The sequence below is a fragment of the Bifidobacterium rousetti genome, from assembly GCF_008698235.1.
GTDB lineage: Bacteria > Actinomycetota > Actinomycetes > Actinomycetales > Bifidobacteriaceae > Bifidobacterium > Bifidobacterium rousetti.
On the sequence record NZ_PEBH01000002.1, the window covers coordinates 173,014 to 230,516 of the forward strand.

Below are 57,503 nucleotides of genomic sequence, written 5' to 3' on the forward strand. Positions count from 1 at the left end.
ACGGCGCGCACGTAGGCGGCCACCGGCATCACGTCGCTCGTGACCGTCACGTAGAGGCCCTGCTGGTCGGGGGCCGCGGCGGACAGGTCCACCGTGGTCTCGCCGCCGGCGGCCACCGTGGCGGTGCCCGAGGTCGCGAGGCTCATCGGGCCGGCCGCGGAGGCGCCGGTCACCTGGATCGTGACGGTCGTGGCCTTGGACGAGGGGTTGGCGATCACCATGAGCAGGCTGGAGCCGGTGGCCGTGCCGGGCAGCAGGAACGAGCGGCTCATCGCGGTGGACGTGCAGGTGACGGCGGACAGACCCCGCAGATCGCCCTTCGAGGCGTGAGATGCGGTCACGCCGGCGTGGCCGGATCCGTCGGCGGCCTTGAGCAGGTTGGTGTCGAGCAGCCGCGCGGCGCCGCTCGTGTCGTTCGCGACCATCGCGTCGGTGGAGCGCGGGTTGTCCGGCGCGTTGAGCGTCAGGGCGTCGGCGCCGGAAGTGCCGGCGAACGGGCTGGCGCTCGAGGCGTACACGGAGCCGAACGCGGCGAACGACGACGACGTCTCCAGGTCGCCGTCGGAGGCGCGGTATTCGCTGTCACCCCAGTCGGTGGAGTCGGGCAGCTCCATGCGGGCCGGGCAGTACGATTCGATGAGCTGCTGGACGATGCGGTGCGAGGCGGTCGCCTTGCCGGAGGCGTGGTCGACGAACCAGTGCGGCATCGGGCCGATGGACAGCACGGCGAGCGCGGCGATGAGCGCGACGCTGGTGACGACGGCGAGCAGGACGCGCACGACGCGCGCCATCGTCGACGTCGACTTCGAGGAACGGGAACGGCTCATGACTCCTCCTCCTGACGCGCCTGCTGGCGCAGCGCCTCGTCGTGGCGGCGCGGCGCGGCCACCAGCAGGTAGAGCAGCGTGACGACGCCGAGGCTCATGAGCCATGCGGCGCGCCACGGGCTGCGGCGCATCGCGTCGAGACGCGTGGTGTCCACGCCGATCGTGTTGCCCTGGGCCGCGGTGAGACGGTAGTAGGTGCCGTCGGTGTCGGTCACGACGTTCTGGGTGCCGTCCGAGGCGGTGATGTTGGTGGCGAGCTGGTCGGAGCCGGCGCCGTCGGTGACGACGAACAGACCGCCGAAGCCCAGAGAGACGAGCTCGTCGATGGCCGCGGAGTCGCTGTTGGACAGGAGCCGGGCGGCGAGCGCGCCGATCCTCAGGTCGTTGGCGTCGCTCTGGCCGACGGCCGCGCGGGCGCGCCAGGCGGGCGAGGAGTCGACCAGATCGCCGCGCGAGGTGTGCATGACGGCGTAGCTGACGTCGGTGCGGGATTCGGCGTCGAGCGCGAGGATCCGCTGGTTCGGGACGCGTTCGAGCGCGTCCGTCGCGACCATCGGCAGTCCGGAGTCGCTCACGGAAACCGATCCGGCGGCGTGGCGTGTCGCCGCGAGCCCTCCCCAGGCGACGACGCCGCATGCGAGCACGAGGCACAGCAGCACGCGGCCGGCGACGATGAAGCCGTGGCGCACACGCTCGGCCGATTTGGTGCGCCGTTCGACGCGGGACGCCTCGGCGGCGTCGACTGAGGATTCGCGCAGCTCAACGAAGCGGGGCACGGCGCCGCCGGCCACCAGACACACGCAGGAGAGGGCGCCGAGCAGGGCCAGCACGAGGCCGGGCTCCACCGATCCGGCGACGGCTCCCTCGACGTCCACGGCGACGGCGACGCGCGCCGAGGCAAGGCTCAGCGCGGCGCCGGCGACGATCACCACCCACATCATGCGGGAGGCGCGCAGCGCGAAGGGCAGCATCAGGGCGACGAGGGACAGCAGGGCGACCACGGCGAGGACCGCGAGCGTCGCGGCCGCGAACAGGTCGGACGACAGACCCGTCAGACCGCTTCCCTCGGGAAGGGCGAAGGCGCGGCGGACCACGTCGACGAGGTTCAGCGCCGCCGGATGGCGGTTCGAGGCGGTCGTGGGCAGCGTCATGTCGCCGAAGAGCTGACGCCACTCCCCCGCGCCCATGTGGCGCACGGCGTTGACCAGCGTGGGGGCGACGAGCAGGGCCGCCGGCAACGGCATGAGCAGCAGCATCGGCCGGTGCCGGGGCACGAACACGAGGAAGACGAGGAACGTGGCCACCAGCGGCAGCAGCAGCTGCGGTTCGGCGGCGACGACCGGCATGTAGCACAGCGCGGCGGCGGCCGCGGCCTGGACCGAGCGGTGCGGGTGCATCCGGTCCTCGGTGTGGTACAGGCCGACGGCGCGGAACGTGAACGCGAACGCGGCCGGTAGGAAGACCATGACGGTGAGCATCGGCAGGTTCGCGTTCGAGTACAGGCCGAGCGCCAGCGCGAGCGCGACCCACATGAGCCCGGTGATGACGCGCACGGCGTCGGAGCGGGTGAACACGCCGGCCAGCGCCCAGAACGACAGGGCGGCCATCGGCGCGGACAGGAAGAAGACGAGGCTGGTGGCCGCGGCCACATGCCCGCCCGTGAAGACCGACGCGCCCAGCAGCACCCACAGCCAGGGCGCGGGGGGCGCGGCCACGCCGGTGCCGACGCCCCACACCCACTGGGTGGTGGCGGCCTCGGCGAGGCCGCCGAAGGAGATGCTCGTGGGCAGCCACTGCGCCGAACTGAGGGATCCGCCGCCGAACGCGGCACGCAGCAACGGCCAGTCGAGCGCCATCACGACGCCGCAGGCGACGGCGGCCATCGCGGCCGCGAGGCTCCAGCGCCGGGTCATGCGCATGCGCAGATGCGAGCGGACCAGGGGACTCAGCAATACGGTGTCGCGCTGTTCGCGCAATGCGCGCTCGCGTTCGCGCCAACGGGCGAGCTGGTCGCGCGAGACGGTCAGGACCGCGAGCCGTTTGCGCGCCACCACGCTCTGCACGGCGACGGCACGGCGCGCCCGCACCCCCGAGGCGAGGCCGATCAGGGCCCACCACGGCATGACGAGCTCGCACAGGGCCTCATAGGGTTGCTTGGCGGCGCAGCGGCGCAGCGCCAGCACGACGGCGGCGACGAGGGACCACACCCATGCGAGGGGCCACAGCGGCATCGCGATGTCGGTGTACCGGTAGCGCCGCCACGCGCCGATCACGCGCATGGACGGGTTGACGCCGTTGCCGTCGGCCGGCTCGCCGCTTCGGGTGCGCACGCCCTCGAAGCGCGCGCGGCGGTGGGCGATGCGGGCGCGTGGCGCGACCACGACGCGTCCGCCGGAACGGCAGATCCTGCGGCACAGGTCGGCGCCCTCGGCGTAGGTGGTGAACCAGCCGGTGATGCCGCGCGAGGAGCGGATCAGGTCCAGCGGCGCCAGCGCGCCGGCCAGCGAGACGCAGAAGACGTCGGTGCGGGTGTCGTACTGCTCCTGATCGGGTTCGCCGTCGACGACGAGCGTGTGGATGCCGTGTCCGCAGGCGTAGGCGCCGACGTTGTGGAGGTTGTCGCCGCTCCAGTCGAGCTGTTTGGCGCCGATGATCGAGGCGCCCGGGGTGTTGCGCCACGCCTCGACGAGCTGTTCGAGGCAGCGCGGGTCCGCGGGGCGCGAGTCGTCGTGCAGCAGCCACAGCATCTGCGTCGAGTAGTCGAGATGCGCGTAGTCGAGGGCGCGCGAGACGGCCTCGCCGAACGATCGGGCGCCCTGCGCGCGCACCAGCTGCACCGAGACCGACGTGGCCTCGGGGAAGCGGTCGAGCGGTTCGGAACCGGCAGAGACCACCTCGAAGGACAGGTCGACCGGCTGCGCGGTCCCCCCGCTGCAGTCGGCGATGACGATGGCGCCGGGCAGGACGCTTTGGCCGAGCACGGCGGTGAGGGTGTCCGGCAGGAAGCGCAGGTCCCTCTCCACGGTGATCACGGCGGCCACGGCGTTCTCGACGCTCTGGCTGTGCGAATACGGCCGCGAGGCCAGCGCGTCGGCGACGATGCGCCTGACGGTGGTGGGCTCGGCGGCCCCGACGGCCGCGTCATCGACGGCATCGGTGCCTGCGGTGCCGGTGTCCCCGGCGATTCCGGTGCTTGCGGTGATCTCAGCGCTCACGCCTGCTCCTTGTGCATCTTCTTGTACCGGCGGCGTTCCCGTTCGCTCATGCCGCCCCAGATGCCGAAACGCTCGTCATGGTCGATGGCCCATTTGAGGCATTGCTCGCGCACCTCGCATTGGGCGCACACCCGCTTGGCGTCGCGGGTGGAACCGCCCTTCTCGGGGAAGAACGCCTCGGGGTCCGTCTGCGAGCACAGGGCCTTGTGCTGCCAGGAGACGTCCTCGTCCGGCGAGAACAGCCCCCACAGCAACTCGCCCAATGGCTCGTCGGCGGAATCGTCGGCAATCCCCCACATGCGCATCATCCTCCTTGGCCTCGCCGGCCCTTTCACGCCACTAAATTACACACATGCGATTTCCCTTTTGTCAAGTGAGGCCGTGTTATTACGCGCTTTCGCGCCCTTGTGTGGTATAAGGACGAACGCCGGGATCGTCCGGTGCCTGTCCGGACCCTGTCCGGCGCGCGTTCGGTGCGGGTTCGGTGTGGGTTCCCGTGACCGTGGGCGCCCGCGACGCCCTTTTCACTCATCTGCCGTACAATCGAGAGGATTTGACCCCGATACCCGATCAGGAAGGTGCTCGTCCCGTGAGTTCGAAGCGATCCGGAGCAGGTGTTCCCAATATCAACGGCTGGGGAGCGGGAGCGCCGCGGCACAGCGACACGGCGTTCCGCGTGCAGCATCGTCTGCGCAACACCCTGATCTGCGCGCTCGTCGCGGCGCTCGTGTTCGTCGGGACGGCGGCGGCCGCCACATACGTGAACATCGACGGCATCATCAACGGCCAGAGCGTCGACCTGATCCCGCAGAACGGGCAGGCGACCGCCGCCTCGATCGTCGACCCGAACTCCGGCAAGCCGCTCGACGTGCTCATCCTCGGACAGGACACGCGCTCGGGCGACGACAACCTCGCGCTCGGCGGCAACGACACGGAGGCCGAGACCAACCACAATTCGGACACCGCGATGATCCTGCACATCTCCGCGGACCGCAAGTTCGCCGATCTGGTGTCGATCCCGCGCGACTCGATCGTCGACGCGCCCGCGTGCGAGACCACCAAGGGCACGATCAGGGCGAAGAACAACGTCATGTTCAACTCGATCTTCGCCGACGCCTATCAGACGGGCGGGGACCTGGCCTCGGCGGCGAGCTGCACGCTCAACGCGGTGAACTCGCTCACCGGACTCGAGATCAGCAACTTCGTCGTCGTCGACTTCGCGGGACTGAAGTCGATGATCGACGCGATCGGCGGCGTGGACCTGTGCCTGCCGACCTACGTCTTCGACGGCTACACCGGCATCAACCTCCAGGCCGGCTGGCAGCACCTCGACGGCACCACCGCCACCCAGTACGCCCGCCGCCGCCACGGCGCGGACACCGACGGCACCGACATGGAGCGCACCGCGCGCCAGCAGTACCTCGTCAAGCAGCTGCTCGCCCAGGCGCTCGACAAGAACCTCTTCACCCAGTCCGGGCAGCTCTACCAGCTGGCGAAGGCGGCGTTGAAGTCGCTCAACATCTCCTCCGGGCTCGCGAACACCACCACGCTCGCCGGGCTCGCGATGAGCATGAAGGACTTCAAGACCTCGAACCTGTACACCCGTACGGTGCCGGTGACCGATTGGGTGAGGGACGCGAACCGCGTGGTGTGGACCTCCGAGGCGGACACGCTGTGGGCGAAGATGCGCAACGACCGCCCGTTCGTCGACTCGTCGACCGGCACGGACACGGGGTCCTCCACCGGTTCCACCGATGCAAGCCAGCAGGGCTCGGGCTCCCAGGGCACCGACTCCACCGATCAGTCGCAGTCCACGCAATCCGGTTCCGGACAGTTGGGCCAGGGGCAGACGCAAGGCCAGACGCAGGGGCAGGACCAGTCCCAGCAGCAGGCCGAGAAGACCACGACGGTGGCCGAAGGCGTCGAGAAGAACGCCCAAGGCCAGTACATCGACACCGCCACCGGCGGGGTCATCGACCAGAAGACCGGCATCATCCACAACGCCACCACCAACGTGGTCATGGGCATCTCCGAGTCGTACCTCAACAACGTGGCATGCAAGGTCAAGTAGCCCGGCGCTTGTGCCGGAAATGAGAAAATACGCATCGGCCCGCCCTCCCCTGCGGTCCGATGTGCGACAGTGACAGAAGTTCGGATTCGTTACGGGAGGCATAGCGTGCAGCAAGGCGAAGGGGCGGGGTCCCAGATCCCGCCGAGTTTCATCCCCTCGGGTTCCCGTCGCCGCTCCCAGCCCACCGGTCCGATCATCGATTCCGGTTCCCTGCGCCCCTCCGCCGGACGGCATGCCGGCGCCGCCGAGGACGAGCCGGCGCCGATCACCTCCAATCCCCCGAGCTTCAACCCGTCGGGGCGCCGTTCCACCCCGCGGCACGAGGCGGCGCCGAGATCCTCCACGCCGTCGGCCCCGGCGGAATCACCGGACGGCGCGATGCCGGCGTCGTTCACCCCGAGACGGGCCTCGGGCTCGCGCCGGGCCGCCTCGCCGCGCGCGACCGCGCGCGCATCCGCCCCGGCGTCCTCTTCCGCATCCTCTTCAGCGGCAGGCGCACCGCGCCGGTTCGCCCCCTCGGCCCCCTCGCGCACACCGCGACGCACGTCGGGATCGACCTCGGCGGCCCCCGTCTCCCCCGCTTCCGGCAGGAGGGCAGGCCGGTCGGGGGGCGTCGCGTCCCCAGCCTCCCCGCGGCCGTCGTCATCGGCCGCGGGCGCGCGCGTCATGGCCTTCTCCGGCCGGCGATCGGGCGCCGGCGTCCGCGTACGCCCCGGCAGGGTCGTCGCGATCGCGATCGCCCTGCTCGCCGCGGCGCTGCTGCTGGCCGTCTTCGGCGCATGGAACTGGGTCGACTCCCGCCTCAACAAGCAGGAGGGATGGCTCACCACCTCGGCGGACACGTCGGCGCAGTCATGGCTCATCCTCGGCTCCGACGAACGCGACGGCACCGCCGGCGGCTCGGCCGACGACACGCCCGGATTCCGCACCGACACGATCCTCGTGCTCACCAAGCCCGGCCACGGGCCGAGCTCCCTGATCTCCATCCCCCGCGACTCGCTGACGCAGGTCGACGGCACCTACATGAAGATCAACGCCGTCGCCCAGATCAAAGGCAACAAGGCGCTGGTCGGCGAGGTCGAGCAGATCACCGGACAGCACATCGACCACATCGCCAAGATCAAGTTCGGCGGCCTCAAGAACGTCGTCGACGCGGTCGGCGGCGTCAGCCTGTGCTACGACCAGACCGTCAACGACCCCGATTCGGGACTCAACTGGCAGGCCGGATGCCATGAGGCGGACGGCGGCACCGCGCTTGCGTTCTCCCGCATGCGCTACGCCGACGCGAACGGCGACTTCGGCCGCGCGCAGCGCCAGCGTCAGGTCATCGCCGCGATCGTGAAGAAGGCGTCCTCCTCCGCGGTGCTCACCAACCCGGCCAAGGTCACGAAGATCGCCTCCGCCGGGCTCGAGGCGCTGACCGTGGACGACGGCTCCTCGCCGATGACGCTCGCGCAGATGGCGCTCGCGTTCAAGGGGGCGACCGGCGCGAACGGCGTGACCGGCAGCGTGTACTGGACGAACCCCGACTACCAGGTGTCGGGCGTCGGCTCCACGGTGCTGCTCGATTCGAGCCGCAACCTCGAGCTGTTCTCCGAGCTCGCCCACGGCGGTCACAAGGCCGGCACCGTCGGCACGCTGGCGGAGTCGACGTCCTCGACGTCCGCATCGTGACTCGCCCGACGAGACGGCATGGAATATCTCTTTTAAGGAAAAATCTTGAAAAAAGCATGCGAACGTGCTTAGGTAGTACGTACTGGATGCGAATTTTCAGGGCTCGGACAGGAAAGGAAACGACGATGAGCAGTGCTTACGATTGGCGTGCCAAGGCTGCGTGCCGTGACAAGGATCCGGAATTGTTCTTCCCGGTGGGCAACACCGGCGCGGCATACCAGCAGATCGAGGAGGCCAAGGCCGTGTGCCGTACCTGCAAGGTGATCGACGCGTGCCTCAAGTGCGCCTTGGACACCAATCAGGATTACGGCGTGTGGGGCGGCCTGAGTGAGGACGAGCGTCGCCAGCTCAAGCGCAAGGCGATGCGTCTGCGCCGCTCGCAGGCCATGCAGATGCAGATCTGACATCCGGCCATACGGCATTCACATTCGTACGACGAACGGCCGAGGGGCTTCGATCCGAAAAACGGGATCGAAGCCCCTCGGCTGTTTCGGCTGGGAGACTCGGCTACTCCCCCGCCCCTCCGGCTACTCGGCCTGCGCGGCCCTGAGGGTCATGTCGAGGACCACGCGCGTGCCTCCCCCGCGGCGCGGCTCCCACTTGACCGTACCGCCGAAGTCGTTGGTCACGAAGGTGTTGATGATCTGCGTGCCGAGGCCGGAGCCGGAGGACTTGGCCATGCCGCCCTGCGACTCGGAGCCCAGTCCGGTGCCGTCGTCCTCGACGACCACGTTGAGGTTGGAGCCGGAACGGCCCACCGAGATCGTGATGTGGCCCTGTGTGCGCCCCTCGAATCCATGCTCGACGGAGTTGGTGATGAGCTCGGTCAGGACCAGCGACAGGGGCGTCGCGTCCTGGGCGGGCATCATGCCGAACTTGCCGACGAAGTCGATGGAGATGTGCTGGTCGCGCATCGTGGCCACGTCGACGGCCATCTTGAGCAGTCCGGCGATGACCTTGTCGAAGTCCACGATCTCGTCGACGGTCTGGCTCAGCCCCTCGTGCACCATCGCGATGGTCTGCACACGGCGCTGCGCCTCCTTGAGCTCCTTGCGGACCTCCTCCGACTTGGTCTTGCGCGCCTGCAGCCGCAGCAGCGCGGAGACGGCCTGCAGGTTGTTCTTCACGCGGTGGTGGATCTCGGAGATCGCCGCGTTCTTGGTCTGCAGCTCCTGCTCGCGCCGGCGCAGCTCGGTGACGTCGCGGCACAGCACGATGCTGCCCACGCGCCCATTCATGTCGTACAGCGGCAGCGAGCGCACGGAGACGGCGGAGCGTTTCGTCGTGATCTCGGAGTCGACCGCCGCCTTGCCGCTCAGCACGAGCGGCAGCTGCTCGTCGACCTGCTCCTTCTGCTCCTCGAGCAGGTCGGTGCCGAGCTCGCTCAGGTAGTGGCCCTGCATCGTGATGAGCAGGCCCAGCCTGCGGAAGCAGCTGATAGCGTTGGGCGAGGCGTAGCGGACGACGCCGTCCATCGTCAGGACGATGAAGCCGTCGGCGACGCGCGCGACGTGGCGCTGGCTCATCACCGAGTCGGAGTACGGGAACTGGCCGCGCGGGATCATCTCGTAGAGCTGCTTGCCGGCGTTGATGCTTTCGGACTCGTAGCGGCCGTTGGATTCGCGCGTGGCCATGTTGGTCTCACGCACGACGAGCCCTAGGGTCTTGCCGTTGTGGCGCACGGGCGCGTAGACGTTGCACACGGTGGACTTGCCGACGGTCCTGAGCACGGTGGAGCGGAAGACGACCGCCGATTCCATCGCCGCGTCGAGCTCGCCGGTCATCGATTCGGGCATGACGTCACCGACCACGTCATCGGTGCGTAGGGTCATCACCGTGGACGGGCGGCACTGTTCGGCCACCACGTACCGGCCGTCGCCGTTCTGCATGATGAGCAGCAGGTCGGCGAAGCTCAGGTCGGCGATCACCTGCCAGTCGGCGACCAGCTGGTGCAGCCATTCGCGATCCCGGTCGTCGAGGTCAGGCCGCGTTGCGAGTATCTGTGAGAAATCTGCCATGCGTCCATCATACGCATGCCGTCCGCGCGGGGTCGCATCCCGGGCATCGACGCATGACGCTTGACTTTCCGATAACCTACGCTATCGTAGGTTACGGTGACGTAAGTTACAGGATCGTCAATATCGCGAGGCCGGTAATCGGCACCCCATATGATGGCGGCATCACGACGAGACCGGAGGCGACGGACACGATGCACACGATGATGACCGACGAGGAGATCCAGGCCCGGCGGCAGGCGGTGACCGAGGCACGCGAGCAGGCGCTCAAGGCCCGTGCGGACGCCGCTCGGCTCAAGGCGAAGCTCAAGGCCGAACGCATCCGCTCGAAGGCCGAGGCGAAGGCCAAGCACGTCATCGCCAAGGGCGAGGAGCGGGCCGCGCGGCTCGAGGGCATCGCCCCGGCCGAGGTCGAGCGCAAGATCCGCCTCGACGTGCACGGCCGTCCGAAGCCGGCGATGCGCGGCTGGATCCACGCGGTGGCGGCCCCCCTGTCGCTGGCGGCCGGCATCGTGCTCATCTGCCTCGCGCAGGGGGTTGGCCTCAAATGGGCGTGCGCGGTGTTCATGGTGGCCTCGCTGGTGCTGTTCACCAACTCGGCCTGCTACCATCTGGGCGACTGGAGCCCGCGCGTGACCGACGTGCTCAGGCGCATCGACCATGTGAACATCTTCCTGCTGATCGCCGGCACGTACACGCCGGTCTCGTTCGCCCTGCAGCCGTTCTGGCGCAATTTCATCATCATCTCGATGTGGGCGTGCACCGCCGTGGCGATCATCATCCACGTGATCTGGATCAACGCTCCGCGATGGCTGTATACGTTGGTGTACATCGTCTTCGGCATCTACGGGCTCGCGTTCATGGCCCTGTTCTGGACCTCCCCGTACGCGGGGCCGGCCGTGGTCGTCCTGCTGTGCGCGGGCGGCGCCTGCTACATCCTCGGCGCGATCGTCTACGCGCTGCGCCGGCCCGACCCGTGGCCGAAGGTGTTCGGCTTCCACGAGATCTTCCACTGCGGCACCGTCGCCGGGTACGCGTGCCACATGGTCGCGATCTACATGGTGATCGTGGCCCTGTGGGTGTGACGCAGCCCGGAGCGAGACGGACCGCACGAGACGAAAGGGCCCCCGCACCGCGGTTCATGCACGCAGTGCGGGGGCCCTTGCATGACCGTCGCCGGACGCTCAGACGAGCGGCTTGGCGGACTTGACGGTCACGGAGATCTCGCGGCCGTTCGGCGCCTTGTAGCTCACGGTGTCGCCGGCGTTGGCGCCGTTGATGGCGGCCCCGATCGGGGACTCCGGGCTGACGATGTCATAGTCGGTGGCGATCGACAGGTCGCGGGTGCCGAGCACGAAGACCTTCTCTCGGCCCATGACCTCGATCGTGACCAGCGATCCGTCGCCGACCTTGCCCTCCGGCGGGGCGGTCAGGATCTGGGCGTTGCGCAGCTTGACGGTGAGCTCGTCGATGCGGCCCTGGTTGACGCGCTGGGCCTCGCGTGCGGCCTGGTAGCCGCCGTTCTCGCTCAGATCGCCCTCGGCGCGCGCCGCGGAGACCTTGGCAAGGATCTCGTCGCGGTACTCGCCCTTGCGCCAGGCGAGCTCCTCCTGCATCTTGTCGTAGGCATCCTGCGTCAGCAGGATCGTCTTTTCCTCAGTCATGATGGTTGTCCTTCTGGTGTGATGTGCGTGAATATACGAGGAAGCGCCGGACTCGTCTCCGGCGCTTCCTTGAAAGGTTGTCGCGTTGCCGATGGGGCTCAGCGCGTGGAGATGATGTCGATGACGAACACGAGGGTGTCGCCGCCGCCGATGCCGGCCTGCGGGACGCCACGGGAGCCGTAGCCGTACTCCGGCGGGATCGAGACGATCAGACGGGAGCCGACGTTGTGGCCGGGCACGGTCTGGTCCCAGCCCTTGATGACCTGGCCGACGCCGATGCCGAAGCTGGCCGGCTGATGGCGGTCGAAGCTGGAATCGAACGGCTTGTCCTTGCCCCACACGACGCCGTGGTAGTTCACGGTGACGGTGTCGCCGCGACGGACCATCGGACCGTCGCCTTCGATGACCTCGACGGCCTTGAGGCCCGCCGGCGGCTCGGCCGCGGGGAACTCGATGACGGGCGTGGTGCCGAACTCGGCCTGCACGGAAGGCATATCAGCCATGGTTTCCTCCTTTACGGGTGGCGTCTCACGGCGGCGTCCCACTGGACCCAACCGGACACAATGCCGATCATATTAGCACCGAACCGCCGACCTCGCACCGGTCGGGGCCACGGTTTCGCGGCCGGCGTCCGCACCGGCCCGCGCGCTCAGCATTCGACGACGTTGACCGCGAGACCGCCCTTGGAGGTCTCCTTGTACTTGGCCATCATGTCCTCGCCGGTCTCGCGCATCGTCTCGATGGCCTGATCGAGCGTGACGATGTGCGATCCGTCGCCGAGCATCGCCATGCGCACCGCGTTGATGGCGGTGTTCGCGGCCATCGCGTTGCGTTCGATGCACGGGATCTGCACGAGGCCGCCGACCGGGTCGCAGGTCAGGCCCAGATTGTGCTCGATGCCGATCTCGGCGGCGTTCTCCACCTGCTCCGGGGTGCCGCCCAGCACCGCAGCGAGCCCGGCGGCGGCCATCGAACAGGCCGATCCGACCTCGCCCTGGCAGCCGACCTCGGCGCCGGAGATCGACGCGTTGCGCTTGAACAGGTAGCCGATCGCGCCGGCCGTCAGCAGGAACGTGACGACGCCCTCCTCGTTGGCGTCGTCCATGAAGTGCCAGTAATAGTGGAGCACCGCGGGGATGATGCCGGCCGACCCGTTGGTCGGCGCGGTCACGATCCGCCCTCCCCCGGCGTTCTCCTCGGAGACGGCGAGCGCGAACAGGTTCACCCACGCGGCGTCGGAGGATTCGAGGACGGCGTCGCGGCGGCTTCGCCCGCGCTTGAGCACGTCGGAGTTGGAGGCGAGGCGGCCGTACATGCGCGGGGCGCGCCTGGGCACGTCGAGCCCGCCGGGCAGCGTCGGCTCGTTCGACGTGCAGCCATGGTCGACGCATTCGCGCATGACCTTCCACACCCTGTCGATGTCGGCCCGCACCTGCACGGCCGAGCGCGTGGCGGTCTCGTTGGCCCAGACCAGTTCGGCGATGCTCAGATGGTGCTCGCGGCACAGGGCGACAAGTTCGGCGCCGGAGGCGAACGGGTAGGGCGCGTCCGGCCCGAAGTCGGTGGACGATCCCTCGTCGCGGTCAGCGAACGACGTGCCCTCCGACGGACGGTCGTGGATGCCGATCATCGGGTCGTCGGGGGCGCCGCGGCGGACGAAGCCGCCGCCGATCGAATACCAGACCTGCTCGTCGACGAGGTTGCCGTCGTCGTCGAACGCCTGGAATCGCATGCCGTTGGGGTGGGCGGCCATGCGGCGCCACCGGTCGAAGACCATGTCCCTGTCGTAGACGAAGCGGATGCGTTTGGCGCCGGCGAGGTTCAGGGTGTCGTCGAGCGCGCAGGTCTCGCGGATGCGCAGCATGTGCTGCGTGTCGACGGAGGCGGGGACGTTGCCCTCGAGCCCGGCCATGACGGCGCGGTCAGTGCCGTGACCGAGACCGGTGAGCGACAGGGAGCCGTAGAGGGTGACCTTCACGCGGCCGGCGCGTTCGATGAGGCCGGCGTCACGCATCGAGGAGACGAAGTCATGGGCCGCGACCATCGGGCCGACGGTGTGCGAGGAGCTGGGCCCCACGCCGATCTTGAACATGTCGAGGACGCTGAACATGGAACCTCCCGTTTCCTTAACGCTAGCGGGCGAGCGCGGAGAACATCATGACACCGACGACGAGCCCGAGCGCGGCCAGCACGACCTGCGCGACGAGCAGGCCGATCGCGAGGCCCTTCCTCGCGGCGAGGGCCTTGCCGTACGCCTGCGCGAGCAGGTAGGCGATGAAGCCGAAGACCGCGTAGTTGACGGTGAGCGCGGCGATGTCGCCGTTGGCGAGCACGACGCCGTTGAGCGGCTGGTCGAGCGAGTTCATCAGGCTGCTCATCACGAACATCCCCCACACGCCGTAGCCGATCGCGCCGACCACACCGTAGGCGATCGGCTTGAATTTCTCGCGCATGCGCAGCGTGAACGATTCGACGCACCACAGCAGGGCGAAGCCGACGACGTAGGTGAAGGCGACGGCGACGAGCGTGACCATGAGCGCCCACGGGACCAGCGAGGCCACGTTGCCGATCATCGACAGGTAGAAGCCGGAGCAGGCGAGCGCGCCGACGCTCAGCGCCGTGCCGGCGATGACGTTCTGCGCGAGCATGACCGGCAACCCGGTGGCGGTGTCCTTCTCGACGTCGGTCCAGTTGGCGGCCATGGCGGAACCCTCCTTGAGGTCGTGCATCATCAGCATCATCTGAAAATCTCGACACGAGGGTATCCGCCCTTTGTTTCGTCGAGATGCGCTGTCGCGATGCGTTTTGCGAAGGTGCCCCCGGCGGGACTCGAACCCGCAAGCCGAAGCGATCGATTTTAAGTCGACTGCGTATACCGATTTCGCCACGGGGGCGTCGGCCGCGAACGGCCAACCGTTATATTGTACGCTACGCCGTCGCGTACGCCGTCTACGCGGCGAGCAGACGACGGCCGTAGTCGAGGACGATGCCGTCGAGCAGACCGTGCTCGCTGGCGACGTACGAGTCGATCGTCTCGCCGTGGGCCGCCTTCGCGGCCTCAGAGACCTTGGCGAGCACGCGGTTCCACACGAGCGCGCCGCCGCCGACCACGTCGATGCGGCCCGGATGGATGGTCTTGTATTCGGCGCGTTCGGCGCGGGTCATGTTGAGGAATCGCTCGTCGACGGCGTAGGCGTCCTCGATCGCGAGGCGGTGGCCGTCGACGGCGGAGTGGTCGTACTCCTTCAGTCCCATGGCGAGCGCGGTCATCGTCGTGACCGTGCCGGACACGCCGATGATCGTGCGGGTCAGGCCGGCCGGGACGACACGGAACGCCTCGTCGATGTGCTCGTCGATGTCGGCGACGGCCTCGGCGATCTCGTCCGGCGTCGGCGGGTCGGTCTTGAGGTGGCGTTCGGTCATGCGCACCGAGCCGATGTTCATCGAGAACGCGGCCTGGACGCGCGTGGCGGGCTGGTCCACGCCGTCGCCGCCCAGCACCAGCTCGGTCGAGCCGCCGCCGAGGTCGACGACGAGGTATGGGGCGGGCAGTTCGCCGCGGTCGACCACCGACGTGGCGCCGAGGAAGCTCAGGTCGGCCTCCTCGGTGCCGGGGATCACCTCGGGGCGCACGCCGAGGATTCGCTCGATGCCGTCCTCGAACTCCTCGCGATTCTCGGCGTCGCGCGTGGCGGAAGTGGCGACGAAGCGGATGCCGTCGACGGGGTGATCGGCGAGGATCCCCGCGAACTCGCGGGCGGCCGCATAGGCGCGTTCGAGCGCCTCGTCGGCGAAGCGGTGGGTCTTGTCGACGTCCTGTCCGAGGCGGATGACGCGCAGCACGCGCGGCACGATCTCGGTGACGCCCCCATGCTCGTCGACGCGGACCACCTTGAGCCGGATGGAATTGGTGCCGCAGTCGACGCCCGCGACGGTTACCGACCTGACCATATGTCTCTCCTGTCCTTATGACTGTCTTGTCTGGCTGCCCTTGTCTGGCTGCCCTGTTCCCGGACCGTTCTTCCGGACTATTCGACGCTGCAGCGGCACACGGCCGGGTCGAACTCGTCGCGTACGCGCTCCAGGACCATGTCGCCGATCGGGTTGGCGCCGGGGCCCATCACGAGGGACTGGGCGATCAGCGCGTGCAGGCATTTGACGCGCACGGGCATGCCGCCCGCGGACGTGCCTTCGATGTGTTCCTCGCTGTCGCCGAGCTTGGCCGCGATCTCGTGGCGGAACGCGAGGTACAGCTCGTGGGCCTTGGCGTAGGCGGCCTTGACGTCCTCGTCATGCTCGACCAGTTCGGTGTACTCGCGCATCGCGCCGTCCGCCTCCACATGGGATGCGGCCTTGACCGCCTCGGGGCTGGTCAGGTAGCAGGTGGTCGGGAACGGCACGCCGCCGGGCAGCAGCGGGCGGGTAACGACGGCGAGCGGCCTGCCGCACACGCAGCGAGCACCCACGGCGACCATGCCGCGCGGGTAGCGTCCGAGCTGGCGTTCGACGATGGCGTAGTCCTCGTCGGTTGCGGGGTGTTCGAGGATGGCGTCCGCCAGTTGCGACGGTTCGGTCTGGGTCACTGCTCTACTGTTCCTTCGTGTTCGTCGTGTTCGTGTCTGTGTTCGTGGTCGTGTTTGTGCCGTTCTTCGCGTTCGCCGTGGTGTCGTCGGCGGGCTCGTCGGCCTTCTTGAACGCGTACGACAGTTCACTGTACCAAGGCAGCTGTTTCGAGGTGTCGCCCGACGCGGTCTTGTCGGTGGTCGATGTGTCGGCCCCCTCGTCGCCGGTCACGGCCTGCGGGTTCTGCACGAGAACCGACTGCTCGCCGGGGAAGACGAATCCCAGACGCTCGCGGGCCTGCGCCGCCACATAATTCTTGTCGTTCCAGCGGGAAATGTCGTTCTCAAGCTCCTGCTTCTGGGCGATGAGCGCCGCCTCCTGACGCTTGAGGCTGTTCAGGTGCGCCAGATCGGTGGCGTAGGTGTTGAACGTGGAGACCAGCTGGATGGCGCCGACCGCCACGATGAACAGCGAGACGAAGAAGGCGATGGGTCCGAAGTTGCCGGAACGCTGGCGTTTCTTGACATTCAGGGCCTTGTCCTTGGGATCCCGTTTGGCATCCTTCGGCGTGTTCCGGTTCCGTGTGCTCATGGATCACAAAAATACCCGCCGCGTTCGACGGAACGCGACGGGTATCACAAGCCTGTTTCAGCAGGCGTCAGCTGGCCGGGGTACGGCGCGGCGAGTCAGAGACTCACTTGGCGATGTACTTCTTGCAGGCCTTGAAGGCGCTGTAGCCGGCGTACTGAGCGGTGGAGCCGAGCTCCTCCTCGATCTCGAGCAGGCGGTTGTACTTGGCAACGCGCTCGCCACGGGCCGGGGCACCGGTCTTGATCTGGCGGGTGTTCTTGGCGACCGCGAGATCGGAGATGGTGGTGTCCGGGGTCTCGCCGGAACGGTGGGAGACCATGGAGGTGAAGCCGTTGGCCGTGGCCAGCTCGATGGCGTCGAGGGTCTCGGTGACGGAGCCGATCTGGTTGAGCTTGACCAGCAGGGAGTTGGCCGCGCCCATGTCGATGCCCTTCTGCAGGCGCTTCGGGTTGGTGACCAGCAGGTCGTCGCCGACGAACTGGAGGCGGTCGCCGAGCTTGGCGGTGATCTTCGCCCAGTCGTCCCAGCCCTCTTCCTGGTACGGGTCCTCGATGGAGACGATCGGGTACTCGTCGATGAGCTGCTCGTAGAAGTCGAGCATGTACTCGGCGTCACGGTCGTCGCCCTCGAAGTGGTACTTGCCGGTCTCCTTGTTGTAGAACTCGGAGGAGGCGACGTCGAGGCAGATGCCGATCTGCTTGCCCGGCTCGTAGCCGGCGGCGGAGATGGCGTCGACGATGTAGTTCAGGGAGTCCTTGTTGGACTTCAGCTTCGGGGCGAAGCCGCCCTCGTCGCCGAGGCCGGTGTTCAGGCCTTCCTTCTTCAGGACGTTCTTGAGGGTGTGGTAGACCTCGACGCCGGCGCGCAGGGCCTCGTGGAAGGAGTCGAAGCCGTACGGGGAGATCATGTACTCCTGGATGTCGGTCGCGAAGTCGGCGTGGGCGCCGCCGTTCATGATGTTCATGTTCGGAACCGGCAGGATGTGACCGTTGGTGCCGCCGATGTAGCGGTACAGCGGCAGGTCCGCGGACTCGGCGGAGGCGTACAGGGCGGCCAGGGAGACGCCGAGGATGGCGTTGGCGCCGAGACGGCCCTTGTTCGGGGTGCCGTCGAGCTCGATCATCAGGTCGTCGAGGGCGCGCTGATCGGAGGCGTCCAGGCCGATGACCTTCGGGGCGATCTCCTCGTTGACGGCCTTGACAGCGTTCAGAACGCCCTTGCCGCCGTAGACGGACTTGTCACCGTCACGACGCTCCCAGGCCTCGGCCTCGCCGGTGGAGGCACCGGACGGAACCAGGCCCAGACCACGGGCGCCATCCTCGGTGTCGAGGACGACCTCGACGGTCGGGTTGCCGCGGGAATCGAGAATCTGACGCGCGTACACGCTTTCAATTGCTGCCACAACTACTCCTTTAACGTTATGTTGTGATGACATCGTCAAGAATAGTGCGATTTGTGGACTACGCGCAAGATGCGGCACAAGCGTGTTGTGAGCGCTCACAGTCATTGGAAATACACCAAAACTACGCCTGAAGTTCCCTTTATGTTCGTCTGAAGGCGCTATGGGGAGGCGTCGGGACCAGCGTACCAAGGAACGCGCGCATCGCGTTCAGGCATTGTCCAGCATGTGAGTTCCAATGGGCCACACCAGACACGGGGTGCCCGGGCCGAACGCCTCAAACACGCTGGAATCCACGCGGGGACGAAAGCGGGCCGGCTGGGCTGAGATCATACTCGTCGAACCTGATGTAGCCAGCACTAACGAAGGGAATGTCAGATGCACGCCTCATCCGTGCGTCCCCACGACCGTCCGCCGGCGTCGAACCATCAGCGCAATGACCGGGGCGGAGCCGTATCCGCCGGCGAGGGACCCGCGAACGATGCGGGCCGCACCCCTCGCCGCACCCGCGCGCTGAAGGCGATGACACCGCTCGCCGGATGGCTGTCGACGCTCGCACTGCTTCTGTGGTGGTATCTCGCCACCCTCTCCCCCGCCGACACGCGCCCGCTGCCCTCGCCGGCCGAGGTCGTCGCCGCATGGAACGACCTCAACGCCGAAGACCTCCTGTGGCCGTCGATCGGCATGAGCCTCGTGCGCGTCCTGCTCGGACTCGCGCTCGGCATCGCGCTCGCGGTGCCCGCCGCCGTGCTCACCGGCGCGACCCGGCTCGGCTTCGCGATCATCGACAAGCCGGTGCACATGCTGCGCGCGATCCCGTTCCCCGCGCTCTCGCCGCTGCTGATCATCTGGCTCGGCATCGACGAGACGATGAAAGTGGCGCTGATCGCCGTGGGCGTGTTCGGGCTGATCTACGTGAACCTGCGCGACGGGATCCGCGGACTCGACCCCAAGCTCATCGAACTGGCCCGCGCCTACCACCTGCCGCGCGCGCTGGTGTTCCGCCGCATCCTGTTCCGCGGCGCGCTGCCGAGCTTCATGACGGGACTGAGGTTCGCGATCACGGTCGCATGGATCGCGCTCGTCACCTGCGAGACGGTGAACTCCACCGTCGGCATCGGCTACATCCTCTCGCGCGCCCAGCAGTTCTCGCGCACCGACCAGATGGTGCTGTGCGTCGTGCTGTACGCGATCCTCGGTCTCGGCTCCGAGGCGCTCGTCGGAGCGCTCGAACGGGCGCTCACGCCGTGGCGGGCGAAAACGGCGTAGGACCGCACACCCCGCCTGATCCGCCCGATGCCCGATCCGCCCGCCGGACGCGCCGAGTCCCCGCATCCCGCACCTCATCTTCCGCATCCCTTACATACCCCATCCATCAAAGGACCACGAACACCCATGACCATCCAGAACACCTCCCGCCGTCCGCTCCCCTCCCGCATGCGCGCCACGCTGCGCCGCGCGGCGGCCGCCGTGTGCGCGCTCGCCGCCGGCCTCGCGCTCGCCGCGTGCGGCACGGGCGCCCAGTCCACCGGTTCCGCATCCGGCTCCGGCGCCGCGGACGACACGATCCGCGTCGCCTACCTGTCGACCGCGAACTACCTGACGACGATCAAGGACGAGTCCTTCGTCAAGTCGACGATGGCGCCGTACAAGGCCGAGTTCTCCGGCCCGTTCAACCCGCCGGACGACGCCTACAAGGTGATCCTCGCCGGCAAGGCCGACACGTCGAGCACCGGCACCGGCTACTTCATCAACCTCGTCGACCAGAAGGCGCCGTGGGTCGCGTACGCGATCGAATACTACGACGGCGACTCGCAGGGCATCGTCGCGGCCCCCGGATCGGGCGTCACCACGCTGAAGGACCTGTACGGCAAGCGCGTCGGCATCGACAAGAAGGGCGCGACCGGCGACTACGTGCTCAAGGCCGCGTTCGAGCACGCCGGACTCGACTACTCCAAGGTCGAGGAGGTCGAGCTGAGCCAGACCGACTTCGCCGCCGCGTTCTCCTCCGGCAAGATCGATGCACTGGCCACGTACGACCAGAACCTCGCCTCCGCGATCGCCACCCCCGGCGCGAAGCTCATCACCACCGGCAAGGACTACGACTCGAAGAACGTGACCCTGCACATGGTGTCGCGCAAGTTCGCCACCGCCCACCCCGAGATCGTCAAGAAGCTCTACCGGGCGCTCGTCAAGGAGTCCGACCGCGCCGCCAAGGACCCCGAGTTCATCTACGACGCGTACAGGAAGTTCGGCGCGTCCGACAAGATCGTCGACCAGGTGCGCAAGTTCGACGTCCCCGAGATCCTGCCGGTCGACGCCAAGGGGCGGCAGATGCTCGACGACATCGCGCAGCAGTACGTCGACTTCGGGTTCATCACGTCGAAGCCGAACCTCGACGACTACGTGCTCGACTGCACGAAGTGACGCACCGCGGGAACTCGGGAATCGGAAGCAATGAACAACCGCATGGACGATCGGATGGACGACATGGACCGCATGAACCGTGACATGACGCAGGCCGAGGACCGGAGCTCGGACCGGACGCTGATCGAGGCCGAGCACGTCGCCCTGTCCTTCGCCGGCGGCGGCGAGGCGCGCCATGTGCTGCGCGACATCTCGTTCACGCTGCGGGCCGGCGAGTTCGTCTCGCTGATCGGCCGGTCGGGCTGCGGCAAGTCGACGCTGCTGCGCGTCGTCGCCGGCCTGCTCGCCCCCACCGGCGGCGCCGTGCGCGCGAGCGCGTCGCAGGCGATCGGCTTCCAGGACTCGCGGCTCGTGCCGTGGATCCGCCTGTGGGACAACGTGACGCTGGGCCTGCCCGGCTCGAAGGCGGAGCGCCGCGGGGTCGCCCGCCGGGCGCTCGAACAGGTGCAGCTCGCCGACCACATGGACTCGTGGCCGACGTCGCTGTCCGGCGGCCAGGCGCAGCGCGCGTCGCTGGCGCGCGCGCTCGTGCGCGACCCGGAACTGCTGCTGCTCGACGAGCCGTTCGGCGCGCTCGACTCGCTCACCCGCTACGACATGCAGGATCTGCTCGCCTCTCTCGAGACCGGTCACGGCTGGGGCGTGCTCATGGTCACGCACGACATCGCCGAGGCCGTGCGCCTGTCCGACCGCGTGCTGGTGATGTCCGACGGCGTCATCGCGGCCGACATCGCGATCGACCGGTCCTCGACCGACGCCGAGGGACGCCCCGCGGACCACACGGCGGTCGAGGACCGTCTGCGCGCCGCGTTGCGGTAGCGGGCGGCCGGGCGGCGCGGCGGACGCTGGCGAGTACACTGGCGCTCATGAACGAATCGCATATCCGCCGCGCGCAGGAGCGCGACATCCCCGAACTGCATCGGCTGCTGCGGCAGGTCGCCGACGTCCACCACAACGGGCGTCCCGACCTGTTCCGGCCGAACGCGACGAAGTACACGGACACGGAACTGGCCGAAATCGTCGCCGACGACGAGACGCCCGTGTTCGGCGTCTTCTCGGACACCGACGACGCGACGCTGCTCGGCTACGCGTTCTGCGTGTTCCAGCGTCCGCAGCACAACCACGTCCTGACGGACATCACGACGCTCTACATCGACGACATCTGCGTCGACGAGGCGGCGCGCGGGCGTGGCGTCGGCACAGCGGTCTACCGGCATGTGATCGATGTCGCCAAGGCGAACGGCTGCTACAACGTGACCCTCAACGTGTGGTCGTGCAACCCCGGCGCGCAGGCGTTCTACGAGGCCATGGGCCTGAAACCCTACAAGATCGGCATGGAGACGATCCTGTGATCATGGCCGTGAGACCACGGACCGTTGTGAAGGCGATCGGCGCGACGACGGCGGCCATCCTGTGCCTCGTCTCCCTGACGGGATGCGCCACGGCGCAAAGCGGAGTCCAGGTCGCCAGCATGCACTGCACCGGCCGGGAGTCGAACGCGCAGTACGACTGGCCGTGGTACAACTCCCTGGACGAACTGGAGGAGGCGTCGGACGTCGTCGTGTACGTGATAATCACCGGGTGCACCGCGCCGGACGGGGCTGGCGACGACGCCGACACCGCCGGCTACGACACGGCGATCGACGCCGTGGTGCTCGGCGGCGTTTCGGCGGGCGACGCGGATCGTGCCGATCGGGTCGACCCGCCGCACGCGGACGAGACCATCGTCATCCGGGGGTACACGGCCGAAGGCTCCGGCGCGGGCAAGCTCACGGTCGGCGAGCGGTACGTGTTCTTCCTCGATTCGGGCGATTCAGGCGATTCGGGCGACGGGGAATCGGGCGGATATTACGAGATGACGCCGGCGTTGAGCGTGTTCCCGGTGACCGACCGGACAGCGAACGAGCCGTCCGGCTCAAGGAACGCCGACGGCTCGTTCGCGCTCACCGACTCGCTGGCAGCCCGGCTCGGCATCGGTGACGGGAAAGGGTGACGTGAAAATCCCCGCACGCCGTCTCTCCCCCAGTCGGCTCCGCCGACAGCCCCCTCATCAGAGGGGGCCAAGAAGACGACCGCACTGACTGTTTCCTATTTCCGCATCCGGGGTGTCCATGCCAGGTCGTTGAGGAGGTCGCTCACCCAGTCCATGACCTGTTCGCCGGGCATGGGCTTGCCGCCGAGGGAGCCGGCGAACGGGGTCGGGACGATCATCTGGTGGGTGACCGGACGGTACTGGAACCCCTTGTAGATGCGCGACATGCGCATCAGGATTGACTCGGGCGGATCGACGCGGCCGATGCGCAGACGGTTCGACTGCGCGAGGATCTCCGAGATGCCGAGCTTGCGCGCCTTGAACTTGAGCCGCGCCACGCCGAAGAGCATCTCGAACTCCTCCGGCAGCGGTCCGTAACGGTCCGTGAGCTCCTCGGCGAGTTCCTTGAGATCCTGCTCGTCGCGGGCGGCGGCGAGCTTGCGGTACGCCTCGAGACGCAGCTTGTCCGAGTCGATGTACCCGACCGGGATCGACGCCTCGATGGGCAGGTCGATCGACACGTTGACCGGTTCGACCGCCTTGTCGGGCTCCTTGTACGCCTCGACCGCCTCGGAGACCATGCGCACATACAGGTCGAATCCGACGCCCTCGATGTGGCCGGACTGCTGGTCGCCGAGCAGGTTGCCGGTGCCGCGCAGCTCCAGATCCTTCATCGCCACGTCGAAGCCGGAGCCGAGCGCCGTGTTCTGCGCGATCGTGGCCAGACGGTCGTGCGACTGCTGGGTGAGCGTCTTGGTCGGATCGTACAGGAAATACGCGTACGCGCGCTCGCGGCCACGGCCGACGCGGCCTCGCAGCTGGTGCAGCTGGGAGAGGCCGAAGCGGTCCGCGTGGTCGACGATCAGCGTGTTCGCGTTGGAGATGTCAAGCCCGGTCTCGATGATCGTCGTGCACACGAGCACGTCGATGTCGCGGTGCCAGAAGTCGCGGATCACCTGGTCGAGCTGCTTCTCCCCCATCTTGCCGTGCGCGACGGCGACCCTCGCCTCGGGCACGAGCCCGTGGATCCTGTCGGCGACGTGCGCGATGTCCTCGACGCGGTTGTGCACGTAGAACACCTGTCCGCCGCGCAGCAGCTCGCGCCGGATCGCGGCCGTCACCTGCGCGTCCTCGTACGCGCCCACATAGGTGAGCACGGGCAGACGGTCCTCCGGCGGGGTGGCGAGCGTCGACATCTCGCGGATGCCGGTGACGGCCATCTCGAGCGTGCGCGGGATCGGCGTCGCGGAGAGCGAGAGCACGTCCACGTTGGTGCGCAAGGCCTTGAGCGTCTCCTTGTGCTCGACGCCGAACCGCTGCTCCTCATCGATGATGACGAGTCCCAGATCCTTGAACTTGATCTTCGGGTTCAGCAGCTTGTGCGTGCCGATGACCACGTCGACGCCGCCCGAGGCGAGCCCGTCGATCGTCTCCTGGATCTCCTTGGGCTTCTGGAAGCGGCTCATCGCCTTGACGGTGACGGGGAAGCCCTCGTAGCGTTCGGTGAACGTCTCGTAATGCTGCTGGACGAGCAGCGTGGTGGGCACGAGCACGGCCACCTGCTTGCCGTCCTGGATGGCCTTGAACGCGGCGCGCACCGCGATCTCGGTCTTGCCGAAGCCGACGTCGCCGCAGATCAGGCGGTCCATCGGGCGCGGCTTCTCCATGTCGGCCTTGACCTCGTCGATGGTGGTCAGCTGGTCCGGCGTCTCCTGGTACGGGAACGCGTCCTCCAGCTCCTTCTGCCACGGCGTGTCCGGGCTGAACGCGAATCCGGGCGTGCGCTGGCGGGCCGAATACAGCTTGACCAGGTCGTCGGCGATCTCCTGGACGTGCTTGCGCGCCTTCGCCTTGGTGGCGGCCCAGTCGGAGCCGCCCAGCTTGTTGAGCTTCGGGGTTTCGGCGCCGATGTACTTGCTGACCTGATCGAGCTGGTCGGTGGGGATGAACAGCTTGTCCGGCGGGGCGCCGCGTTTGCTCGGCGCGTATTCGATGACGAGGTACTCGCGCGTCGTCCGGTTCGCGCCGGTGCCGATCGTGCGCTGGCGCATCTCGATGAACCGGCCGATGCCGTGCTGCTCGTGCACGACGTAGTCGCCGGTCTTGAGCTCCATCAGGTCGATGGCCTTGCGGCGGCGCTTCGGCGTCTTCGCGACGCCTACGGCGGACGTGCGGCCGGTCAGGTCGCGTTCGGTGAGCAGCGCGACGCCCGCGGACCGGTCGACGAAGCCGTCGAGCGCCTGCGAGCGGATCGTCTCGAAGCGGGTGATGCCGGTCTCGTTGACGGCGCGCTTGAGGCGCGCGAGCGTGCCCTTCGCGCCGGCGGTGATGACGACCTCGAGACCCTCGTCGATCAGGCCCTCGATGCCGGCCGCGGCCTTCGACTCGTCGCCGCGGTATTCGGCCGGGTTCTTCGCGTCGATCTGCACATGCCCGGGACGCGTGTCGTCGACGGTGAAGCTGGTCAGGTCGATGACGTCGTGACCCGCACAGGCGAGCCCGCGCACGGTGCCCTCGAAGTCGAGGAAGCTCGCCTGATCGAAGCTGATCGGGGCGCCCGCGCCGTGGCCGGACGCGGCGACGTGCCAGCTGGCGGCGAGGAACTCGTTCGCGGTCTTCGTCAGGTCGTCGGCGGCGCGACGCAGCTTCTCCGGATCGGACAGGAGGATGACGGCATGCCCGTCGATCATCGTGGAGACCGGCTCCATGTCGTCGATCAGCGCGGGCATCAGCGATTCCATGCCCTCGACCGGAATCGCGTTGGCGATCGACTCGAGCATGTCTCCGGCGTTCGGGATCGAGCCGATCAGCGACTTGGCGCGGGCGCGCACCTTGTCGGTCAACTGCAGCTCGCGGCAGGGCGTCGCCCAGATGGTCTTGAGCCCCTCGCCGTACGTGCGCTGGTCGGAGGCGTGGAACTCCCTGATCTGGTCGATCTCGTCGCCGAAGAACTCGATGCGCACCGGATGCGGGGCGGTCGGCGGGAACACGTCGAGGATGCCGCCGCGCACCGCGAACTCGCCGCGGTCCATGACGAGGTCGACGCGCGTGTACGCGTTCTCGATGAGGCGTTTCGCCGCATCGTCGAGCGGCAGGTCCTGCCCCCGCGTGAAGACGAGCGGCTCGACGTCGGCGAGTCCCGAGACGACCGGCTGGATGAGCGAGCGCACCGGCATGACGAGGATGCGGATGGGGCCGAACATCGGGTTCGCGTCGCTCGGATGCCTCAGCCTGCGGAAGACGGCCATACGGCTCGCGACGGTGTCGGCGCGCGGGCTGAGCCGCTCGTGCGGCAGCGTCTCCCACGCCTCGAGCTGGGCGATGTCGTTCGGATCGCCGTCGTACCAGGAGCGCAGGGAGCCGACCATATCCTCGGCCTCGCGGCCGGAGGCGACGACGAGGACGACCGGACGGGGGCCAGTGCCGGCGTTCCCGCCGACGGTGCCGCGCGCGATGGCGGCGGCGATCGCCGGACGGACGCCTTCGGGCGCGCCGACGACGATCGACCCGTCGACGTCGTCGGTCTCGTCGATGCCGCCGGAGACGACCTTGCCGAAGACGGGGTCGCGGGTGAGAGATTCGAGGACGCCGGCGAGCGAGCCGTTGACGAGGGTCGACTCGGGGGCGGCGCCGGACTCAGCGGCCATTGAACTTCTCCTGGGTCTTGGCGAGTCCGTGGAAGATGATCTCCTCGGCGGCGTCGGCGCCGTCGGCGAGGAATTCGGGCAGCTGCTTGCGCTGGTCGGGGCCGAAGCCGCCGAGCACCCAGTTGACGGTGTTGTCGTGCGCGTTGGCGCCGCGCCTGGCGTGGCCGACGCCCATGCGCACGCGCGCGTACTTCGGCGTGCCAAGTGATCGGTCGATGGACTTGATGCCGTTGTGGCCGCCCGCGGAGCCGCCCGCCTTGACCTTGATGCGACCGAACTCCAGATCCATGTCGTCGTGGATGACGACGATGTGGTCGGGTTCGATCTGGTAGTAGGCGGCGATCGAGGAGACGGCGTTGCCGGACTCGTTCATGTAGGTCAGCGGCTTGGCGAGGAAGAACTTGACGCTGCGCCCGTCGAGGTTCATGACGGAGCGGCCGAGCATCGCCAGCCCCTTGTGGTCGGCGAAGTTGACCGACCAGCGTTCGGCCAGCACGTCCGCGGTCATGAAGCCCATGTTGTGGCGCGTGCCCTCATACTTCTTGCCGGGGTTGCCCAGTCCCGCGATCAGCCAGAAATCCGATGCCATGTCACTCCTTATGTTCCTTGAAAACCTTAAGGATTGTACCCATAGCGTCGGAAACCCTTGCAGCGAATCGTTCTCGATAGGAAAAGTGTGAGCCAAACGCACGTTTCCGAACAACCGCACACCGTCCGGAACCTTGGCACGAAGCCGATTCCGGGCGATTCATGTGCGATTGACGCACCGTCAACCCTCACACATCCGTTATCGAGAACGATTCGCTGTTAGAGATCGAGGTACCAATACGACATATCGTGCATCACACCTCTCGCGTCGCTCGCCGCGGCGGGCAGCGCGCCGAACCGGGTGAAGCCGAACCGTCGCATCAGGGCGATCGATCCGGCGTTGTCGGCGAAGATGACGCCGATCGCCTTGCGCATGCCGCGGTCCCGGGCCTCATCAAGCAGATTGCCCAAGAGGAACGTGCCCACTCCCCTGCCGCGCCACGCGGGGTCGATGTAATAGGCGAGGTCGGTGACGCCGTCGTACCCGGCGCGGTCGTAGAACACCGACAGCGCCCCGAAGGCGACGACGCCCCCATCCGCCGCCTCCACGGCGAACACGCCGTAGGGCGGCCGATGCGACTCGACCCATCGACGGCGCTGCTCCAAAGTGCGGGGCGTCAGGTCGGCGGTGGCGCCACCCTCGACGACCGAGGCGTTGTAGATGTCAGTGATGGCCGCGAGGTCCTCAGGCGTCGCGCCCCGGAAACGATACGGTGATGCGGGGCTCAGTGACGACGATGACATGGATGACATGGATGACATGAACATGCCCCGAGCCTATCAGCGGCGCAACAATTTCCGGAGGAAAAGGTCGGTTTCCCGAAATTGTCGCGCTGAGCCACCGTCAGCGCGACAATTTCGGGAAATCACCGGATCACCGGTCCAGTTCGATGGCCTTGTTGAGGGCCTCCTCGAGGCGCTTCTGGGCTTCGCCGTAGGCGGCCCAGTCGCCGTCCTTCATCGCGGCCTGCGAGTCCTTCATCGCCTGCGAGGCGTCGGTCAGGGCCTGCTGCAGCTCGGGGCTGCGGTCGGACGAGGAGCCGGAACCGGTGTCGGTCTTGCCTTCGGTCTGGCCAGACTGGTCGGACTGAGACTTATCGGACTGGCCGGACGAACCGGACGAGCCCTTGCCGCCCGACGTATCGGAGCCGCCGGTGTTCTCCGCGTCGCCCGCGGAGGCGCCGGAATCGCCGCCGAACACCTGGTCGAGCGCGCCGTCCAGCGTGTCGTCGAAGCCGACCTGATCGCCGAACGCGACGAGCACCTTCTTGAGCAGCGGGAACGACGTGGCGCCCGACGACTTGACGTACACCGGCTGCACGTAGACGAGGCCGCCGCCGAGCGGCAGGGTGAGCAGGTTGCCGCGCACCACGTCGGTCGAACCGGACTGCAGCAGGTTCAGCTCCTTGGACACGTCGGCGTCCGCGTTGAAGTTGTTCTGCGCCTGTCCGGGGCCGGGCACGTTGGAGTCCTTCGGCAGCTCCTGCAATCGCAGCGTGCCGTAGTTCGGCCCGATCTCGCCCTTCGTGTTCCCGGCGTCGGAGTCGACGGAGAGGAATCCGGTGAGGATCTCGCGCGTGGACGTGCCGGCGGGGATGTACGAGGAGGTCAGCGAGAACACCGGCTCCTTGGTGCCGCCGGTCTGCAGCGTCAGGTAGTAGGGCGGCTGGAGGATGTCCTGGTTCTGCTGGGACTGCGGTTCGGTCGGGTCGACCGGCGTCTGCCAGAAATCCTCGCCGGAGTAGTACTGGCTGGCGGAGGTCACATGGTACTTGGAGAGCAGCTCGCGCTGGACCTTGAACAGGTTCTCCGGGTAGCGCATGTGGCTCATCAGGTCGCCGGAGATCTCGCTCAGCTGGTGGTACTGGCCGGGGAAGACCTTCTCCCACGCCTTGATGACCGGGTCGTTCTGATCCCACACATACAGGTCCACCGAGCCGTCGTAGGCGTCGACGGTGGCCTTGACCGAGTTGCGGATGTAGTTGGCCTGCTGCGTGCCGAGGCCAGTGACCGTGTTCGAGGAGACCGTGGTGGAGTCCTGCGTGGCCGAGCCGAGGTCGGTCATCTGCGAGTACGGGTAGGCGTCGGAGGTGGTGTAGCCGTCGACGATCCACTTGACGCGCCCGTCGACCACCGCCGGGTAGACGCGGCCGTCGAGCGTCAGGTACGGGGCGACCTTGGCGACGCGCTCGCGCGGGGAGCGGTCGTAGAGGATCTGCGATTCACTCGTCACGCGGTCGGAAAACAGGATCTGGTCGGAGCCGAAGCGGATCGCGTACAGCAGTCGCGAGAACAGGTTGCCGACCGACGGGCCGCCGTCGCCGGAGAACGTGTTGGTGGCGCCCTTCGAACCGGTCGGGTAGTCGAACTCCCACGCGGCGGTGCCCTCCGGGGCGCCGACGATCGAGTATTCGCTCATGTTCGGCGAGAAGTAGATGCGCGGCTCGTACTTCTCCGATTCGGTGAGCTTGCCCTGGGTCGGGATGCCCGATTCGAAGAACTGCGGCTGGCCGTCGGCGGTCACCTTGTTGCCGTATGCGGCGACGACGCCGTAGCCGTGCGTGTACACGGTGTGGTCGTTGACCCAGTTGCGGTTGTCGTTGCCGGCGAGGTCGAGCTCGCGCGCGGCGATGACCGTGTCCTGGCTCTTGCCGTCGATCTCGTACTTGTCGACGGCGAGCGTGTCGGCGAAGGTGTAGTACTGCTTGGACTGCTGGAGCTGCTTGAACGTCGGGGAGACGACCTGCGGGTCGAGCAGTCGGATCTGCGCGGTGGTCTCGCCCTCCGAGCTCAGCGCACCCGACTCGCCCTTCGTGGTGGCCTTGTAGTTCTCGGTCTTGAGCTTGTCGAGGCCGTAGGCGGCGCGCGTGGCGTCGATGTTGCGCTGGATGTAGGTCGATTCCATCTCCTGCGCGTTCGGGTTGACGCGGAAGCGCTGGAGCAGGGTCGGCCAGACGACGGTGAGCGCCAGGGAGACGACGAGCACGACCGCGATGGCGACGACCGGGGTGCGCCACGCCTTGAGGGCAGCGGAGGCGCGCACGCCGATCGGCGCGCTGCCCTCGAGCGCATGCGAGCGCATCAGCCACACGCCGAGGACGACGCCGAGGATCGCGACGAGCGCGGCCATCACGAAGGTGACCGGGATCGTGGCGTGCACGGTGGTGTAGGTGGCGCCGGTGATGCGGCTGCCCTGCTGGGTGAGGCTGGAGAACACGCCGAGGACCATCTGCGCGGCGAAGCCGAACATGTTAAGCATGAGCCAGATCGCGATCTGGCGGCGGGCACGCTTGGTGATGGCGAACAGACCGCGGCCCTTGACAGGCATGGTCAGGCGGATGCCGCCGATCATCACATGGGTGACGACGGAGAAGACGATGCCGATGAGCAGCAGCATCGACACAGCGGACATCACCAGCCTGAGCCCCGGCAGGACGAAGACGTAGAAGCCGTTGTCGAGGCCGAACTGGGGGTCCTTCACGCCGAAGGACTGCGCGTTGAACATGAGCAGCACATCGGCCCAGTTCGCGTTGAACTGCGAGCCGAACACGACGCCGACGATCGCGGAGACGACGACGGCCACGCGGCGGGCGGTCTTCGAGCTGACCGACTGGCCGACCTCGACGACATCGCCGTCGACGCGCACGGTGGAGCCGTCGGAGGCGTCGGGGCGGGCGCGGATCGCGAGCCACGCGGACACGAAGCCGACGAGGGCCATCACGAGGGCGTAGGCCGCCCACAGGCCGATCTTGGTGCCCAGTTCGACCCACACGACCGACTGGAAGCCGAGCTGGCCGTACCACATGAGGTCGGTGATGAAGCGCGACAGGCCGAAGAACAGGCCGACGAGCACGACGAGCACGAGCACGACGCCGATGAGGATCTTCGATCCGCGGCTTGAACCGGCCCCGCCCGGACGGTTCGGACGGTTCGGTCGGCGTGTGATGCGCGGCGCTGCCGGGCCGCGGGGCGGTCGGGTGCCGGAACCGGAGCCGGCGTTCGGACGGCTGTCGTCGCCGTCCGTCTCCACGTTGATGATGATGGGGTCGTCGCCCGAGTCGCGACCGTCGCCGTCGCGGCCGCGCCCCCCGCGCGGCGCGCGGGAGCCCTGCGGGTTGCGCGGGTCGAAGTCGGGGTCGAACATGCCGAGGAAATCTGAGAAAGACATGAGACCAGCCTACAGAAAGGTAGGGAATGTCAATTCCGTGCGTTCGCCGGGGGCCAAGGTACGATAAGCTGTCTAATTTTTGGGACCGTTCCACCGAAACACCAGAGATACAGCGAGCAGAGGCCGGAGTATCGTCATTGGCACGAGCGGACGAGATGCGCAGACGAGATGCGCAGACGAGATGCGCAGACGAGATGAACGGGGGCCGAAGCATGGCGGGACGCAGGAGACGCGACGACAGTCACGCCGCAAACGGCAATGGCATGAGCGCGCTTGTCCTGACGCTGGTCGCGGCGCTCGTCGCGGTCGCGCTGGTGGTCGCGTTCCTCGTCTCGCCGGCCCTGCGCCGGTCGTTCGGTCTCGCCGATGCGGGTGATGCCGTCGGCGCCGCGGCCCGGTCATCCCAGTCGTCGGGCGCGGACGCGGGCACGGCGGACGCAGGCAACGGGGACATGGCGCGCGGCGCCGTGCCCTCCCCCACCGACCCCGCCCTGACGAAGGCGAGGAGGCTGGTCGCGGCGATGAGCCCCGAGGAACGGGTGGGCCAGCTGGTGATGGCGCCGCTGTTCGCCGGCAGCGACCCGTCGGCGCTGAAGACGGCGATCGCGGACCGTCATGTCGGTTCGGTGCTCATCATCGGCAACTGGAGATCCGGCGTCGCCGGCGTGCGCAAGGCCACCGACGCGCTGCAGTCGTACGCCCCGGAGGGCGACCGGCTCATCATGGCCACCGATCAGGAGGGCGGGCTGGTCCAGCACCTCAAGGGCGCGGGCTTCGACACGATGCCGAGCGCGGTCAGGCAGGGCGCGATGCCGGTTGACGAGCTGCGCCGTTCGGCCGCCGTCTGGGGCTCGCAGCTCAAGGACGCCGGCATCAACGTGGACTTGGCGCCGGTGCTCGGCACGGTGACGATCGAGAGGAAGTCGAACGCGCCGGTCGGTGCGCTGAACCGTGATTTCGGTCTCGACGCGGCCGGCAACGCGGCGCATGGCTCGGCGTTCGTCGAGGGGATGCGCGACGCCGGCGTCCAGTCGTCGATCAAGCACTATCCGGGGTTGGGCGCGGTGCAGGGCAACACCGACTTCACCGCGAACGGCATCACCGACGCGACCACCACCGTCGAAAGCGCCGAATTGCAGGCCTTCCACACGGTCATCGATCAGGCGAAACCGGCGATGGTAATGATGTCGCTCGCCACGTATCAAGGCATCGACCCGAACAGCCCGGCCGCGTTCTCCCCGACGATCGTCGACGGGCTGCTGCGCGGCACGCATGGCTTCGACGGGGTCGTCACCTCCGACTCCCTGTCCGCCGAGGCCGTGGCCCACGTCCCCACCGATCAGCTCGGCGTCAGATTCATCGAGGCCGGCGGCGACCTCGCCTGCATCGGCCAGAGCGCCGACATCGCGCCCATCCTCGACGGCCTCAACGCGAAGGCCAAAGCGGATCAAGCTTTCGCGCGGAAGGTCACCGAATCAGCCACCCGCGTCATGCGCCTCAAGGTGCAAATGGGACTGGCGTGACTACCCCTCAGACCCGCTCCCCTGACAAGGGGAGCCGAAGTTAACGCAACATCCGAGACCAACGCAAGTGGCGGTCGGGCGTTCATCTTGTTGAGACCGTAAAGACTTGGCCAGAGCGGCCCGGAGCGAGTCGCAATGAGATGAACGCCCGACCGCCACGTCCACGCACGAAACCGGACTACGCCACCGTCACGCCCGATACAGCCCGTGCTTGCCGATGTACTGGACGACGCCGTCCGGCACGAGGTACCACACCGGCTCGTCGTGCTCGGCGCGCCGTCGCACGTCGGTCGAACTGATCGCCAATGCCGGGATCTCGAGCGTGTCGACCTTGCCTTCGGGCAGTTTCACCCCTTCGGGCGAGGAGTAACCCGGCCGCGTGACCGCGACGAAGTGCGCGAGGTCCCACATCTTCTCCGCGTCCTTCCACAGCATGATCTCCGCGACCGCGTCCGCGCCGGTGATGAAGAACAGGTCGGCGTCCGGATGCTGCGCGCGGATGTCGCGCAGCGTGTCGATCGTGTAGGTGACGCCGGGCCGGTCGATGTCGACGCGGCTGACGGTGAACTTCGGATTGGAGGCGGTGGCGATGACCGTCATCAGGTAGCGGTCCTCGGCGTTGGTGACATGCTTGTCGAGCTTGAACACCGGGCGGCCGGTGGGTACGAAGATGACCTCGTCGAGGTCGTACACCCACGCGACCTCGGATGCGGCGACCAGGTGCCCGTTGTGGATCGGGTCGAAGGTGCCGCCCATGATGCCGATGCGCGGGGTGGCGTGCCAGTTGCCACGCGCGGAGCGGCGCATGCCGGCGCGGCCGGAGGCGGGCGCGTCGTCCGCCGCGCCGCCGGCGCCGGGCACGCCGACGTTGGACATGTTGGCCGAGGCGGATACGGAGTCGGCGGACAGGTCGGCCATGCGGCGTTCGTCGCTCACGCGCGCTCACCCCGCCCGTCCTGACCGTCACGGCCGTTACGTTCGTCAGCACGCTCATCGGCGCGTTCGGCGAGCTCGGTCTGCTCGGTCTCCTGCTCGATCTCCGCGGCGGTGGGATCGTCGTCCTTGGGATCGATCTTACCCATGTCCTCGTCCCACTCGTCCTGCACGACGCGGCGGATCTCCGCGAAGGTCGGCAGCGGGAAGTCGGGCTGGAACATGCGGCGCACCTCGGCCACGCGTTCGGTGACGCGGATGAGCGTGTCGGTCATGCCGTCCACGTCGCCGTCGCGTTCGAGCGCGGCGAACCGGGCGATGTACTCCTCCATCATCGCCATGTGGGCGCGCATGGACTTGAGCTGGGCGTCGTCGAGGTCGACGACGTCGGGCGCATCCTCGTCGGGCCAGCCGATGAGCACCGCGTCGGCGTATTCGAGCGACGCGCGCTGCGATGCGGAGGCGATGCCGTCCTCGATCTGCACGAGGAAGACGTATCGGACGATGCTCAGGCGTTCGGCGGCGATCTTGAGCCCGCAGCGCGGATTGTCCAGATCGAGGTCGGTGCGCAGTTCGGTGATCGGCACGCTCATGCCGTCGTTCGCCTCGTCGGTCGGGTCGGTTCCGTTCGTTCCGTCGATCGTGTCGTTGACGCTCATGCGCGCACCTGCCCCCGGCCGTAGCCGATCCATTTCGTCGTGGTCATCTCGGTCAGCCCCATCGGCCCGCGGGCGTGCATCTTCTGCGTGGAGATGCCGAGTTCGGCGCCGAAGCCGAACACGCCGCCGTCGGTGAATCGTGTGGACGCGTTGACCATGACGACCGCGGAGTCGATGCGGGAGGTGAATTCCTCGATGGCGGTGTAGTCCTCGGCGATGATCGATTCGGTGTGTCCGGTGGAGTGTGTGTTGATGTGGTCGATGGCCTCGTCGAGCGAATCGACGACCTTGACGCCGATCTTCAAGGCCAGATATTCGGTGTCCCAGTCCTCGTCGACGGCATGGACGAGCAGGCCTTCGGCGACGCCGGCCTTGGCCCCCTCCACGTCGGAGGAGTCGATGATCACGTAGGCGCGTTCGTCGGCGTGGATCTCGACGCCCTTCTCGAACATGGCGGCGGCCGCGTAGGGCAGGAACACGTCGGCGACGTCGGCGTGGACGAGCAGCTTCTCGGCGGCGTTGCACACGCCGACGCGCTGCGTCTTGGCGTTGATGAGGATCGGGATGGCCTTGGCCGGGTCTCCCGAGGAGTCGACGTAGATGTGCACGTTGCCGGCGCCGGTCTCGATGACGGGGACCTTGGAGTTGGCGACGACCGCCTGGATGAGGCCCTTGCCGCCCCTCGGCACGAGCAGGTCGATGTGGCCGCGCGCCTCCATCATCGCGGTGGCACCGTCGCGTCCGAAGTCGTCGACCGTGCCGACGAGCGCCGGATCGTAGCCGTGCGCGCGCAGCACGTCGCCGATGACGGCGAGCGTCGCGGCGTTGGTGCGTTCGGCCGCGTGCCCGCCGCGCAGGATCGCGGCGTTGCCGGATTTGAGGCACAGGGACGCGACGTCGACGGTGACGTTGGGGCGCGCCTCGTAGATCATGCCGATGACGCCGATCGGCACGCGCGTCTGGTTGAGGCGCAGGCCGTTGGGCAGGGTGTAGCCGCGCACGATCTCGCCGATCGGATCGGGCAGGGTGGCGACGTGGCGCACGCCGTCGGCCGCGGCCTTGACGCGCGCCTCGTCGAAGCGGAGACGGTCGAGCTTGCCCTCGTCCATGCCGGCCTCGCGCGAGGCGTCCATGTCGAGGGCGTTGGCCGCGGCGATCTCGCCGGCGCGGGCGTCGAGGGCGTCGGCGATGGCGTTGAGCAGCGTGTTCTTCGAGTCGGTGTCGGCCTGTGCGAGCGAGCGTTGCGCGCGGGCGGCGGCGTCGGCGCGGGCGCATACCGCGTCGAACACGGCAGACGGGATATTGGCTTCCTCACTGTTCGTCATAACCATTCACCTTAGCGCACATCGGGGTCAGATATGTTGCGGGGCTCCCCTTCCCGTGAGGTGGGATGGGGAGCCCCGTGATCGGCGGATCGGCGGCCCCGGCCGAGGAGCCGAGGAAGCCGAGGGATCAGTGGATCTGGTCGAGGTCCGGGTACAGCGGGAAGTCGGCGACCAACTTGTCGACGCGGGCCTTCAGCGCGTCGACATCGGCGGACGGGCCGGCGGCGAGCGCGGTGCCGATGATGTCGGCGACCTCCTCGTACTCCTTGGGCCCGAAGCCGCGGGTGGCGAGCGCGGAGGCGCCGATCCTCAGGCCCGAGGCGACGGACGCGGGACGCGGGTCGAACGGCACGGTGTTGCGGTTGATGGTGATGCCGCAGGCGGCGAGCAGGTCCTCGCCCTGCTTGCCATCCATCTCGCTGTTGCGCAGGTCGACCATGACGAGGTGCACGTCGGTGCCGCCGGTCAGGACGGTGATGCCGTTGGCCTTGACGTCGTCGGCGAGGAGTCGTTCGGCGATGATCTTGGCGCCGTCGAGGGTGCGCTGCATGCGGTCCTTGAACTCGGGGGTGCCGGCGACCTTGAAGCTGACTGCCTTGCCGGCGATGACGTGCATGAGCGGGCCGCCCTGCTGACCGGGGAACACGGAGGAGTTGAGCTTCTTGGCGTACTCCTGCTTGGCGAGGATGAAGCCGGAGCGCGGGCCGCCGAGGGTCTTGTGCGCGGTGGAGGAGACGACGTCGGCGTACGGCACGGGGCTCGGGTGGAGTCCCGCGGCGACGAGTCCGGCGAAGTGGGCCATGTCGACCCAGAACTTGGCGCCGACCTCGTCGGCGATCTCCTTCATCGCCTTGAAGTCCTCGATGCGCGGGTAGGCGGACCAGCCGCCGATGATCATGGCGGGGTGGGTCTCGAGGGCGCGCTGGCGGATGATCTCCGGGTCGATGCGGAAGGTCTCGGGGTTCACGCCGTAGGCCTCGGCGTGGTAGAAGCGGCCGGAGAAGTTGATCTTCATGCCGTGGGTCAAGTGGCCGCCGTGGTCGAGGGCGAGGCCGAGGACGGTGTCGCCGGGCTTGACGAGCGCCTGGTAGACGGCGGCGTTGGCCTGCGCGCCGGAATGCGGCTGCACGTTGGCGTATTCGGCGCCGAACAGCGCCTTGGCGCGTTCGCGGGCGATGGTCTCGATCTGGTCGACGTACTCGCAACCGCCGTAGTAGCGGCGTCCCGGATAGCCTTCGGCGTACTTGTTGGTGAGCACGGAGCCCTGCGCCTGAAGGACCGCGCGCGGCACGAAGTTCTCGGAGGCGATCATCTCGAGGCCGTCCTGCTGGCGGTGCAGCTCGGAGTCGAGCAGCTCGGCGATCTCGGGGTCGGCGGCGCTGATGGGCGCGTTGAAGGCGTCGGTGGCTTTCTGGGCGAGTGGTGAAGCGGTCATCTGTGCTCCTTTGTCGGTGTGGGCAACGACTGGCATGCCGTTTGGGCGTCGAGTGTACGGGATGTTTGTGGCCGTGCTGTTTCCTGATCGTGCCGAATCGGGCGAATTGTCCCGGCGATTGGCAGAAAACCACGGGACATGCCGTCTCGGCATATGGACTTGACCGCTCCTCGGCGCCGGTCGGCCATCCGGCCCGCCGGACGATCTGTCATGCGAGACGCCGCGCCGTCCACGCCTATGCCGCACGCTAGACTGGTGAGGATTCGATTCATCCCTTAATAAGGCTGTTCGTCATTCACAGATTAAGGATTTCAACCGTGGCTACCACCTTCCATTCCACCCGTTCCACCACCGACTCGCTGACCGCCAAGCAGGCGATCCGCAAGGGAATCGCCGATGACGGCGGCCTGTTCGTCTCGGACGAGCTGGGCAAGACGAAGGTGGACGTCGCCTCGCTTGCGGGCAAGCCGTACCAGCGAATCGCCGCCGAAGTGCTCGGCGCCCTGCTGCCCGACTTCACGGCCGAGGAGCTGGCCCAGTGCATCGCCGACGCGTACGGCGACCAGTGGTCGGACGATCGCATCACCCCGCTGAAGGAGCTGGGCGAGGACTACATCCTCGAGCTGTTCAACGGCCCGACCTCCGCGTTCAAGGACGTGGCGCTGCAGATCCTGCCGCGCTTCATGGCGCACACCACGCCTGCCGACGGCGACGCGGACGAGAGGATCATGATCCTGACCGCCACGTCGGGCGACACCGGCAAGGCGGCGCTGGCGGGCTTCGCCGACGCGCCGGGCACCGCGATCACCGTCTTCTACCCGGAAGGCAAGGTGAGCCAGGTGCAGGAGCTGCAGATTACCACGCAGGCGGGTTCCAACGTGAACGTCGCCGCGGTCGAGGGCAACTTCGACGACGCGCAGACGGCCGTCAAGAACATCTTCGGCGACCATGAGCTGGCCGCGCGCCTCGCCGGCGACTCGCACGTCGTGCTCTCCTCGGCGAACTCGATCAACGTGGGCCGTCTGGTGCCGCAGGTCGTCTACTACTTCTCCGCGTATGCGCAGCTGCTCGAGCGTCAGGTCATCAACGTGGGCGATGAGGTCGAGTTCGTCGTGCCGACCGGCAACTTCGGCGACATCCTCGCCGGCTACTACGCCAAGCTCCTCGGCCTGCCGGTCAAGCACCTCGTGGTCGCCTCCGACAAGAACAACGTGCTGTTCGACTTCCTGACGACCGGCACGTACAACCGCCAACGCCCGTTCTACCAGACGATCAGCCCCTCGATGGACATCCTCGTCTCCTCGAACCTCGAGCGCATGCTCTACTACTTCTCCGAAGGCGACACACGTCTGATCACGATGCTCATGAACGACCTCAAGAACTGGGGCACGTACGAGATCCCGGAGGATCTGCTGGCCAAGATCCGCCAGCTGTTCGGCTGCGGCTGGGCGAACGAGGACCAGGTGCGCGAGATGATCGCCGACTGCTGGACGAGGAACCGCTACGTCATCGACCCGCACACCGCGTGCGCGTACTTCGTGGCGCAGCAGATGCCGCGCGACCCGCTCACCCCGCGCGTGATCCTCGCGACCGCAAGCCCGTACAAGTTCCCGCGCGTGGTCAACGAGGCGCTCGGCTTCGACGCGACCGGCACCGACTTCGAGTGCATGGATGTGCTCGCCAGCGAGACCGGCACCACCGCCCCGGCCGCCCTGCGAGGCCTCGAGACCGCCGATGTGCGCTTCGACACGGTCGTCCCGATCGACGGCATGGAATCCTTCGTCGAGCAGTCCACCAAGGCCCTGTGATCGAATGATGGAATCGGCCTAACGCGACCGATTCCATCACAGCAAAGCGCTGAGGGCGAAGGGGAGGCCTATGACGACGAGCAGGAGGATGACGGCGCCGACCCAGACGACGGGACGGGCCATGTTGACCGTCCAGCCGACGCCGAAACGCTTGGGCACCCAGACTGCCGGGTCGTCACGGTTTACGTAGATGACGCCGCCGTACCAGTAACGGTCCTCGTCCAACGGCATCGTCTCGTCGTCTGCTCTGCCGCCGGCATCGGAGTCGTCCGCTCCCCCAGCGTCGACCCGCGAGCCGTTCTGTCCGTAGAACAGCACGACCACGATGCCGCCGACGAGCGCGAGCATGCCGGCGAACGTACCGGCCAGCCCGACCGTACCGAGATCGAGCACTCCGATCGTGCCGAGCTGCACGGTCATGCCAATCCCCGCGATCACGGCCACGCCGACGACCAGCACGTACACGCTCCACGCGCGCAGCATCGCCGCGTACCGCCGCGCCGAACGCACCGGCGAGTCCGCGTCGACCGGACGCCTCGCATACAGGACGGCCGCATGCGCGCCGGTCATCACGGCGGCGAGGATCAGCTCCATGAGCGGTGCGAACCAGATCACGAACGGGCTTTTGTCGGCCCATCCGTCGACGACCCCGGCGGCGTTTGTATGGATCGGCACACGCTGCGGCATGCCGCCGTACCCCGCATATCCGACGATGATCGTCGTCGCGATGATGACGACGTAGACGAGGTCCCACCACAGCGACAGCGGCCGCGCGAACGTGTCGTCAGCGACGACCGCCATGCGTTTCGCCCCCGTCGCCGTCCAGCCGCGTTCACGCTTCATCGTATTCCCCTTGATCGCTGACCGTTGACGTCAATCTACAGCTCCAGACTACAGCTCCTTGGCGAGATAGCAGCGGCAGGAGACTCGGAACGAGACCGCGAACGCGAGTACGGCCGTGGCGATGCCGATGACGGCGAGGATCGGGATCAGCATCATGTTGTCGGCCAACGCGACGACACCGTCGAGGGCGCGGTCGAGCACCGCTTTGGGAACCAGCGCCGCCACCGCGGTGAGACCGCCCACCGCCGCGAAGCAGAGCACCAGAACGACGACCATGAACCAGATCCCGACCTTCTGGATGGAGAACCGGTACATCAGCGGGCAGAGCAGGGACACCATGATCAGATACATCCACATCAGGGAGGCGGAGATCCCGCCGAAGTACCCCGCGCCCGCGGCGCCGACGACGGCCAGCCCAGCCCACGTGAGTAGACAGGAGACCAGCAGCAGGCCGGCGGAGGTCAGCAACAGCAGATACCGCCCCGCCACCTGATGACGGCGAGCCACCGGCATCAGACCGTTCAGCCAGCCGCCATGACCCTGCTGCTCGTACATGAACGGGTACATCAGGATGAGCACGTAGATGTATATGGCGGCGCCGAACACGCCGCCGGTCAGGGCTTCCATATGGGCCGCGGCGCCGGCCGTGACCAGCACCGGCACGGCGAGCACGGCGGCGGGGACCCACATCCACCCCTGGGAGGAGACCTTGTGCCAGTCCATGCGGTACGCCCGCAGAACCGATCGCATCATGGGGTTCATTGCTCCGATCCTCTCCCTGCGGCTTGCGCATCGCGCGTGTTGGTGAGTCTGATGATGTCGTCGATCGACGCGGGTTCGACGCCGAGATCGATCCGTCCGTGAAGCGCGCGGTCGACATCCTCGGCGCGCACGAGCGCATCGAACCCTGTCTCATAGGCGTGGACACCGGCGGCCGCGCCGCGCATCGCGTCGTCAAGATCGACGGGACCGCCCTTGACGATGCGGAACGACTCCTCGAACTCGTCCTTCGGGCCGGTGTAGTAGAGCCGCCCGCCGGTGATGTAGGTGATGAAGTCGGCCGCGCGTTCGAGGTCGGCGGTGATGTGCGTGGAGAACAGGACGCTGCGCTCGCCGTCGGCGACGAAGTCGCGCAGCAGGTCCATGAGGTCGTCGCGGGCGAGCACGTCGAGTCCGGCGGTCGGCTCGTCGAGGATGAGGAGTCTCGCGTCGTGGCTCAGGGCGATCGCGAGCATGAGCTTCATCTGCATGCCGCGGGAGAGCTCGCTGACGCGCTTGTTCGGGGCGAGACCGAATCGCTTCAGGTATCCATCGAACGCGGCGGCGTCCCACGTCAAGTACATATCCGCCATCGCGCGGCCGACTTTGCCGACACGCCACTGGTCGACGAGGTAGCTGGAGTCGAAGACGACGCCGAGCCGGTCCTTGACTCGCTCCTCGTCGGCGATGCCGTCGAGACCGAACACGTGGATCTCGCCGGCGTCGCGGCGGACCATGTTGAGGATGAGCTTGATGAGGGTCGACTTGCCGGCGCCGTTCGGGCCGATAAGCCCCATGATGTATCCGGCCGGCAGGTCGAAGGGCACGTCGTCGAGCGTGAACCCGGAATCATAGTGTTTCGTGACGCCGGTGACGGACAGGATCGGCGTCCCGCCGCCGCCCGGACCGCCGGACACGACGTTCACATTCGCGGTGTTCATCGCGCATCTCCTTTCATATGACTGTGTCCACCCCACACGACGCCAACGGCGCGCGCGGCGCGGTCACCGTTGCCTGCGATACTCCTCAACGAGCATCGACCCGACCTGTTCCAGCGGCAGGCCCGCGGCCTTGGCGGCCGAGACCGCCTCGGCGAGGCTCGCCCGCACCCGGGTTTCGAGCTGACGTCTCATCAGCTCGTTGCCCTTGTCCATGACGAACGTGCCCTTGCCTTGGATGTTCTGCACCACGCCCTCGTCGGCCAGTTCGTTGTACGCCCTGGTGACGGTGAGCACGGAGATGCGCAGCTCCTTGGCGAGCTTCCTCAGGGAGGGCAGCGCCTCCCCCGCCTTGAGCTCGCCGTCCAAGACGGCGGTGCGGATCTGGGTCTTGATCTGCTCGTAGATGGGTTCGCCGGACACGGATGAGATGATCAGCTTCATTCATGCCCTCTTTCCATAGGTGTGATTACCGTCCAGCTGTTTAGCTGTTATACATAACAGTATATCTATTATGGTCCACTGTCAAGGTCTGGAGCATAACAGTTGTTGCAGCGAACCGTTCTCATTAATGAAAGTGTGAGCCAACCGAACGATTCCGCACAATCGCACATCGGCCGAAATCGTTGAGATTCCGGCGCTTGACGACTGTTCGTGTGCGATTGACGAAATGTCAACCCTCACACTTTTGTTATTGAGAACGGTTCGCTGCAAGCCGCATGTGAATAGACGGTTAACGCCGTCGTGCCGGAGCCGTCACCCTGCATACAATGGCCGCACGAAGGGAGCTATCATGCCAGACAACGCCGTTACCTTGCGCAAGACAGAACCGAACGACTACCCGCTGCTAGAGCAGTGGTGGAACGACCAGAACGTCGCCAACGGAGCGCGCACCGACACCGCCCCGATCCCCGGTGACGCCGTCGACAAACTGTTCCACACCTTCAGCGACGAGGATTCCGACCACCGCTTCGGCCGGACGATCCTCGACCCGAACGGCAACCCGATCGGACACATCGCCGCGTGGGATTCCGTCGACCCGGACCGCAATCCCACGATGGCGATCCTCATCGGACCGTACTTCCAGGACCGCGGCTACGGCAGCCAGGCCATGAAGCTCGGCATCCGACTCGCCGCCGAACAGCTCGGGGCGAAGACCATCACCGTCAAGGTGTGGTCGTTCAACCTGCGCGCCCGCCACATGTACGAGTCGCTCGGTTTCAAGGAGGTCGACCGCAACCCGAACGCCGTGAACCGCGACGGACGCTCCTTCGACGAGGTGGCCTACAAGGCGCCGGTCAGCCGCCTGCTGGACCGCATCGCCGCCGAGGTCGTCGAACGCGAGGAGGGCGAGGAGCTGGAGCGCCGCCGCTACGAGGCCAAACGCCCCTCCGACCTGCTGCCGGTGCGGTAGACGCGCGACCGGCTCCTACGCGCGACGACGACTCGCCTTGATGACCGACCGCCGTCGCGCGCGGAGGTTCCGGGTGCGGGCGTTCTGCTCCCGCCCGCGACGCTCGTTGGCGACGACGCGCGCCGCCTCGGCCAGCTCCCGTTCGACCGAGGGCAATCCCGCGGCGGCGCGACGGGCGTTCTCACGCGCATGGTCGCGCGCCTCCTTGCGCTCGCCGGCGACGGAGCCGGGAGTCGGGAACCAGCGCAACTGCACGATCGTCTGCGCAAGGTTCCATAGGTTGTTCGTCATCCAGTAGAGCAGCACGCCGAACGGGAGCGCGAACCCGGAGATGACGTAGATCGCGGGAAACAGGAACGCGGCCATCCGCTGCGTGCGGAACTGCGGCGATTCCATCGTCTCGCGCGGCGTGTTGCGGTGGATGAGTATCCATTGCATCGCGAACATCGTCAGGCACATGATCGCGACGACCGTGACGATGACGGCGCGCGAGCCATCGCCCGACGCCGTGCCGAACGATTCGGACAGGCGTACGCCGGCGATTGACGACGATTCGACGTCGCCCGCGAGCGCCCGGTCGAGTCCGCCGAGCGACTCGGACGCGCCGGACGCGATGGCCGGCAGCGATTGCAGCACGTAGTAGAGGGAGCACAGGATCGGCGCCTGGATGAGCGCCGGCATGCACGAGCCGAGCGGGTTGGCGCCGGACTCCCGCTGCAACGCCATGATCTCGCGCTGCATCGCCTCCTTGGAACGCGGGTCGCTGCGCGAGGCGTACTTGCGTTGGATGTGTTGGATACTGGGCTGGATGGCCTGCATGGCGCGCATGCCGTGCATCTGACGGACGAACAGCGGGATCAGGCACACGCGGATGACGACGACGAGGCACATGACCGCAAGGCCCCATGCGCTGCCGGGGCCGTCGGGCATGCCGAGGGCGGTGAACAGGGTATGGATGAGGGTGAGCAGCTGGGCGATGACCCATTCGATGGGTCGCAGCGCCTGAAACAGGAAATTCATGGGATTCATGGGAATACGCTTCTTCGATGCAAAGGACAAAAGGATCTGAACCGTTGGCGGACCGACGAAATGGGTCCGCGGGAATATGGCCTGCACCGGCGCAAGCCATGCCGGGCAAGGCGAAAAATCACAGAGAAATGTTCAGATCCGAGGATCGGGAAGCGTGTAGCGCGCCCACCTGGGGACCCACTGCGGGCGCGACCATGAGCGCACGGCGTTCATCACGCGGGTGTCGAAGCGGAAATCACGCGGCAACGGCCGACGAGCGGCGATGGCGCCTGACGAAACGGACACGCACACGACGCGGCATACCGCAGCCGTGAGGACGGTGACGACGCACGAGACCACCAGCGCGGCGATCAGGGTCAGACCGGAGGCATGCGGCGCAATCATACGGAAGGCGATCTCGAAGGCGACGGCGGGCAGCAGGAACACCGCGAAAATGGCGAACAGCATCAGGTACGCGGCATAGCCCAGCCGCGTGCTCACCCTGATGTCGTCCATGCCCGTCGTGCCTTCCGTCCGATTGCCCGATTGTCCGATCACCCGATTCAATCGACGCCGCCCAGTATACGCCTACAGATCGCGCGGGGCGTTGCGGAAGTCGAAGAGGACGCCGTCGGCGAGCTCGCAGATCTCGGGCCAATCGGCGTCGGAGGAGTCGTCATGCATGGCCCAGACCGTCATGCCGACGGACTTGGCGGAGCGGATGGCGACGAGCAGATCCTCGAAGACCGTGCAGTCTTCCGGTTCGGCGCCGAGACGGCGTGCGGCGAGCAGGTAGACGTCCGGACGGTCCTTGCCGACGTCGTTGGCGTCGTCGACGGAGACGATCTCGTCGAACAGGTCGAGCATGCCGACGTGGCCCAGCGCCGGCTCGCGCAGGCGCGGCGGCAGGGAGGTCGCGACGCCGAGGCGCACGCCGCGTGCCCTGAGCTCCCTCAGGTAGTCGAGCGCGCCGGGTTTGGCCTCGACCTGCGTGGCGTAGGCGACGCGCGCCATCTCGTCCCACTCGTCCATGAGCTGTTCGGGCGTGTCGACAAGGCCGAAGCGCGCGATCGTGTATTCGGCGATCTGCCTGAACTGCATCGGCGCGACCGTGGCCATGTAGTCGTCCGGCACGGGGATGCCGCGGCGGGCGAGGAAGTCGATGTCGACCTGATCCCATACGCCCATCGAGTCGAGCAGCGTGCCGTCCAGATCGAAGATCGCGGCCTTGCGCGATCCCGCCTCGTTCACAGTGGTCATAGGTCGCTCTCCTTGAGCAGTTCGCGGGCATGGTCGAGGGATGCCTCGGATTCGGAGCCGGAGAGCATGCGGGCGATCTCGCGCACGCGGGCGTCGTCGCGCACCTCGGCGACGGTGGTGACGACGCCGACCGCGTCGTCGTCGGCGTCCGGCGGCTCCTTGGTGACGACGAACTGCGCGTCCGCCCAGGAGGCGACCTGCGCCAGATGCGTCACGACGATGACCTGCGAGCTTGCGGCGAGACGGGCGAGGCGGCGACCCAGCTCGACGGCCGTCTTGCCGCCGACGCCGGCGTCGACCTCGTCGAAGATGAACGTCATGTCGGCGTTCGCGCCGGCGTCACGCCCGGCGCGCATGTCCGCGGCGGACAGCTCCATCGCGAGCATCAGACGGCTCAGCTCGCCGCCGGACGCGCTCTTGCCCATCGGCATCTCGGGCGCGCCCTCGTACGCGGTGAACAGGAACGCGATGTCGTCGCCGCCGTTCGCGTCGAGCGGGTCGTCGCCGGGGCGCGGGGTGACGGCGATGCGCAGCGACGCGCCGTCCATCGCGAGCGAGGCGAGTTCGCCGGTGACGCGCTCGGCGAGTTCGCCGGCGGCCGCCTGCCGCGCCCGTCCGAGTTCGCCGGCGGCCTCGAGCGCGGCCTTGTAGAGCCGCGCGCGCTCGCCTTCCAGTTCGGCGAGCTTCTCCGGGGATGCGTCGAGGTCCTCGATGTCGAAGGCGGCCTTGTCGCGCCATGCGATGACGTCCTCGACGGTCGGCCCCCAGCGGCGGGTGAGGTCGTCGAGGTCGTGGATGCGGGCGTTCAGCGTGTCGAGGTCGACGTCGCCGAGATCCTCGTCCAAGTGCCCGGACAGGGAGAACACGACGTCCGCGAGGTCGGCGTTGAGCGATTCGAGCCGGTCGGCGAGTTCGGTGAAATCGCCCGAGGCGTGGATGGCGCGCAGCGCCTGCGCGGCCTGCAGCAGCTGTTCGGAGGCGCCGACCGTCTCGGGGTCGCCGTCATAGCCGACCTGTCCGGGGTCGAGCGCGGCGAGCGCGCGGGAGACCCCTTCGGCGATGTCGGCGGCGTTCTCGATCCGGTCGCGCTTGGCCTTGAGCTCCTCGATCTCGCCGGGATGCGGGTCGATCTCGTTGATGCGCGCGATGGACTCACGCAGGTAGTCGGCCTGCTGGCGGGCCGACGACTCCTGCGAGCGCAGCCGCTCGAGCCGCCCGTCCATGTCCGTCAGGGCCCCGAACGCCGCATGGTAGGCCGCGAGCTCCGTCTCGTCGCCGGCGACGTGGTCGAGGAACTCGCGCTGGCGCGCAGGCGAGGCGATCCTCAGCTGTTCGGCCTGCCCGTGGATGGTGACGAGGCGGCCGGCGACCTTCGCCAGCACGGAGCGCGGCACGGTCTTGCCGCCGAGCACGGCGCGGGAGCGGCCGTGGACCGGCACGGTGCGTGCGAGGAAAAGTTCGTCGTCCTCCGGTTCGACGCCGGCCTGACGGGCGATCGCCGCGGCGTCGAGCAAGTCGTCATCGGCGCCTTCGTCGCGCGCGGACGTGCCGGACACAGCCATCCCGCCGTCCGATTCCCCGTCGGACAGCGCGAAGATGCCCTGCGCCCACGCCTTGTCGGCGCCGGGCGAGACGCGTTTGGCGTCGGCCGGGCCGCCGGAGATCAGCGAGAGTGCCGACAGCAGCATCGACTTGCCGGCGCCGGTCTCGCCGGTGATCGCGGTCATGCCCGCGGCGGGCGCGATGATGGCCGAGCGGATCGGGCCGAGCGAGCGGATGGAGAGTTCCTCAAGCATCGGGCGTCGCCTTTCGATCGGTCTGATCGGTCTGATCGGACCGATCGGACCGATCAGACCGATCGGACCGTCCGAGTCGATCGGCGTGGTTCTGGCCGTGCGCGGCCTGCTCGCGCCAGCCGACGACCGGCAGGTCGAACTTGGTGACGAGCCGGTCGGTGAACGGCGCGCCGGAGAGCCGCGCGAGACGCAGCGTCCCGCGCGAGGCGCGCACGTCGACGCGCGTGCCCTTCGGCAGGGCCCGCTGGCGGCGGCCGTCGCAGCAGATCCAGCCGTCGGACATCGAATCGTCGAGGATGGTCATCGTGAACGTGGAGTCGGCGCCGATGATCAGCGGGCGGGCGAACAGGGCGTGCGCGGCGAGCGGCACGAGCTGCAGCGCCTTCACGTTCGGCCACATGATCGGGCCTCCCGCGGAGAAGGCGTACGCGGTGGAGCCGGTGGGCGTTGAGACGATGACGCCGTCGGCGCCGAACGAGCTCATCTCCACGCCGTCGACGCTGATGGACAGTTCGACCATCTTGCCGCGGTCGGCGCGTTCGAGCGTGATGTCGTTCAGGGCCCAGTTCTCGATCGGCCTGTCGGCGCCGGGCAGCCACACGTCGACGTGGGCGATCATGCGCTCGTCGATCGAATAGTCGCGTTCGGCGATGCGCCGGATCGCCTCGTCCATCTGGAAGCTCTCGAATTCGGCGAGGAAGCCGACGTGCCCCATATTGACGCCGATGATGGGCGTGCGCGTGCAGCGTACGAGCTCGGCGGCGCGCAGGATCGTGCCGTCGCCGCCGAGCACGACGACGATCTCGGTGTCCTCCCCCACGACCGGCGGCTGCACATCGAACGCGGGCGGCTCGAGGTTGTCGACGATCGAGACCTCGAATCCGGCGGCTCGCAGCTGGCCGACCACCTCGGCCACCACCGTGCCGCTCCGGCGCAATCTGGTGTGGGTCACCACCACCGCATGACGGACACCGACCATCGCATCCCCTTCTCCCGAGCCCCGAACCATCAGGCCCATTCGGACAAATGTTTCAATACGACTCAATCCTAACCGACGCGCGCGGACAGCGGAACACGCTGGCCGGGATGTTTTTCGCCTGTCACTGACCAAGCAGACGCAGCCAACGCACGGTGGAGCCAATGCACGGTGGGGAGCATGGGGCATACAATGCGAGGCGTAAGGAATCCGTTAGCAAGGAGTATCGCGCACGCCGCGCGAGAGGGAGACGAATGGCGAACCCCGTCTTTGACGAATCCTCCTCGAACCGCGAGTCCTCGCACGGCCTCGCGTGGTGGTTCTCCGGCAACGCCTTCGCGAAGGCCGCCGACGACGACCGCACGTCCCGCGGCCGCGGGTTCGTCCAGCGCATGGTCACCCATCCCGGGCGCCTGACCATCCTCTATTTCCTCGTGCTGGCGAGCGTGTCGACCACCCTGCTCATGCTCCCGCAGTCCACGCCGAAGGGCGAGACGACGACGTTCTCGACCGCCCTGTTCACCGCGGTGTCGGCCCTGTCGACCTGCGGCATCTCGATCGTCAACTCGACGACGCACTGGACCCTGTTCGGCCAGGCGGTGCTGCTCGTCTCCGTTCAGCTCGGCGGCGTGGGCGTGATGACGTTCGCCTCGCTGATCACGCTCGCGATCAACCGGCATATGAAGGCGGCGCAGCGGCTGCTGACCGCCACGGAGCTCGGCACCACGAAGCTGGGCGAGATCCGCGGCGTGCTGAGCGTGGTCCTCACCGTCTCCCTGATGATCGAGGCGATCACGTTCGTCGCCCTGTTCCCCGGCCTGCTCAACGTCAATTCGGGCGACTGGCGCAAGTCCCTGTGGGAGTCGCTGTTCTTCGCGGTCATGTCGTACAACAACGCGGGCTTCACGCCGGACAACGCGGGCCTGCACGTCAACAGCTGGGGCGTGGGCCTGCCGATCATGGTGTCCGCGTTCTGCGGCACGCTCGGTTTCCCGGTGATCCTCAACCTGATCCGCTGCGCCCGCAAGCACCAGCCGCCGCGCAAGTGGAGCCTGCACACGAAGATCACGCTCATGGGCACGTTCGTGATCGTGGCCCTGTCCCTGACGTGGTTCCTGCTGGTCGAATGGGACAACCCGTTCCTGTTCCGAGACGCGGACGTCAACACACGCATGCGCTACGCGATGGTCGCGGCGGTCATGCCCCGCTCCTCCGGATTCGACCTGACGTGGGTGCCGCAGGTGAGCGAGCCGACGAAGGTGTTCATGAGCGCGATCATGTTCGTCGGCGGCGGCAGCACGTCGACCGCCGGCGGCATCCGCGTCACCACGTTCGCGATCATCCTGCTCGTATGCCGTGCGTCGTTCACCGGGCGGCGGGACGTCAACGCGTTCCGCCGGCGCATCCACACGCGCGTGGCGATGACGGCGGTGAGCATCACCACGACATGCCTGATGCTGGTGTTCGTCTGCTCGCTGGCGCTGATGCTCGTCTCCGGCGCCTCGCTGACCGACGCGCTGTTCGACTCCTGTTCGGCGTTCGGGCTGGGCGGTTACACTGTGGGCGTGGCACGGGAGGACAATCCGGCCGCGTTGGCCATCCTCGCCACCGCGATGGTCGTCGGGCGTCTCGGCCCGATGACGATCGCCTACTCGATCAGCCGGCCGCGCGCGCCCGAGGCGCTGCGCTACCCGACGGAAACGGTGGTGGTCGGATGAGTGGTCGGATGATCTCGCTGGTGGAACGCATACTGGGGACGGGCCGCGCGGAAGACCGTGGAACAACCCGTGAAACACTCCGTGGAACAACCCGTGGAAAGGGGCGGACGATGGCGAAGACAGGCAAGAGCGTGCTGGTCGTGGGGCTGGGCCGTTTCGGCGCCGCGGTGGCGACGACGCTCGACGCGATGGGTCAGGACGTGCTCGCCGTGGACAAGGACCCGGAGCTGGTGGCGCGCTGGTCGGCCACGCTGCCGGTCGTCCAGGCGGACATGACCGACGTGCAGGCGATCGAGCAGATCGACGCCTCGCAGTTCGACACGGCGGTCGTCGCGATCGGCGACAGCGTCGAGGCGTCGGTGATCACCACCGGCAACCTGCTTGACGCGGGGGTGATCGACCTGTGGGCGAAATCGGTGTCCGTGCAGCACGCGCGCATCCTGCAGCGCATCGGCGCGAGGCACATCATCAACGCGGAGACCGACGCCGGCAAGCGCGTGGGGCATCTGGTCTCCGGCAACTACCTCGACTACATCGAGATCGAGGGCGCGCATACGGTCGTCAAGATCCACACGCCCTCGCATGTGGCGGGCAAGTCGATCGAGGACGCGAAGGTGCACGAGCGCTACGGCATCACCGTGGTCGGCATCAAGTCGCCGGGCAAGGAGTTCCAGTACGGCTCCCGCGAGCTCGTCATGCACCGCAACGACGAACTGGTGCTCATGGGCAAGGAGGACCAGATCAACCGCTTCATCCAGGGGTGAGGGCCAATTCCTAGGTCAGCCGACGGAGACGGCCTCCTGCGGGTAGTGGACGACGGTGTCGTCGGCGGAGCGGGTCTTGTTGATCGCGTAGGCGATGGTCATCGGCCCGATGCGTCCGAACGCCATCACCGCGGCGAGGATGTACAGCGACGCCGTGTTGTCGATGTCGGTGACGCCCAGCGTGTACCCGCCGAGGCTGAACGCGGAGCACGTCTCGAACAGCGTGTCGGTCAGCGATCGCCCGGTCACCTGCATCAGGGCGATCGACGCGACGAACACCACCGTCGCGCAGGACATCGTCACGCTCACCGCCGTCCTGAGCACACGGTCCGGGATACGCCGACGGAACGCGTTCACCTCGCCGCGCCCGCGGAACGTGGCGACCGTCGTGAGCAGGAGCAGCGCGAACGTGGTCACGCGGATGCCGCCGGCGGTCGACGAGCTGCCTCCGCCGATGAACATGATCAGGCACATGAACACCTTCGTGGTCTCGCTCACCTGCGGCACCCACGACAGGTCGAACCCGGAGGTGCGCGGGGCCACGGCCACGGACAAGGCGCCCTGCAGACGGGTGGAGACGTCGGCGTTGCCGAACAGGAACGGGTTGTTCCACTCGTCGAGCAGGAACCACACCAGCGAGACGCCGACGATGGCGAACGTCGTCACCAGCGTGAGCTTCGTGTTGAGCGTCCAGTTCCGGGGACGGACGCGGTAGCGCATCGAACGCAGCAGGTCGAGGATCACGGGGAAGCCGAGCGTGCCGCAGAAGGCGCTGATCAGGATCGGCATCCCCACGCTCCAATGGTTGACGTGCAGGCCGGCCGCGTCCGGCGTGAACCCCGTGTTGTTGAACGCCGCCACCGCGTAGAACAGCGACTCCCAGGCCGTGTGCCGCCATTGGAACCCGTTGAGCCTGAGCAACGGCGGAAACAGGACGAGGAACGTGACGACCTCCATGATGACCGTGGTGCCGAGCACGATGGACAGCACGCCGCGCGTCTCGGCGATCTTCGAGGTGCCGAGCTCGTGCGCGGTCACCAGCTGCTGGGAGACGCGCAGCCGCCGGCTGGTGACGATCATGATGAGCGAGGCGAACGTCATCACGCCGATGCCGCCCATCTGGATGGCCACGAGGATGACGGCCTGACCGAACAGCGTCCAGTGCGTGGTCATGTCCACCACCGGTATGCCGCAGGTCGACAGCGCCGAGACGGCGGTGAACAGCGCCACATGGAACGAGGTCGAGCCCTCCTCGCGCGAGGCGACGGGCAGGAGCAGCATCATCGTGACGGTGAACGTCAGCAGGCCGAAATAGACGATGGTGAACGTGCCGGGACGCGCCAGCATGCGGTCACGCAGCGGCTCCCTGTGGGATCGGCGGCGTCCGGGGTCGCCGCCTTCCGCAGGCGGCGTGGAGAACCACCATGACAGCCCCCTCGATGCGTCGCCGTTTTCGCCGCTTTCATCGAAATCATGGTCGGACATGGCTCCATCGTGACTCAAGGCGTGGATGAAGGGAAGCCGGGAGGCTGATCAGGTCAGGAGCGGCACACGGCGTACAGCAGCCATTCGGCGTTGCCGTGGGTGCCTTCGATGGGGCTCGGCGCCGTCGCGACGACCTCGAGCCCGTGCTCTCGCGCGCAGGCGACGATGTCGTCGAGCGCCTGCGCGCGCAAGGTCTCGCTGACGACGATGCCGTGCCGGTCGAGGCCTTCGCGGCCCACCTCGAACTGGGGTTTGACGAGGAGCACGACGCGCGCGCCCGGAGCGGCGATGCGGGCGACGACCGGGATCACGTAGGTCAGGGAGATGAAGGAGACGTCGGAGACGATCATCGCCGGACGATAGGGCAGATCGTCGGCCTCGACGTCACGGATGTTGACGCCGCTCATCTCGATGACGCGGGGATCGTCCGCGACGCGCGGGTCGAGCTGGCCGTGGCCGACGTCGAGGGCGATGACGTGGGTGGCGCCGCGGCGCAGCAGCACCTGCGTGAATCCGCCGGTGGAGGCGCCGATGTCGAGGCAGTCGAGGCCCTTGGGGTCGGCGAGCCCGTCGGCGGCGAACCGCTCGAACGCGCCGACGAGCTTGTAGGCGCCGCGCGAGACGTAGTCGTCGCCCTTGTCGACGACGATGCGCGTGTGCGCGGCGTCGCCGATCGCGAACGCCGGCTTGGTGACGACCGTCCCGTTGACGGTGACCTTGCCGGCCTTGATGAGGCGCTGGGCCTTGGAGCGCGAGTCGACCACTCCCCCGGCGACGAGCCACAGGTCGAGCCGGTCGGGCATGTCGATGGCGTCCGCGGTATCGAAGTCGTTCATGGGCGCCTCACTTGCCGATGTCGTCGAGCTCACGCCGCAGCCCGTCCAGCACGTCGCGGAACGCCGCGATGCGCTGCTCGTCGTCCAGACGGTCGATGTCGGCGAGCCGCGGGAACCGCTTGGTCAGCGGCTCCCGGTCGGGCTCCGTCGGCTGTTCGTTATCGATCACAGCGTGAACTCCGGCAGAGTGGCCCCGCTCATGTCCACGCCGTTGTCGGCGGCCTGCCATGCGGCGCAGATCGCGGCGCGCATCGCGTCGACCGACGTCACATCGGAGACGGAAAGCTCGTTCGACATACTGTCGAACGATGCACTGGCATCGCCGCACGTCCAGCGGCCGTCGCCATGGTCGACGGGCTCGGGCATGGTCTCGGCAAGCGCGCGCAGGTCCGGCGCCACGTAGGTGGGGCGCAGGTGGGCGGGCGCGAGCATGAGCTCGTGCGGGTTGGTGACGCCGGTGAGGACCGCGAGCGAATCGTATCCGCCGCGGTTGCCCGCCTCGATGTCGGTGTCGAGGCGGTCGCCGATCGCGATCGAATGTTCCTTGGGCACGAGGTCGAAGCCTTCGGAGGCGTTGAGTTCGCGTGCCTCGTCGTACATGTACGCCTCGGGCTTGCCGGCGGAGGCCACCGGTTCGACGCCGGTGGCGGCGATCACGGCGCGAATCATCGACCCGCATCCGGGGGCGATGCCGAGCTCGCGCGGGATGGTCAGGTCGCGGTTGGTCACGAAGTACGTGGCGCCGGCCTCGACCGCGAACGCGGCGTTGGCCATCATCTGCCACGTCATCTGCGGGAACCATCCCTGGATCACGGCGACGGGACGTGCCTCGGGATCGTCGGTGACGACGAGTCCGGCGCGGGTGACCTCCTCGCGCAGGTGCTCGGCGCCGACGACCAGCACGGTGGAGCCGGCGGGCACGGCCTTGGCGACCATGCGCGCAGCCACCACGGACGAGGTGATGACCTGCCACGGTTCGACGTCGAGGTCGAAGCCCCGCAGCTGCTCGGCGACGACGCTCTGGAAGCGCGACGAGTTGTTCGTCGTGTACTCGATGGTCATGCCGGCCTTCTCGGCCGCGCGGATCGAGTCGGCGGCGTGCTCGACCGGGTTCTTGCCGCGGTAGACCACGCCGTCAAGGTCGAGCAGCGCGAGCTGGTAGGCCTCGGCGAGCGGCTTCGTGGTGCCCTTGAGGAATCGCGTCATGCCGGGCCCGCTCACGCCTGCTCGTCGGCGGTCTTGGCCTCGGCCTCAGCCTCGGGTTCGGCCTCAGCCTCCTCGGCCTCGGCGTGCTCCTCGACGGCCTCGGTCTCTGCGCCCTCGGGTTCCGCGTCCGCCTCGGCGCCGTCGACCGCCTCCTCGGACGGGGCCTGCGTCTCGTCCTCGTCGGCCGGCTCGCCGTCGACGCTCTCGGCGGACTCGTCGCCGTGGTTCACGCCCTCGTCGGACTCCTCGTCCTCCGGCGCGTACTGCGCGTCGTCGTCGGTGATGCCGAGCTTCTCGAGGACCTCCGGGTCCTCCAGATGCTCGAGATCGTGGTCGATGACCACGTCGTCGCTCTCCTCGTCCTCGTCGAAGTCGGCGTACTGGTCCTCGAGCTTCTCGATCACCTGATCCAGCTCGATGGCCTCGTCGTTGCGTCCGGCCTCCTCGAGGAACAGCTGCTCGGCCTGCAGCGCGCGCATGCGGTAGGCGCCCGGCAGACCCTTGGAACGACCGAGCGTGTGCACGATCTCGATGGCCTTGTCCCACAGCTCCAGGTCGGCGAGCGCGCCGGCGTAGACGAGGAACATCTCGGCCTTGGACTCGCCGCGCAGCGCCTTGGCGTCGTCGGAGGAGACGATCTCGATGGCCTTCTTCGGGTTGCCGAGACCACGCTCGCAGTCGGCGATGAACGGCAGGTAGTCGGCGTATCGGTTCATGCGGTACGCGGTGCGGAACTCGCGCAGGGCGAGCTTGTAGTCGCCCTTGCGGTAGGCGATGAAGGCGAGCGTCTCGCGCGCGAAGTCGATGCGCGACGCCTGCTTGGCGGCCCACTGGGCGTGCTCGAGCGCGGCGTCGGGATCGTCCTCGATGAGCGTGTACGCGGCGAGGATGTGCAGGCCGATGTTCTCGGCGTGCTCCTTGGACAGGCCGCGCAGACGCTCGCGCTCGTCCTTGGAGAGCATGGCCCACACGAGGCCCTTCGGCATCTTCGGCTCGTTCGGTCGACGGTCGGTGTACGGGTTCTGCGAGGGGAAGCTCATCGTGCCGTCGGAGTTGCGACGCGGACGGCTCATGTACTCGCTGCGCTTGTGCTCGCGGTACTCGCGCTTCTCCTCGTCGCTGAAGGAGCGACGCTCGGCCTGCTGATCGTCACGGCGGTCGTCGCGCTGGTAGCGCGGGTTGGCGTCGCGACGCGGACCCTTGTCGTCCCTGTGGAAGTCGCGACGCTCGCCGCCCTTGCGGAAGCCGCCGTCCTTATGGAAGTCCTTATGGAAGCCGCCCTCCTTGCGCGGGCCGCGGTGGAAGTCGCGACGCTCGCCGCCCTCACCGGCGCCCTCACGACGGTCGTCACGACGGAAATCGCGATCACCGTCACGGCGGAAACCGCCCTTGCCGCCGTCACGACGCGGACCCTTGTGGAAGTCCTTGCGGAAGCCGCCCTCCTTGCGGAAGCCGCCCTCCTGACGCGGGCCGCGATGGAAGTCGCGACGCTCCTCGCCCTCGCCGGCGCCCTGACGGTCGTCACGACGGAAATCGCGATCGCCGTCCTTGCGGAAGCCGCCGCGCGGGCCGCCGAACGACTTGCCGCCGTCACGGCGGAAGCCGCCCTTGCCGGAGCCGTAGCCGCCACGGCCGTTGCCGCGGAAGCCGCCGTCCTGACGCGGGCCGCGGTGGAACTCGCGGCGCTCGCCGCCCTCGCCGGCGCCCTCACGACGATCATCACGACGGAAATCGCGATCGCCGTCCTTGCGGAAGCCGTCCTTATGGAAGCCGCCGGACTTGCCGTATCCGCCGCGAGAGCCTCCGAACGACTTGCCGCCGTTGCCGCGCGGCTTGAATCCCCTGCCGCCGCGGCCGGACGGACGGCCCGAACCGGAGCCCCCGTGGCCGTAGCCGCCCTTGCGTCCGCCGAACGACTTGCCGGAACGCTCGTTGCCTTCTGCCATGTGTATGCCTTTCCTGAAATTTCCTGGAATACGGATCAGTGCTTCTCGACGGCGCCGAGGGCCTTCTTGCCACGGCGGATCAGCGCGAAGCGGCCCTGGAGGAAGTCGCCCTCGCCGAGCGTGGCCTCCTCGTCCTCGACGCGCCCGTTGTTGAGGTACACGCCTCCGGCCTTGATCGCGCGGCGAGCCTCGGACGCGGTCTTGAACAGGCCCGCGGCCTGCGCGGCGTCGATCACGCGGTCGCCCGCGGACGCGGCCGGGAAGACGTGCTCGCCGTTCTCGTCGACGACCTTGAAGCCGTCGAGCACGGACTCGAGCGTCGCCTCGTCGATCTCGTCGAGGCTGCCGCCGCGGCCGAACAGCGCGGCGGAGGCGTCGATCGCGGCCTGCGTCGCGGCCTCGCCGTGCACGAAGCTGGTGACCTCCCACGCGAGTGCCTTCTGCGCCTCGCGCTTGCCCGGATTGGTCTTCGACTCCTCGACCAGACGTTCGATCTCGGCCTTCGGCAGGAAGGTGAACGCCTTGAGCAGGCTCTCCATCTCCACGTCCGGACGGTTGATCCAGAACTGGTAGAACTTGTACGGCGAGAGCATCGTCGGATCGATCCACACGGCGTTGCCCTCGGACTTGCCGAACTTCTTGCCCTGCGCGTCGGTGATGATCGGGCTGGTGAACACGTTGACGTCCACGCCGCGCACCTTGTGGATCAGGTCCAGGCCGGAGGTGAGGTTGCCCCACTGGTCGGAGCCGCCCAGCTCGAGCGTGCAGTGGTACTCGTCGTACAGGTGGAGGAAGTCGTTGCCCTGCAGCACCTGGTAGCTGAACTCGGTGAAGGAGATGCCCTCCTCCGAGTTGAGGCGGCGGGCCACGGTGTCCTTGGCGAGCATCGTGCCGAGTCGGAAGTTCTTGCCGACGTCGCGCAGGAAGTCGATGACATTCATCTGCGCGGTCCAGTCGTAGTTGGACACGAAGCGTACCGGGTTGTCGCCGTCGGCGACGAGGATGCCGCCGATCTGCTTCTTCAGACGCTCGGCCCAGCCGGCCACAACGTCCTTCGGGTTGAGCGTGCGCTCGCCCGACTGACGCGGATCGCCGATCAGACCGGTGGCGCCGCCGACCAGCGCGATCGGGTGGTGACCCGCCGCCTGCAGGTGACGCATGTTGATGAGCTGGACAAGGTTGCCGATGTGCAGGGACGCGGCCGTCGGGTCGAACCCGCAATAATAGGTGATCGGCTCTCCGTTCAATGCCTTCGCGAGTCGATCCCGGTCCGTGGACTGGGAAATCAACCCGCGCCATTCCAGTTCATCGAGCAGGGTGTCGAATCCCGCCTCTTTGAAATCGATGACGTGAGCCATAACCATTGTCTCCCTATCGAATTGTGGGCATAATGCGTCTAATAGTCTCGCAGGACAGGCCGACAGTGCATGTGCGGGAAAGATGACCGGGCATCATTACGAAGCAGTGGTTTATCTCTCCCCCAGTCAGCCTGCGGCTGCCAGCCCCCTCATCAGAGGGGGCCTGCTGCGGAATGATACGGAATTACTACTTGCGGCTGTCGCCCCGGCGCAGCTGGTTCAACGCCTCACGCAGCTGCTGGAGGGCCTCGTTGTTGCGGCTGGCGCGCAGCTTCGGGAAGGAGGCGATCATACGGCGTTGCTGGCGGTTGAACGCGGAATCGGCCGTCTCGCGCAGACGCATCATGAATTCGGTCGACATCTCGCGGCCGGAACGCAGGCCGGAACGCAGGCCGGAATACAGCGATTCGCCGACCTTTCCGCCGACGCCGCCGGCCATGCCGGTTGCGCCGTCCACCACGTCGCCGACCTTCTCGCGCATCACGTCGCCGTACCTGGCCGCCTTGGCGATCGCGTCCTTGAACCGTTCGAGGCTCTTGTCGAAGTCGATGATGCCGACCACGGTGACGATCGTGTCCGCCACGGTCAGGGCGAACAGCGTGACGAACAGCCAGTGGACCGCCGCAAGCGGG

51 protein-coding genes and 1 tRNA gene (2 of these 52 only partly in view) are annotated in these 57,503 nt (G+C 67.6%); 14 read left to right on the top strand and 38 right to left on the bottom strand.

All coding sequences use genetic code 11. From position 1 onward, the window contains the following. The 3 genes from CSQ85_RS03235 to CSQ85_RS03245 all read right to left on the bottom strand — a co-directional run. On the bottom strand, window positions 1–827 hold the 5' portion of the coding sequence (locus CSQ85_RS03235) for a DUF5719 family protein (protein WP_150382836.1). Its footprint begins 700 nt before the window's first position; only the first 827 of its 1,527 coding nucleotides appear in the window; it begins with the start codon at window positions 825–827; its stop codon lies off the left edge, out of view. After that, window positions 824–3,928 (bottom strand): glycosyltransferase family 2 protein, encoded by a 3,105-nt coding sequence (locus tag CSQ85_RS03240; RefSeq protein ID WP_150383027.1) that lies wholly within the window; start codon window positions 3,926–3,928, stop codon window positions 824–826. The genes CSQ85_RS03235 and CSQ85_RS03240 overlap by 4 nt, the downstream gene beginning before the upstream one ends. Before the next feature lie 110 nt (window positions 3,929–4,038). Beyond that, window positions 4,039–4,341: a WhiB family transcriptional regulator gene (locus CSQ85_RS03245; protein ID WP_107041142.1), complete on the bottom strand. Its 303-nt coding sequence runs from the start codon at window positions 4,339–4,341 to the stop codon at window positions 4,039–4,041. 290 nt (window positions 4,342–4,631) lie between these two features. On the opposite strand from CSQ85_RS03245, the gene CSQ85_RS03250 reads away from it, so the two are divergent. Next, on the top strand, window positions 4,632–6,113 hold the full coding sequence (locus CSQ85_RS03250; protein WP_150382837.1) for an LCP family protein: 1,482 nt from the start codon (window positions 4,632–4,634) through the stop codon (window positions 6,111–6,113). Between the two features lie 89 nt (window positions 6,114–6,202). Here the strand turns inward: CSQ85_RS03250 and CSQ85_RS13685 are convergent, their stop codons facing one another. Continuing rightward, complete coding sequence (locus CSQ85_RS13685; protein ID WP_150382838.1) at window positions 6,203–6,781, bottom strand: hypothetical protein; 579 nt, start codon at window positions 6,779–6,781, stop codon at window positions 6,203–6,205. On the opposite strand from CSQ85_RS13685, the gene CSQ85_RS03260 reads away from it, so the two are divergent. Both CSQ85_RS03260 and CSQ85_RS03265 read left to right on the top strand, forming a co-directional pair. Further along, window positions 6,780–7,787: an LCP family protein gene (locus CSQ85_RS03260; protein WP_223846802.1), complete on the top strand. Its 1,008-nt coding sequence runs from the start codon at window positions 6,780–6,782 to the stop codon at window positions 7,785–7,787. The two genes, CSQ85_RS13685 and CSQ85_RS03260, sit on opposite strands and share 2 nt — an antisense overlap. Window positions 7,788–7,912: 125 nt before the next feature. Next, the gene (locus CSQ85_RS03265) at window positions 7,913–8,191 is read left to right on the top strand and encodes a WhiB family transcriptional regulator (protein ID WP_034526413.1); all 279 of its coding nucleotides are present in this window, start codon (window positions 7,913–7,915) and stop codon (window positions 8,189–8,191) included. 123 nt (window positions 8,192–8,314) lie between these two features. On the opposite strand, the gene CSQ85_RS03270 is transcribed toward CSQ85_RS03265, so the two are convergent. After that, complete coding sequence (locus CSQ85_RS03270) at window positions 8,315–9,805, bottom strand: sensor histidine kinase (RefSeq protein WP_107041104.1); 1,491 nt, start codon at window positions 9,803–9,805, stop codon at window positions 8,315–8,317. A 191-nt stretch (window positions 9,806–9,996) separates the two neighbouring features. On the opposite strand from CSQ85_RS03270, the gene trhA reads away from it, so the two are divergent. Further along, window positions 9,997–10,887, top strand: coding sequence for a PAQR family membrane homeostasis protein TrhA (gene trhA, locus CSQ85_RS03275; RefSeq protein ID WP_395956188.1), 891 nt, complete (start codon window positions 9,997–9,999; stop codon window positions 10,885–10,887). Window positions 10,888–10,986: 99 nt separating this feature from the next. Here the strand turns inward: trhA and CSQ85_RS03280 are convergent, their stop codons facing one another. From CSQ85_RS03280 to eno, 9 genes are all read right to left on the bottom strand, one after another. Beyond that, the gene (locus tag CSQ85_RS03280; RefSeq protein WP_150382839.1) at window positions 10,987–11,466 is read right to left on the bottom strand and encodes a GreA/GreB family elongation factor; all 480 of its coding nucleotides are present in this window, start codon (window positions 11,464–11,466) and stop codon (window positions 10,987–10,989) included. Between the two features lie 98 nt (window positions 11,467–11,564). Further along, window positions 11,565–11,969, bottom strand: coding sequence for an FKBP-type peptidyl-prolyl cis-trans isomerase (locus CSQ85_RS03285; RefSeq protein WP_107041102.1), 405 nt, complete (start codon window positions 11,967–11,969; stop codon window positions 11,565–11,567). A gap of 146 nt (window positions 11,970–12,115) precedes the next feature. Further along, complete coding sequence (locus CSQ85_RS03290; RefSeq protein WP_150382840.1) at window positions 12,116–13,576, bottom strand: L-serine ammonia-lyase; 1,461 nt, start codon at window positions 13,574–13,576, stop codon at window positions 12,116–12,118. A gap of 22 nt (window positions 13,577–13,598) precedes the next feature. Next, complete coding sequence (locus CSQ85_RS03295; protein ID WP_150383030.1) at window positions 13,599–14,168, bottom strand: cadmium transporter; 570 nt, start codon at window positions 14,166–14,168, stop codon at window positions 13,599–13,601. Window positions 14,169–14,280: 112 nt separating this feature from the next. Next, a tRNA-Leu gene (locus CSQ85_RS03300) sits at window positions 14,281–14,360 on the bottom strand. A 55-nt stretch (window positions 14,361–14,415) separates the two neighbouring features. Then, entirely contained in the window at window positions 14,416–15,417 is a 1,002-nt protein-coding gene (locus CSQ85_RS03305) for a Ppx/GppA phosphatase family protein (RefSeq protein WP_150382841.1), read from the bottom strand. A 77-nt stretch (window positions 15,418–15,494) separates the two neighbouring features. Further along, a complete protein-coding gene (locus CSQ85_RS03310) occupies window positions 15,495–16,049 on the bottom strand; it encodes a DUF501 domain-containing protein (protein ID WP_190972869.1) in 555 nt (184 codons plus the stop codon). A 4-nt stretch (window positions 16,050–16,053) separates the two neighbouring features. Further along, a complete protein-coding gene (locus tag CSQ85_RS03315; protein WP_150382842.1) occupies window positions 16,054–16,620 on the bottom strand; it encodes an FtsB family cell division protein in 567 nt (188 codons plus the stop codon). A gap of 103 nt (window positions 16,621–16,723) precedes the next feature. Continuing rightward, on the bottom strand, window positions 16,724–18,022 hold the full coding sequence (gene eno / locus CSQ85_RS03320; protein ID WP_150382843.1) for a phosphopyruvate hydratase: 1,299 nt from the start codon (window positions 18,020–18,022) through the stop codon (window positions 16,724–16,726). Between the two features lie 519 nt (window positions 18,023–18,541). Here eno and CSQ85_RS03325 point away from each other — a divergent pair. The 5 genes from CSQ85_RS03325 (at window position 18,542) to CSQ85_RS03345 (ending at window position 22,439) form a co-directional block, all read left to right on the top strand. After that, window positions 18,542–19,288, top strand: a complete 747-nt coding sequence (locus tag CSQ85_RS03325) for an ABC transporter permease (protein ID WP_190972888.1) — start codon at window positions 18,542–18,544, stop codon at window positions 19,286–19,288. Between the two features lie 126 nt (window positions 19,289–19,414). Then, on the top strand, window positions 19,415–20,446 hold the full coding sequence (locus tag CSQ85_RS03330) for an ABC transporter substrate-binding protein (protein ID WP_223846804.1): 1,032 nt from the start codon (window positions 19,415–19,417) through the stop codon (window positions 20,444–20,446). 72 nt (window positions 20,447–20,518) lie between these two features. Further along, window positions 20,519–21,265 carry an ABC transporter ATP-binding protein gene (locus CSQ85_RS03335; protein ID WP_150383033.1) on the top strand — a complete coding sequence of 249 codons (747 nt, stop codon included), beginning with the start codon at window positions 20,519–20,521 and terminating at the stop codon, window positions 21,263–21,265. Window positions 21,266–21,312: 47 nt separating this feature from the next. Further along, a complete protein-coding gene (locus CSQ85_RS03340; protein ID WP_150382845.1) occupies window positions 21,313–21,798 on the top strand; it encodes a GNAT family N-acetyltransferase in 486 nt (161 codons plus the stop codon). A 2-nt stretch (window positions 21,799–21,800) separates the two neighbouring features. Continuing rightward, entirely contained in the window at window positions 21,801–22,439 is a 639-nt protein-coding gene (locus CSQ85_RS03345; protein ID WP_150382846.1) for a hypothetical protein, read from the top strand. A 95-nt stretch (window positions 22,440–22,534) separates the two neighbouring features. On the opposite strand, the gene mfd is transcribed toward CSQ85_RS03345, so the two are convergent. The 4 genes from mfd to CSQ85_RS03365 all read right to left on the bottom strand — a co-directional run bounded on the left by mfd (window position 22,535) and on the right by CSQ85_RS03365 (window position 30,881). Next, window positions 22,535–26,125, bottom strand: a complete 3,591-nt coding sequence (gene mfd / locus CSQ85_RS03350; protein ID WP_150382847.1) for a transcription-repair coupling factor — start codon at window positions 26,123–26,125, stop codon at window positions 22,535–22,537. After that, window positions 26,115–26,714 (bottom strand): aminoacyl-tRNA hydrolase, encoded by a 600-nt coding sequence (gene pth, locus CSQ85_RS03355; RefSeq protein ID WP_107041093.1) that lies wholly within the window; start codon window positions 26,712–26,714, stop codon window positions 26,115–26,117. The genes mfd and pth overlap by 11 nt, the downstream gene beginning before the upstream one ends. A 218-nt stretch (window positions 26,715–26,932) precedes the next feature. Then, a complete protein-coding gene (locus CSQ85_RS03360; RefSeq protein WP_150382848.1) occupies window positions 26,933–27,457 on the bottom strand; it encodes a GNAT family N-acetyltransferase in 525 nt (174 codons plus the stop codon). A gap of 130 nt (window positions 27,458–27,587) precedes the next feature. After that, entirely contained in the window at window positions 27,588–30,881 is a 3,294-nt protein-coding gene (locus tag CSQ85_RS03365; protein WP_150382849.1) for a UPF0182 family membrane protein, read from the bottom strand. Window positions 30,882–31,144: 263 nt separating this feature from the next. Between CSQ85_RS03365 and CSQ85_RS03370 the strand changes: the two genes are divergently transcribed. Then, the gene (locus CSQ85_RS03370) at window positions 31,145–32,404 is read left to right on the top strand and encodes a glycoside hydrolase family 3 N-terminal domain-containing protein (RefSeq protein ID WP_150383034.1); all 1,260 of its coding nucleotides are present in this window, start codon (window positions 31,145–31,147) and stop codon (window positions 32,402–32,404) included. Between the two features lie 189 nt (window positions 32,405–32,593). Here the strand turns inward: CSQ85_RS03370 and nadD are convergent, their stop codons facing one another. The 4 genes from nadD to glyA all read right to left on the bottom strand — a co-directional run bounded on the left by nadD (window position 32,594) and on the right by glyA (window position 36,756). After that, a complete protein-coding gene (gene nadD / locus CSQ85_RS03375) occupies window positions 32,594–33,322 on the bottom strand; it encodes a nicotinate-nucleotide adenylyltransferase (RefSeq protein ID WP_395956284.1) in 729 nt (242 codons plus the stop codon). Window positions 33,323–33,336: 14 nt separating this feature from the next. Further along, window positions 33,337–33,930, bottom strand: a complete 594-nt coding sequence (locus CSQ85_RS03380; RefSeq protein WP_150383035.1) for a phosphoribosylglycinamide synthetase — start codon at window positions 33,928–33,930, stop codon at window positions 33,337–33,339. A 62-nt stretch (window positions 33,931–33,992) separates the two neighbouring features. Then, window positions 33,993–35,321, bottom strand: a complete 1,329-nt coding sequence (locus CSQ85_RS03385) for a glutamate-5-semialdehyde dehydrogenase (protein WP_150382850.1) — start codon at window positions 35,319–35,321, stop codon at window positions 33,993–33,995. Window positions 35,322–35,448: 127 nt separating this feature from the next. Next, window positions 35,449–36,756 (bottom strand): serine hydroxymethyltransferase, encoded by a 1,308-nt coding sequence (glyA, locus tag CSQ85_RS03390; protein ID WP_150382851.1) that lies wholly within the window; start codon window positions 36,754–36,756, stop codon window positions 35,449–35,451. Between the two features lie 317 nt (window positions 36,757–37,073). Here glyA and thrC point away from each other — a divergent pair, with 317 nt between their 5' ends. Continuing rightward, window positions 37,074–38,564, top strand: a complete 1,491-nt coding sequence (gene thrC, locus CSQ85_RS03395) for a threonine synthase (RefSeq protein WP_150382852.1) — start codon at window positions 37,074–37,076, stop codon at window positions 38,562–38,564. Window positions 38,565–38,600: 36 nt separating this feature from the next. Here thrC and CSQ85_RS03400 read toward each other — a convergent pair whose 3' ends face one another. The 4 genes from CSQ85_RS03400 to CSQ85_RS03415 form a co-directional block, all read right to left on the bottom strand. Beyond that, complete coding sequence (locus CSQ85_RS03400; RefSeq protein ID WP_150382853.1) at window positions 38,601–39,407, bottom strand: DUF1648 domain-containing protein; 807 nt, start codon at window positions 39,405–39,407, stop codon at window positions 38,601–38,603. Between the two features lie 48 nt (window positions 39,408–39,455). Further along, window positions 39,456–40,160 carry an ABC-2 transporter permease gene (locus CSQ85_RS03405; protein ID WP_190972870.1) on the bottom strand — a complete coding sequence of 235 codons (705 nt, stop codon included), beginning with the start codon at window positions 40,158–40,160 and terminating at the stop codon, window positions 39,456–39,458. 5 nt (window positions 40,161–40,165) lie between these two features. Continuing rightward, complete coding sequence (locus CSQ85_RS03410) at window positions 40,166–41,107, bottom strand: ABC transporter ATP-binding protein (RefSeq protein ID WP_150382855.1); 942 nt, start codon at window positions 41,105–41,107, stop codon at window positions 40,166–40,168. 63 nt (window positions 41,108–41,170) lie between these two features. Next, window positions 41,171–41,548 (bottom strand): GntR family transcriptional regulator, encoded by a 378-nt coding sequence (locus tag CSQ85_RS03415; protein ID WP_107041084.1) that lies wholly within the window; start codon window positions 41,546–41,548, stop codon window positions 41,171–41,173. Window positions 41,549–41,897: 349 nt separating this feature from the next. Between CSQ85_RS03415 and CSQ85_RS03420 the strand changes: the two genes are divergently transcribed. Next, window positions 41,898–42,518: a GNAT family N-acetyltransferase gene (locus tag CSQ85_RS03420; RefSeq protein WP_150382856.1), complete on the top strand. Its 621-nt coding sequence runs from the start codon at window positions 41,898–41,900 to the stop codon at window positions 42,516–42,518. 15 nt (window positions 42,519–42,533) lie between these two features. Here CSQ85_RS03420 and yidC read toward each other — a convergent pair whose 3' ends face one another. The 5 genes from yidC to CSQ85_RS03445 form a co-directional block, all read right to left on the bottom strand. Beyond that, complete coding sequence (gene yidC, locus CSQ85_RS03425) at window positions 42,534–43,538, bottom strand: membrane protein insertase YidC (protein WP_223846807.1); 1,005 nt, start codon at window positions 43,536–43,538, stop codon at window positions 42,534–42,536. 141 nt (window positions 43,539–43,679) lie between these two features. Next, complete coding sequence (locus CSQ85_RS03430; RefSeq protein WP_150382858.1) at window positions 43,680–44,042, bottom strand: hypothetical protein; 363 nt, start codon at window positions 44,040–44,042, stop codon at window positions 43,680–43,682. Between the two features lie 72 nt (window positions 44,043–44,114). After that, window positions 44,115–44,786 carry an HAD family hydrolase gene (locus tag CSQ85_RS03435; protein WP_150382859.1) on the bottom strand — a complete coding sequence of 224 codons (672 nt, stop codon included), beginning with the start codon at window positions 44,784–44,786 and terminating at the stop codon, window positions 44,115–44,117. Then, a complete protein-coding gene (recN, locus tag CSQ85_RS03440; RefSeq protein WP_150382860.1) occupies window positions 44,783–46,582 on the bottom strand; it encodes a DNA repair protein RecN in 1,800 nt (599 codons plus the stop codon). Before recN ends, CSQ85_RS03435 begins: the two co-directional genes overlap by 4 nt. Further along, window positions 46,575–47,561 carry an NAD kinase gene (locus tag CSQ85_RS03445; RefSeq protein WP_150382861.1) on the bottom strand — a complete coding sequence of 329 codons (987 nt, stop codon included), beginning with the start codon at window positions 47,559–47,561 and terminating at the stop codon, window positions 46,575–46,577. The genes recN and CSQ85_RS03445 overlap by 8 nt, the downstream gene beginning before the upstream one ends. 251 nt (window positions 47,562–47,812) lie before the next feature. Here CSQ85_RS03445 and CSQ85_RS03450 point away from each other — a divergent pair, with 251 nt between their 5' ends. Both CSQ85_RS03450 and CSQ85_RS03455 read left to right on the top strand, forming a co-directional pair. Beyond that, window positions 47,813–49,276, top strand: coding sequence for a TrkH family potassium uptake protein (locus CSQ85_RS03450; RefSeq protein WP_150382862.1), 1,464 nt, complete (start codon window positions 47,813–47,815; stop codon window positions 49,274–49,276). 110 nt (window positions 49,277–49,386) lie between these two features. After that, entirely contained in the window at window positions 49,387–50,040 is a 654-nt protein-coding gene (locus CSQ85_RS03455; protein WP_150382863.1) for a potassium channel family protein, read from the top strand. A gap of 15 nt (window positions 50,041–50,055) precedes the next feature. Here CSQ85_RS03455 and CSQ85_RS03460 read toward each other — a convergent pair whose 3' ends face one another. From CSQ85_RS03460 to CSQ85_RS03485, 7 genes are all read right to left on the bottom strand, one after another. Continuing rightward, a complete protein-coding gene (locus CSQ85_RS03460; RefSeq protein WP_150382864.1) occupies window positions 50,056–51,525 on the bottom strand; it encodes a potassium transporter TrkG in 1,470 nt (489 codons plus the stop codon). Window positions 51,526–51,578: 53 nt separating this feature from the next. Further along, window positions 51,579–52,361 (bottom strand): TlyA family RNA methyltransferase, encoded by a 783-nt coding sequence (locus CSQ85_RS03465; RefSeq protein WP_223846808.1) that lies wholly within the window; start codon window positions 52,359–52,361, stop codon window positions 51,579–51,581. A gap of 7 nt (window positions 52,362–52,368) precedes the next feature. Beyond that, window positions 52,369–52,530: a hypothetical protein gene (locus tag CSQ85_RS13010; RefSeq protein WP_190972893.1), complete on the bottom strand. Its 162-nt coding sequence runs from the start codon at window positions 52,528–52,530 to the stop codon at window positions 52,369–52,371. Continuing rightward, complete coding sequence (locus CSQ85_RS03470) at window positions 52,527–53,567, bottom strand: HAD-IIA family hydrolase (protein WP_150383037.1); 1,041 nt, start codon at window positions 53,565–53,567, stop codon at window positions 52,527–52,529. Before CSQ85_RS03470 ends, CSQ85_RS13010 begins: the two co-directional genes overlap by 4 nt. An 11-nt stretch (window positions 53,568–53,578) precedes the next feature. Continuing rightward, on the bottom strand, window positions 53,579–55,513 hold the full coding sequence (locus tag CSQ85_RS03475; protein ID WP_150382865.1) for a tetratricopeptide repeat protein: 1,935 nt from the start codon (window positions 55,511–55,513) through the stop codon (window positions 53,579–53,581). 35 nt (window positions 55,514–55,548) lie between these two features. Further along, a complete protein-coding gene (gene tyrS / locus CSQ85_RS03480; RefSeq protein ID WP_150382866.1) occupies window positions 55,549–56,871 on the bottom strand; it encodes a tyrosine--tRNA ligase in 1,323 nt (440 codons plus the stop codon). Between the two features lie 187 nt (window positions 56,872–57,058). Beyond that, window positions 57,059–57,503: the 3' portion of a putative ABC transporter permease gene (locus CSQ85_RS03485; protein ID WP_150382867.1), read on the bottom strand. 416 nt of this gene lie beyond the right edge of the window; 445 of the gene's 861 nt are visible here — the last part of the coding sequence; the start codon falls outside the window, past its right edge — the gene reads right to left on this strand; it ends in the stop codon at window positions 57,059–57,061.

Coding starts and splice junctions, on each gene's coding strand:
- CSQ85_RS03245 (WP_107041142.1), bottom strand. CDS start 4,341: ATGTGGGGGATTGCCGACGATTCCGCCGACGAGCCATTGGGCGAGTTG.
- CSQ85_RS03260 (WP_223846802.1), top strand. CDS start 6,780: ATGGCCTTCTCCGGCCGGCGATCGGGCGCCGGCGTCCGCGTACGCCCC.
- CSQ85_RS13685 (WP_150382838.1), bottom strand. CDS start 6,781: ATGACGCGCGCGCCCGCGGCCGATGACGACGGCCGCGGGGAGGCTGGG.
- CSQ85_RS03265 (WP_034526413.1), top strand. CDS start 7,913: ATGAGCAGTGCTTACGATTGGCGTGCCAAGGCTGCGTGCCGTGACAAG.
- CSQ85_RS03270 (WP_107041104.1), bottom strand. CDS start 9,805: ATGGCAGATTTCTCACAGATACTCGCAACGCGGCCTGACCTCGACGAC.
- trhA (WP_395956188.1), top strand. CDS start 9,997: ATGCACACGATGATGACCGACGAGGAGATCCAGGCCCGGCGGCAGGCG.
- CSQ85_RS03280 (WP_150382839.1), bottom strand. CDS start 11,466: ATGACTGAGGAAAAGACGATCCTGCTGACGCAGGATGCCTACGACAAG.
- CSQ85_RS03285 (WP_107041102.1), bottom strand. CDS start 11,969: ATGGCTGATATGCCTTCCGTGCAGGCCGAGTTCGGCACCACGCCCGTC.
- CSQ85_RS03290 (WP_150382840.1), bottom strand. CDS start 13,576: ATGTTCAGCGTCCTCGACATGTTCAAGATCGGCGTGGGGCCCAGCTCC.
- CSQ85_RS03295 (WP_150383030.1), bottom strand. CDS start 14,168: ATGGCCGCCAACTGGACCGACGTCGAGAAGGACACCGCCACCGGGTTG.
- CSQ85_RS03305 (WP_150382841.1), bottom strand. CDS start 15,417: ATGGTCAGGTCGGTAACCGTCGCGGGCGTCGACTGCGGCACCAATTCC.
- CSQ85_RS03315 (WP_150382842.1), bottom strand. CDS start 16,620: ATGAGCACACGGAACCGGAACACGCCGAAGGATGCCAAACGGGATCCC.
- CSQ85_RS03325 (WP_190972888.1), top strand. CDS start 18,542: ATGACACCGCTCGCCGGATGGCTGTCGACGCTCGCACTGCTTCTGTGG.
- CSQ85_RS03330 (WP_223846804.1), top strand. CDS start 19,415: ATGACCATCCAGAACACCTCCCGCCGTCCGCTCCCCTCCCGCATGCGC.
- CSQ85_RS03335 (WP_150383033.1), top strand. CDS start 20,519: ATGAACCGTGACATGACGCAGGCCGAGGACCGGAGCTCGGACCGGACG.
- CSQ85_RS03340 (WP_150382845.1), top strand. CDS start 21,313: ATGAACGAATCGCATATCCGCCGCGCGCAGGAGCGCGACATCCCCGAA.
- CSQ85_RS03345 (WP_150382846.1), top strand. CDS start 21,801: ATGGCCGTGAGACCACGGACCGTTGTGAAGGCGATCGGCGCGACGACG.
- mfd (WP_150382847.1), bottom strand. CDS start 26,125: ATGGCCGCTGAGTCCGGCGCCGCCCCCGAGTCGACCCTCGTCAACGGC.
- pth (WP_107041093.1), bottom strand. CDS start 26,714: ATGGCATCGGATTTCTGGCTGATCGCGGGACTGGGCAACCCCGGCAAG.
- CSQ85_RS03360 (WP_150382848.1), bottom strand. CDS start 27,457: ATGTCATCGTCGTCACTGAGCCCCGCATCACCGTATCGTTTCCGGGGC.
- CSQ85_RS03365 (WP_150382849.1), bottom strand. CDS start 30,881: ATGTCTTTCTCAGATTTCCTCGGCATGTTCGACCCCGACTTCGACCCG.
- CSQ85_RS03370 (WP_150383034.1), top strand. CDS start 31,145: ATGAGCGCGCTTGTCCTGACGCTGGTCGCGGCGCTCGTCGCGGTCGCG.
- nadD (WP_395956284.1), bottom strand. CDS start 33,322: ATGGCCGACCTGTCCGCCGACTCCGTATCCGCCTCGGCCAACATGTCC.
- CSQ85_RS03380 (WP_150383035.1), bottom strand. CDS start 33,930: ATGAGCGTGCCGATCACCGAACTGCGCACCGACCTCGATCTGGACAAT.
- CSQ85_RS03385 (WP_150382850.1), bottom strand. CDS start 35,321: ATGACGAACAGTGAGGAAGCCAATATCCCGTCTGCCGTGTTCGACGCG.
- glyA (WP_150382851.1), bottom strand. CDS start 36,756: ATGACCGCTTCACCACTCGCCCAGAAAGCCACCGACGCCTTCAACGCG.
- CSQ85_RS03400 (WP_150382853.1), bottom strand. CDS start 39,407: ATGAAGCGTGAACGCGGCTGGACGGCGACGGGGGCGAAACGCATGGCG.
- CSQ85_RS03405 (WP_190972870.1), bottom strand. CDS start 40,160: ATGATGCGATCGGTTCTGCGGGCGTACCGCATGGACTGGCACAAGGTC.
- CSQ85_RS03410 (WP_150382855.1), bottom strand. CDS start 41,107: ATGAACACCGCGAATGTGAACGTCGTGTCCGGCGGTCCGGGCGGCGGC.
- CSQ85_RS03415 (WP_107041084.1), bottom strand. CDS start 41,548: ATGAAGCTGATCATCTCATCCGTGTCCGGCGAACCCATCTACGAGCAG.
- CSQ85_RS03420 (WP_150382856.1), top strand. CDS start 41,898: ATGCCAGACAACGCCGTTACCTTGCGCAAGACAGAACCGAACGACTAC.
- yidC (WP_223846807.1), bottom strand. CDS start 43,538: ATGAATTTCCTGTTTCAGGCGCTGCGACCCATCGAATGGGTCATCGCC.
- CSQ85_RS03430 (WP_150382858.1), bottom strand. CDS start 44,042: ATGGACGACATCAGGGTGAGCACGCGGCTGGGCTATGCCGCGTACCTG.
- CSQ85_RS03435 (WP_150382859.1), bottom strand. CDS start 44,786: ATGACCACTGTGAACGAGGCGGGATCGCGCAAGGCCGCGATCTTCGAT.
- recN (WP_150382860.1), bottom strand. CDS start 46,582: ATGCTTGAGGAACTCTCCATCCGCTCGCTCGGCCCGATCCGCTCGGCC.
- CSQ85_RS03445 (WP_150382861.1), bottom strand. CDS start 47,561: ATGGTCGGTGTCCGTCATGCGGTGGTGGTGACCCACACCAGATTGCGC.
- CSQ85_RS03450 (WP_150382862.1), top strand. CDS start 47,813: ATGGCGAACCCCGTCTTTGACGAATCCTCCTCGAACCGCGAGTCCTCG.
- CSQ85_RS03455 (WP_150382863.1), top strand. CDS start 49,387: ATGGCGAAGACAGGCAAGAGCGTGCTGGTCGTGGGGCTGGGCCGTTTC.
- CSQ85_RS03460 (WP_150382864.1), bottom strand. CDS start 51,525: ATGTCCGACCATGATTTCGATGAAAGCGGCGAAAACGGCGACGCATCG.
- CSQ85_RS03465 (WP_223846808.1), bottom strand. CDS start 52,361: ATGAACGACTTCGATACCGCGGACGCCATCGACATGCCCGACCGGCTC.
- CSQ85_RS03470 (WP_150383037.1), bottom strand. CDS start 53,567: ATGACGCGATTCCTCAAGGGCACCACGAAGCCGCTCGCCGAGGCCTAC.
- CSQ85_RS03475 (WP_150382865.1), bottom strand. CDS start 55,513: ATGGCAGAAGGCAACGAGCGTTCCGGCAAGTCGTTCGGCGGACGCAAG.
- tyrS (WP_150382866.1), bottom strand. CDS start 56,871: ATGGCTCACGTCATCGATTTCAAAGAGGCGGGATTCGACACCCTGCTC.